The organism is Sharpea azabuensis DSM 18934 (genome assembly GCF_000702165.1).
GTDB lineage: Bacteria > Bacillota_I > Bacilli_A > Erysipelotrichales > Coprobacillaceae > Sharpea > Sharpea azabuensis.
Genome location: NZ_JNKU01000017.1, coordinates 1 through 46,911 on the forward strand (window position 1 = coordinate 1; position 46,911 = coordinate 46,911).

The following is a 46,911-nucleotide window of genomic DNA, read 5'->3' on the forward strand; positions in this document are numbered from 1 at the left end:
AAGAACAATTACATCAAGAAGATACTCAGCAATGCCAATGGCTATAGAAACTTTAATAGGGCAAGAAACAAAATCATGTTTTCACAGAATCTGCATAACGAATATGATTCAGGTTTTAGCGACCTGTATATTGTTGACAGGATACTGAACAGCAGAAAACAAAAAGCGAAATAAAGCAATGATCTAAAAATACGGGGACGGACAAAAACTGTGGAATCATATGCATCAGGTGCATACTGACCCCACAGTTTTTTAAAGCGAATTTAAAATTTGTCAGCTAAGACCCCACGATTTCTTAAAGCGAAATTCGTCAAACCCCACGATTATTTAAAGCGCCTTAATTTTCAAGATCATCATAAGGATTAATATCCACCTTGATATGAAAGGATTTAAAGATCAAGTAGACAATTGGTGATAACAATAAATTGACCCCAAGCGTTGGCAACAATCTCTTAAGTGCAAAAGTTAAAATAGCCATATGCGTAATCTTGGCTGAAAGCAACATGATGTAGACAATGACTTCTTTGGCAGTAATTGCTAGCATACAAAGAAATAGAAATTCCCCAAGCGATAAATTATCGCTATGGTAAATATAACTACGAACAAATGTTATGCCTAAAAAGATTAAGACATAGATTGATAATTCCCTTCCATATACCAAAGTATAGAAAACACCAGAAACTGTCGCAAAGAAGAAACGACTTGGTGCATCCGGTAATGTCATCGATAAAGGTACAAACATCATCAATGCAATACTTGGCACAACAGTAATTGATGATTTATCTAGATTAAGTGGTAAGAAATAAGCAATCGTGCTATCAACAATAAAACATATCAGCATAATTATAAAATTTCTTACCAATGGCTTATTCTGACTACTCATGAATCCGTCCTCTTAACAACAGCAACATAATTCAAATCATCAAAATTAGCTGCCGGCTTAACTGTAACTGTTTTCCCTGTTGCATTATCACCACTAGAAAATGAAGTAACTGTTCCAACAAGCAATCCTTTAGGACTCTTGCCCTTACCTCCTAGGCCACTTGTTGTAACGCTTGCACCTTTGGCAATCTTATCAACAGTAGAAAGAATGGAGACATTAAATGTCTTGCTCTTAATATTATAGCTGTTAAGTAAGCCATAATATGTAGCTGAGCCATCGGTAATCATGACAGGTAGCTGGCTTTTCGCATTTTCATCCGTCAATAAAGTAACTGTGGAAGAGACAGGCGTAACTTTTGTAACAGTGCCTATCATACCCTTACTTGTAATAACGGCCATGCCATTCGTAACATCAGAATTACTGCCAATGTTGATTGTGACTTCATTGCTCCAGTTATTGGCATCACGTTCAATAATATTGGTATATTTCAATTCATAATCCGTTGAAAGATTTTTAATACCAGTCAGTTTCTTCATTTCTTCAAGCTCATTTGTAAGCACATTATTCATAGCAAGCTCACCAGCATAGCCATCTAGCGACTTCTTCAGACGCTTGTTTTCACGATAAACGACTTTTAAATCTACATATTCCTGAAACACTGAACGCACATAGCTAATTGGTGCCTTAATAATATAATATTCAATGTTAGCTACACTATCTTTGACAATATAAGCTCCAGGAATGTCAACATTCGCTAATAGTGAAAAGACTGAAACAACGACTAATATAATTGTGACAGCAATCATCCTGCTGCTTCGTTTTTTCTTATCATTGTTGTACAAAGGTACCACCTCAAAAAGCATTATAATAAAACCACAGGCAAAAAGCAATTGACATTTATCGAAGGTTATTCTGCTACGCTAAACACCCTGCCAGCTTTAAAGCTATAATACTCATGCATGCCAATAATAATATGATCGATAAATTCAATATGCATAATCGTGCTTGATTCTTCAAGATTCTTTGTAATCAAATAATCATCGTCGCTAGGTGATGCCTTACCGCTTGGATGGTTATGAACACAGATAATAGCCACACCATTCACACTTAAAGCTGCTTTATAAATATCCCTTGTTGAGACGAGTGAACAATCAGCCGTCCCAATAAACAGCGTTTGTTTTTTTATAAGTTCATGGCGACAATTAAGAATGAGAATAACGAAATGCTCCTGTGTCTCAAGCATCAAGTCACTCTTTAGAAAATGATAGACATCACCAGGATTCTCTACAGTAAATGCGAGTGTCTTCTCACTTATCACACGCTTGCCAAGTTCAATAGCCGCAAGCAGCTCTATCGCCTTCGCTTTCTTAATACCGTTTATTGCTGTCAGTTGATTGTAATTGAGATATCTCATTTGGCTCATGCCCCCTGCTGTATTGATCACTTCTGTTGAAAGTTCCAATACGGATTTCTGTTTGTTGCCCGTTCTGAGCAACAGTGCAAGAAGCTCAATATTCGTAAGTGATGTAAGGCCATTAATTAAAGCCTTCTCACGTGGATTTTCTTCAATTGGAAGATCCTTAATCATTAGCTCACGCCCCTTTTAAAAGAGAGGCAATAAATTGCCTCTCTCAAACTTAACTCCATTCAATTTGAATTAATCGTGGTAAGCCAATACGGCCACGTTTTGAACGTATGAGCTTATAAACACCAACCCCAAGAATGACATAAACAAGATAAACAAGCGCTGAACCTCCATTAATACTTTGCATTTCCATTTCAGTTAATTCATACATAGAATTTCTCCTTCCTGCCCCTCTATATATGTATTCGTTAGAAAAATGCAAATTTCTCACATAAATTTCAAATTTTCAGCATTTGAAAGATTATATCTCATACTCATTACGACCATGATATTTATATTGTGGTGTTTCCTTAATTGCTTCTTTTAAATTTCTTGTTATAAAGAGCACTTCATCCTCATCTTTCAGATAGCCATCAAAATAATCAAGCAATTTCGCTAGCTTTTCTCCTTGAATGATACTCTCATACAGTTTTCTCATGAACTTTTTCTCTTTATATTCACTTAGAGATTTCGTACGAATGAACTGGTCAATTCTATTATATGAAATAGATGAAATAGGATAACCTTCATTATAGTGATCAAGAATTTGATCTGTTCGTGGATATTTCATTTCATAGTATTGCTGCAGTTCCTTTGTTGATTCTAAAGAATCCTTCTTTAAGAGATCAAAAGCAATGAAATTATGATCCATATAAACAAACTTTTGAAAATCAAGAGGAATAAGTGAAAAATAGTATTCAATGTCCTCACGCGAGGCATTAAAGCCTGCTCTGCTGTTATACATTGTACAAACTTCATCAATGGAAACGAGGCCATAAAGGAAGAAAGCATGATAAAGCACAGCATGAAGCCAAAAGACTTTTCTGCGTGTTTTCTCAAACTCATGATTATCAATCTTTAAAATAAGATTACGAACATCCATTGGAATAAAAACTTCTTCTCTTTCTTCATCAATATCGACATAATCAAGGGCATCAAGCTCAATAAAAGCTTCATTTTCCTTACTCCGATTTGAAAGTATAAAACGATCCTGATGTTTCAATAATTTGCGAATAATCTTCATATGCTGATCACTGATGACATAGAGATGTTCACGAAAATAGTCTTCATCAAGCAAGCAATCAACAATATCCTTGATAATCTTTTTCTTTGTATCATCTTCATCATAAGAAATATCGCGCACATCAGCTAATTTATGAATACCCTCTAATGAGTAAATCTGATCCAGCATTTCAAACAAAGAAAGTTCTTCCAAAACTATCATATAATCCCCAGCCTTTCTACATTTTCTTTTCACTTCCATTATAGTCTAATATGTAAGCCTTTTCACGTTTTTGACAGCAATGTTAGAAAAGTTCTTAAAAAAATCACTCCCCTTGGGGAGTGATTCAACAATTACATATTGGCAAGCTTTTCTCTTAAAGCAGCATACTTTGCTTCATAGTCAGCTTGTTTCTTCTTTTCTTCTTCCACTTTGCTTGCTGGTGCCTTATTGACAAAGTTAGGATTTGAAAGCATCTTTTTGCTTCTTTCCAATTCTTTTTCAAGCTTTCCAAGTTCTTTCTGCGCTTTAGCCTTTTCTGCTTCCATATCAACATACTGGCCTAAGTCAATCGAAAGTGTATTACCACCCTTAATGATGATATTAGCTGCATTCTTACCTACTTCAAGGTTATAGCCAGCTACCTTGGCATTGACAAGCTTAGAGATAAATGGTGCCATATCAGCTAATAGTTCTTCTAAGCCATCTACTTTTGTAGTAATTGTATATTCAACTTCGACAGTATTCTTGATGACATACTGATGTCTGATTTCACGAATACCTTTAACAATATCCATTAAGTATGCAAACTGATCATCAATCTTATCATTGTCAAAGTCAGCATTGACTTCTGGCCAGCTCGCAATGACAATGGATTCACTTGCATGTGGAATAGACTGATAGATTTCTTCAGTAACAAATGGCATGAATGGATGAAGCAGGCGTACAATCGCATTGAGAACATAAACAAGTGTATCCTGTGTTGCCTTTTTCGCAATTGCATCATCGCCATTAAGTGTTTCCTTAGCCAATTCAATATACCAGCTACAGAATTCATTCCAGATAAAGTCATATAACGCACTACCAACATTACCAAACTCAAACTTATCCATATTGGTATTAACATCACGAATGACTTCATTCAAACGATTGAGAATCCAAAGATCAGGCAAGTTAAGATTCTCTAGCTTGACATCATCCCATGTCATATCTTCACTAATATTCATCTTTACGAAACGGGCAGAATTCCAGATCTTATTAATAAAGTGTGATATTGCTTCTAGCTTTGAAGGAACATAACGCATATCCTGACCTGGAGCAGTATTATTTGTGAGGAAGAAACGTAATGTATCAGCCCCATATTGATCAATGACATCCATTGGATCAACACCATTACCTAAAGATTTTGACATCTTTCTTCCCTGTTCATCACGGATTAAGCCATGAATCAAGACATGATTGAATGGTCTCTTGCCAGTAAATTCTAGTGATTGGAAGATCATTCTACTTACCCAGAAGAAGATGATATCATATCCTGTTACTAATGTATCTGTTGGGAAATAACGTTTAAAGAGTTCGTTATCTGTATCAGGCCAGCCCATCGTTGAGAATGGCCAAAGAGCTGAAGAGAACCATGTATCAAGAACATCTTCATCCTGTTTCCAGTTTTCTATGTCTTCAGGTGCTTCTTTGCCAACATAGACTTCTCCAGTTGTTTTATTATACCAAGCTGGAATCTGATGACCCCACCAGAGCTGTCTAGAAATACACCAGTCTTCGATATTATCCATCCATTGTGTGAAGATCTTTTCAAAACGATCAGGAACAAAGTTTACACGATTATCTTCATTTTTCTGATTATCCAAAGCTGCCTGTGCTAATGGCTTCATCTTGACAAACCATTGCTTAGAAAGTCTTGGTTCAACAATTGCATGTGATCTTTCTGAATGTCCAACTGGGTGAACAATTTCCTCAATATGATCGACAACACCAGCTGCTTCAAAGTCCTTGACTAAAGCATCACGACATGCGAAACGATCCATGCCATTATACTTTCCAGCTAACTCATTCATTGTGCCATCATCATTCATACAAATTGGCATAGCTAAACCATATTTCTTACCTAAAGCAAAGTCATTAGGATCATGAGCAGGTGTACATTTCATGACAGAAGTCCCCTTGCCAAGTTCAATATAATCATCAGCCATAATTGGTAATTCATCCCCATTAGCTGGATTAATAGCTTTCATGCCAACATATTTCTGATATCTTTCATCATCAGGATGAACAAAGATAGCCGTATCACCAAACATTGTTTCCGGACGTGTAGTCGCTACAACTAATTCTTCATCACTATCAACAATCTTATATTTGAAATAATACATATAGCCTTTGATATCTTCATGATAAACTTCAATATCACTTAAAGCTGTACGCTGAACAGGATCCCAGTTAATAATTCTTTCGCCCTGATAGATAAGGCCTTTATTGTAAAGTGTGACAAAGACAGTCTTAACAGCTTCACTCAAACCTTCATCTAAAGTAAATCTTTCCTTTGAATAATCTAAGGCAAGGCCTAGCTTAGCCCATTGGGAACGAATGATTGATGCATATTCTTCTTTCCAGCTCCAAGCTTTTTCCAAGAACTTCTCACGACCAATATCATAACGGCTGATACCTTCTTCACGCATTCTTGCTTCAACTTTTGCCTGTGTCGCAATGCCGGCATGGTCCATACCTGGTAGCCATAAAGCATCAAAGCCCTGCATTCTTTTATAACGAATAATGATATCCTGTAATGTTGTATCCCAGGCATGTCCTAAATGTAATTTGCCTGTTACATTTGGTGGAGGAATAACAATGCTGTAAGGTTTCTTGCTTAAATCTCCAGCTTCAAAATATCCTTTTTCTACCCAATTTGTATATTTGTCTTTTTCGACCATATGATGATCGTACTTATCTGCTAACTGTTTCATCTTCTGCTCCTCTTTCAATAAATTCCTCTTTATGTTCTTCAACATACTGGGCCATCTTCGTTGTGAAGTTTGTCCCAACAACCAATGTTACATATTCATGTGTTAAATCAGAAAAGTTATAAGTCACATATTCAGGTGACATATCCTTTTCTAAAGAATCATCATCCGTCTCCATGATCTTGTTTAAAATTCCTGCATTTCTCACAACTTCAGCGACATCAAAAGCACCAATATTCTTATAGTAAGTCACAAGATCTTTTAGAAATGGTTCACTTGCTGGGGAAATAAAGAATGATCTCAAGCCAGCATTCGAGCTAACGGTTTGATTGACTTGATAAATCGCATAAATCGTTTTTTCCGCTTCACTTAAATGCTGAAAATAATTATCATCTTCATCTTCTTTGCGTAAACATTGATAAATAACTGCTTCAACAAGCTTTTCTCCTGAGAGTGCATCTAATTTCTTTTCATCAAGATATGCATATTCTAAACGATCACTTTGATATTGTGCTTCTTGCTTTGCTTTATATTTGCGATTTTCTCGCAGGCGTTTTAACGAGAATGGTACAAGTATCAACATGATGATAAAAAAGGCACTCCAGACGATTACATTGACTAAAGTATTATTGCTCAAAACTTCCTCCTCCAATAAAAAAAGACATTCGCTAAGGACGAATGTCTCGTGGTACCACCTTAATTCACATATTGCTATGCCTTAAGACTTTAACGCAGTCATACGGACTTCACTACTTACTTTCATGAAATCTTCTCCGAGGCTACCTTCAACAGTTCCGCTTCTCCCTTTCCACCAATCGGGATTCTCTTTAAAGCTAGAAGCTATTTACTCCTCCTCATCAACGATAGCCTAATAATATCAAAAGCCTCAGCAATTGTCAATTTATGCTTAATGTTTCTTATCCAAATGTTCAAAAGCTAAATCAAGCACGGATGCTCCATCCATCATCCCATATTCTCTCATTGGGACCATGACAACGGGAATATCACGGCCTATTTCAAAAGCTATCTTATCACGCATGTAGAGAACTTGAGGGCCCAACAAGACAATATCTGCTTTCTTTGCTTCAACTGCAATATCCTTAGCTGGTGCTGCCCAGATATTGGCCGCAATGTGACGATCATCAGCAACCTCCTTCATCTTTTCGACAAGCAAACTCGTCGACATGCCAGATGCACAAAGTAATAAAATATTCACCATAAAACATTCCTCTTTTCTTGACATTATTATAAGCCATGATGACAAATGAGAAAAGTGAATGTCGTTCATTTTTCAAAGTTAAATTGACCTCTAAAAAAGGACGGCTAATGCCATCAAGGCATTGTGTCGTCCTTAAAATTTACGGGTTAACTGCTAAAGCATTAAGCTTTTTTTCTAAGCCCTGTTAAATGTAAAATTGTATCCCAGGTCTCATCAACACCTTTTTTCTTTAATGAAGAGAAACGAATAAATGTGTCATTCTCATCAAAGTCAAGGTCACGTTTGATACGTTCTTCATGAGGCTTTAATTCATTCATTTTGAGTTTATCCATCTTAGTCGCAACAACGATTACAGGAATATCATAATACTTGGCATATTGATACATATTGATATCGTCTTCTTTAGGAGGATGGCGATAATCAACAAGTAAGACCATCCCCTTAAGATTATTACGTTTTGTCAGATAAACATCTATCATCTCAGCGAATTGTTCAATCATCTTCTGGGGAACTTTCGCATAACCGTATCCCGGTACATCGACTAAGCGCAGTTCATCATTAACATTGAAGAAATTCAATGTACGTGTCTTACCAGGCGTTCCTGAAACCTTTGCAAGTCCGCTCACATTGGTAATCGTGTTGATAAAAGAACTCTTTCCGACATTTGAACGACCCGCAAGGACAACTTCTGGCAAGGATTCATCAGGCCACTGACTTGTCCATGCTGCCGATAACAAATATTCTGCTTTTTTAATTGTATACATTTATTTCACCAGCGCATTCTCAAGCACAGTATCAATATTATCTGCCAAGATAATGTGAAGTTCTTTTCTCACTGATTCAGGAATATCATCAATGTCCTTTTCATTGTCTTTAGGAATGATGATTGTCTTGATGCCTGAACGGTTTGCAGAAATAGATTTTTCTTTTAAACCACCAATTGGTAGAACATCGCCTGTTAAAGTAATTTCACCAGTCATGGCTATATCATCTCTTACTGGCTTGCCTGTGAAGGCTGAATATAGCGCAGTTGTCAATGTAACGCCAGCACTAGGGCCATCTTTCTTAACAGCTCCTTCTGGGACATGAATATGAATATCCTGTTTTTCAAAATCTTCAGGCTTTAAGCCATATTCCTTTTCATGTGCCTTCAAATAGTCAAGAGCGATGGATGCCGATTCTTTCATCACATCACCAAGCTGACCAGTAATAATGAACTGTCCTGTTCCAGGAAAATGGTTTACTTCGATTGGTAAGATATCACCACCAAATTGTGTCCATGCAAGTCCTGTTACAACCCCTACAGTAGGCTTCTTAAGCTTCTTTGTATGATCAAACTGAGCTTTTCCTAAGAAATCCTCTAGATCTTTTTCTTCAACTGTGACATTTGTCTGACCATCTCTTAAAATCTTCAAGACAGCCTTACGACAGATTGCTGCAATAAGACGTTCTAGCTGACGGACACCAGCTTCTCTTGTATAGTGTCTAATAATATACATGAGAGCATCATCAGTAATTGTCAACTGATCTTCTTTCAAGCCATTGGCATCACGTTCTTTACGAATAAGATGTTCTTTCGCAATCATCATCTTTTCTTGTTCTGTATAGCTTGATAATTCAATGATTTCAAGACGATCTCTTAATGGTCCTGGAATACCACCTAAATCATTGGCTGTCGCGATAAATAAGACCTTTGATAAATCATATGGTTCTTCAATATAGTTATCAGAGAAGAATTCGTTTTGTTCAGGATCTAGTACTTCAAGCATTGCACTTGTTGGATCACCTTTATAGTCAGAACTCATCTTATCAATTTCATCAAGTAAGAACACAGGATTAATAACTCCTGCCTTCTTCATTGACTGAATAATACGACCAGGCATGGATCCTAGGTAAGTTCTACGATGTCCTCTAATTTCTGATTCATCCGTTACCCCACCTAAAGAAGCTTTGACAAACTTTCTGTTTAAAGCATGGGCAATAGATTTTGCAATAGAAGTCTTACCAACTCCTGGAGGACCAACTAAACAAATAATAGGTGCCTTTAAAGAATTTGTCATCTGCTTAACAGCAAGATATTCCATAATTCTTTCCTTTGGCTTTTCTAGACCATAATGATCGCCATCAAGAATTTCCTGAACCTTCTTTAAGTCCTGGTTATCAGCAGTTTCCTGATACCAAGGTGTCTTTAAAACCCAGTCAATATAAGTACGTATGACATTAGCTTCAGGTGAAGATGCTGTCATCATCTCATAGCGCTGAAGTTCTTCTCTCACTTTAGCCTTGATATTATCTGGATATGGATTCTTTTCTAATTTTTGACGAATAGCTTCAACATCATCTGCTCCATTTGGGACATCACCAAGTTCTTCTTTAATAGCTTTCATCTTCTCACGAAGATAGAATTCTTTCTGATTTTCATCAATTGACTGTTTTACACGCGTATTAATATTCGCTTCAACTTCATTGATTGTCTTTTCTTTTTGCATGCAAGCAAGACATAACAACAAACGCTTATTAACATCAGTTTCTTCAAGAATCTGCTGTCTTTCTTTTAAGTCAATATTCATATAATTGCCAATCGTATCAGCAAGTGCTCCAGCTGAAACACCCTGAGTAATATTGGCAAAAAGCTCTCTTGGGAAGATTGTTCCGCCACGGTTTACAAATTGCATTTGTGAATGTATTTTACGCACAAGTGCAGTCTCTTCAATTTCATCGCCTTTAATATCCTCAAGCAATTCTACTTTGGCAAAGTAAGAACCATCTTGTTCATAGAAATCATGTAATCTTACACGCTTTTCGCCGCTAACAGTTAACTTGATAGTCCCATGGTTATCTTTTTTTACACGTCTGACAACCTTCGCAAGCGTACCTACATGATAAATAGCATCAAAATTTGTATCCTCGTCTAAAGGACGGATCTGTGAGACAAAAACAATGTTATTATCATAATTCTCAATAGCCTGATTAACAGCAGCTAATGAGAATGGACGACCAACATCAATAGACATCTCATGACCAGGGAAAACAAGCATCCCACGCGTACAAACAACCGGTAAATCAATTGTCATTACTTCATCCATGTCATTTACCTCCTTTAAAGAAATAAGACGCTTGCGCGTCTTATCTCATAGCTTTTAATTATTTAGCAACATTTTCTTTTACTAAATCAACTGCTTTTCTGCTTGCAACATCTTCCTTGATACGATCTTCCTGACCAGCAAAGATCTTCTTAACTTCTTCCTCTTCACGGCCATAGTATGTTGCAATATTCTTGATTTCTTCAGCAAGTTCTTCATCAGAAACTTCAATATTTTCAGCCTTAACAATTTCAGCAACAATTAACTGATATTTAACTCTCTTTTCAGCATTGTCTCTTACATCAGCCTTTAACTGATCCATTGTCTGACCTGTCATCTGCTGATATAATTCAAGAGTTAAGCCCTGCTGCTGTAAGTTAGCATTGATTTCAGAAATAATATTCTGTACTTCTGTTTCAACCATTGCATCAGGTACTTCGAAAGGTGTATTTTCGATTAACTTATCAATGATTTCTTCATTAAATGCTTCTTCAGCTTCAGCTTCCTTAGAACTCTTTAATTGTTCTTTGATATGTTTCTTTAAAGCTTCTAAATCTTCAACGCCATCAATATTAACATCCTTAGCTAATTCATCATCTAATTCAGGTAATACCTTTGATTTGATTTCATGAACTGTTACCTTGAATGTTGCATCAGCACCAGCTAAATCCTTAGCCTGGTATTCTTCAGGGAACTTCACATTGATATCCTTAGTTTCGCCAACCTTCATACCAACGACCTGATCTTCAAAGCCAGGAATGAAAGAGCCTGAACCTAATTCTAATGGATAGTTTTCACCTTTACCACCTTCGAAAGCAACACCATCCTTGAAGCCTTCAAAGTCAATAGTTACAGTATCGCCATTTTCTGCAACAGCATCTTCGCCTTCCTTAATAACAAGTTCAGCGAATTCATTCTGATACTGTTCTAATTTTTCATTGATTTCCTTTTCAGTAACTCTTACTCTCTTCTTTTTAACATCTAAGCCTTTATATTCACCTAACTTGAATTCAGGAGCAACAGGTGCTGTGAATGACAATTCTAATTCATCAGCTGTCATTTTAACAATGCTTACTGATGGCTGACCAACAGGATTAATACCATTGTCAATAAAAATCTTGCTGTAGCTATCAGATAAAATAACATCAACAGCTTCTGACTGTAATGCAGCAGCACCAATCTTAGCTTTAATTAAGCCTTTTGGGGCATGACCTTTTCTAAAGCCATCTAACTGGGCGCTAGCAGCTACTTTATCAAGAGCCTTATCCTGAGCAGCCTTCCATTCTTCTTTGTCAAATACAGCTTTGACTTCAACCTGAGATTTTTCAAGTTTCTTAACTTCTGTTTTCATTACATATTTCTCCTTAAATTATATTACATGCTTATTATACACAGTTTTTCAACAATTGCAACTAGGATTATCACTCAATAGATTTGAGTGCTAAAAGCACTTCTTCTAGCATTTCTAAATTCACATTATAGTCGACTTCAAGATCCACTTCTGACACATCAATATTCTGCATTGATGCAACATAGTAATGAATACCTGCAGCATATAATGCATATTCATCTTCATATATTTCTTGTGGATATGAGGCATAGAGAAAGTATTCAAGATAATCAATACATTGATTCATTAATGCGGGATTGTCATCTTCAAGAACACGTACAAGCTGCTTTCCGATGCCTTGATAACACTCTCTTTCTAAGACAAGCGCACTGATGGCTGGATTGAAATCATAAATATGGCCATTTTTATGAACCTCAAATTCATCATCTATTTGCTGCTGAATTAAGGTTTCCATAATCAGCGTCTTGGCAAAAGCCGGCTTTAAATCATCTTCTAGATAGCGATGCAATGCTGGTAAAAGCATTCGGATATTAAGCTGTGTCATTTGGTCCAATGCCATATAAAGCAAGTCATCATTCACATTCTTGCGATCTAAAAGCTTTTCAATTTCTTCAATGGAGAATATCTGACTACGATCAAGCTGGGCATTCATTTCCTGCTTTTCTAAAAGAATCTGATCATAGACCTCATTAAAGAGTGATTCATATTCATAAGGAATATAAGGCATACTTAATTCTTCAACAAGAATATCGATTGCTTTCTCATATTCTTCGCATTCCTTCAAAGCTTCAAGATAAGCAACAAGCACATCATAATAGGTCTCTTTGGCCATTGCCTTCGCATTGGCACCTTCCATCATGCTTTGGCGATATTCACCCATTGCATTTAAACATACAAGACGCAAATAACGTGTCTTTTCATCATTTAAATCATTTAATTTTTCAAGAGCAGCACTAAACTGTCCTTCACTCATGAGTTCTTCAATCAATCGAAGATCCCTCCTTCTTGTGTATCTTAACAAAAAGATTAACAACATACAAACAAAATGAAAAAAACCTTACGAAAGTAAGGTCATTTTCTTAATTATTCATCACCAAATGAAACACCAATTGCCTTAGCCGCCATAACAAGTTCACCCTTTGGATCAACATGCTTCTGCTGACCAATCTTAGCAGCACCAATAACTTCCTCAAGAGAAGTATAGCCCATTTCACCATGATTGATTGTTACAACATTACCAAACTTACCTTCATTAATAAGATCAGCTGCAGCAACACCATAACGGATCGAAAGGATACGGTCATAGGCATTGATATCACCACCACGAATAATATGTCCTGGGTTCACAGAACGCACTTCATGATCAGGAATCACTTTCTCAAGATCAGCTTCAAGCTGCTTAGCAATACCACCCAGTCTTACTGGATCTGGAGAATCTTCGACAATCTTGCCAATGACCTTAGTACCATCGGCATACTTTGCACCTTCAGCACAGGCAATAACTGTATATGGCAAGCCAGCTTCATCACGTCTTTTAACTGCCTTAGCAATGTTTTCAACAGTAAATGGAATTTCTGGAATCAAGCAGACACCAGCATTTCCAGCTAAGCCTGCATATAATGTAATCCAGCCGGCATCACGGCCCATTAATTCACAAAGAATGACACGGTGATGGCTCTTTGCTGTTGTCTGTAAGCGATCGATGAATTCTGTACCAACACTCATGGCACTCATAAAGCCATAAGTGACATCAGTACTTGCAAGATCGTTATCCATTGTCTTTGGTACCCCAATGACATTGACACCTTTTCTTGAGAAATCACGAGCACTCGTTAATGTCCCATCGCCGCCAAGAACAACAAGTACATCAACGCCATCCTTCTTAAGATTTGCGACACCAACATCGGATACATCTTTCTTGACTTTTCCACCATGACCATCATCAACAAGATAATCAAATAAGTTATCCTTATTTGAAGAATAAAGAATTGTTCCACCTTCTTTATAAATATCTTCGACTTTATCCAATGTCAGTTCAATATAATCATTGTTATATAATCCTCGATATCCAAAAACATAACCGATAACCTCCCAGCCATATTTTTGAATTGCTGTTTTAGTGATTGTTCTAATAACTGCATTTAAGCCTGGACAATCGCCTCCACCAGACAACAAGGCAATTCTCTTTACTTTACCACCCATAATTCATAACCTCCATATCTTTCATTATTATAGCAAAATTTTCACAACGTCACAAGGTGAAACGCTTTCATTTTCCTTTAAAATAATAAAATATTTTCTATCACACCAGCAAAGATACAGACAATCATATACAAAAAAAAGGATATATCATTGTATACCCTATTTCTTAATAAAATCATTAACAACTGCCCCAGCAATCATCAGTCCAGCAACACTTGGTACAAAGGAAATCGAGCCAGGAATATCTCGACGATCTGTGCACTTTCTTTCTGTGCCTGGTGGACAGATACAATGGAAAGCGCAAGAATTTGCTTCTGAGGTTGCAGGTTTGATTGGCTTTTCTGTTGAAAAAGCTACTTTGAGTTTTCCAAGACGACGTTTTTTCATTTCGTAACGCATTGTGTGGGCTAATGGATCCATTTCTGTTTTTGAAATATCCGTAATCTTGATTTTCGTTGGATCAATCTTATTGCCCATTCCCATACAGCTTATGACAGGTGTCTTGGTTCTTTTCGCTTCACTTATAATTGTGAGCTTAGCCGTTACTGTATCGACAGCATCAACAACATAGTCATAATCATGAAAATCAAACTGATCCTTTGTCTCTGGCAAATAGAAAACCTTATGGACATGAATGGTCGCTTTGGGATTGATTTCATGAATACGTTTGGCCATGACATCGACCTTATACTGGCCGACAGTTGGAATTGTTGCAATAATCTGACGGTTGATATTTGTCAGGCAGACCTTATCATCATCAAATAAATCAAATGCACCAATCCCTGCCCTAGCTAGACCTTCGGCTACATATCCACCAACGCCGCCAATACCAAAAATAGCTACACGCTTCTGATGCAATTGTTCAAGTGCTTCATCACCAATGATGAGGGCTGTTCTAGAAAACTGATTTAGCATGTTTATCCCCCTCTTTTAATCTTCATTATTTTACATTAAATCATTCACTTTGCAAGAAAAATGAAATTCAGGCGTCTAGGATGCCTGAATGAAAAAGATATCTGCAGTCGTATGTAAATAAAGCATGCTTTCACACTGGTTACTGACACATAAAGGATCATGTCTTTTCAGCAGGTAGTTTTCAAGCTCGTAAACACATTTTCTTAATGTCAATCTCGTATCATCAATCGCAAAAATAGAAAAATAATGATAGTGCTGACAATCAATTTCATATTCTCCTGCCTTAAGCAATGTGATACAGTTTTTTTGATCATAGATTGTGATATGAATATCACGATATTGTTCAAGCAAACATAACACACCAAGAAAATGATCCATTCTTCCTTGCATGACACCTGTAATTTCGATTTCATCATAGCCATGTTCAATAGCCCACTTTAAAGCGATTGCTGTATCCGTATCATCCTTGACTGGATTATAGCGTAAGACGTCTACCTTTTCGAGCAGGCTTGTTTCTTCAAGCGAATCAAAGTCACCAATGGCAACGATGGGCTTTATACCTTCACGAAGCAAAAATGACAACCCCTGATCAATAGCAATATAGTCAATCGTGCGATCTCTTACCCTGCCATTATCAATACCGCCATACATGCCTATTTTCATAACAATGCTTCAACAGCTTTCTTGCGGTCTTGTTGGTTAAAAACCGCTGAACCAGCCACAAATAAATCACAGCCCGCTTTTCTGACATCCTGAATTGTCGTGGCATTAATACCACCATCAACTTCAATAATGAAATGTTTTTCTTCCTTAAGCTTGCTTAAAGCCGCAATCTTCTTGATGGCTACTGGATTGAACTTCTGACCGCCAAAGCCAGGCTGTACGCTCATAACAAGAATCATATCAATATCATCCAAAAATGGCAGAACAGCTTCATATGAAGTTCCTGGATTGATGGCAAGAGAAGCTTTGACACCAGCATCTTTAATTTTTTTAATGAGTTCTCTTGTTTTTTCAATAGATTCCATTGCTTCTATATGAAAGGAAATATAAGAAGCACCTGCCTTAATAAAACGATCAACATAGAATAATGGATCACTAATCATGAGATGGACATCAAGTTCCATCTTGCAAGCCTGATGAACATTAGCAAGAATATCTGCCCCAAAAGAAATATTTGGGACAAAATGTCCATCCATAACATCATAATGAAGAATGCTGCAGCCAGCTTCTTCAATTGACTTCAATTCACTTTTTAAATCTGCAAAATTTGCTGATAACAATGATGGGGCAATATCAACCATATCTTTTCTCCTTTATCTCTTTGACTTCTTTTAAAAAGCTGAGGTAGTGCACATAACGATCTTTTGCAATCTCGCCATCTTCAACAGCTTTTTTTACAGCACAATAAGGTTCTTTGTCATGCAGGCATCCTCTAAACTTACAAGACTCTGATAATCTTCTAAAATCATGATAGCTAACTGCTAACTCTCTTGGCTCCATTTCTAATTCCAACGAAGAAAAGCCAGGTGTATCAGCAACATAACCATCATGCATTTTAATGAGTTCAACATGTCTTGTTGTATGCTTGCCTCTGCCAAGGGCATCCGATATTTCATTTGTTTCAATATGCAAATGGATATCCAAGGCATTGAGCAGTGAACTCTTGCCAACACCAGATTGCCCTGTCACAACTGTCACCTTATCCTTCAGCACAGCTTTTACTTCATCAATACCTATATGTTCTTTGCTTGAAACAAATATTACCTGATAGTCATGATAATCCTCCTTGATCTTTTCTATCAAGCTTTGATCAAGATCGATTTTCGTAATAACAATGACTGGTTTGACATTCTTGTGTTCAACATTCGCTAAAAAGCGATCAAGCAACAAGCTATCAAAATCAGGATGTGTAATGGAAAAGACAAGTAGTGCCTGATCAATATTACTCACCGGTGGACGCGTAAGCTGATTTTTGCGTTTGTCGATTGTCTTAATATAACCTTCGTTATTTTCATCAATCTCAAAATCACAAATATCCCCGACCACTGGTTTCATATTCTCTTTCCTAAACTTTCCTCTTGCCCTACATGTGTAAAGTTGATTCTGACTTTCTACATAATAAAAACCTGCTAATGATTTAATAATTCTGCCCTGCAGCATATCTTCTCCTATTCCTAATTTGTCTTGTTTCCAGTATTCGTATTTTCCGATGGTGTATTCGTCGTATTGTCTGAATTTGTTGAACCATTATTGCCATTTGTACCACTCGAATTATTGTTATTGTTATTTGTTGTATTTGTATTGTTGTTATTATTACTGTTGTTGTTGCCATTATTTGTAGTACCTGCATTATTGTCTGGATTTTCAGTTGGCGTTTTAACTTCCGGTTTATGGTCGTAATAGTTCAAAGTGATTTCAACACCCTTTTTATTAACCTGTGTATAAGGCTCAATAGACTGTGATATCACCGTATTGATTGACATCGTATTGATGACATTAGGATCAGTAGGTTCAGCAAGTACTGAAAGGTTGACCTTAAAGCCTAGTCTTTGTAATGTCGTCTTGGCATTTTCAATATTTTCGCCACGAAGATTAGGGACGGTTATAATAACGCCCTTTGAGACAGTCAAAGTAATTGTTTTATCTTTTTCATTTGGGTCTATCTTTTCACCTTTTGAAATAGATTGATCAATAACGACATCCTTACTAAATGCTTCATCTGTTTGATAGTATGTCTTTACACTAAAGCCTTGTTTTTCAAGTTCTTTACGTGCTTGTGAGAGTTTTACCCCCGTATAGTCCTTCATCACTTGATACTTTCCAGAAGATACTGTTAGCTTGATGGTACTGCCTTTCTTGATTCTTTTATTGGCAAGTGGATCTGTTTCAATAACATAGCCTTTCGCATAATCATCACTCAGTTCCTCATCAATATCACTATCAATCTTGTATCCCTTTTCCTTTAATAGAGCGATGGCTTCCGCCTTCTTCATGCCTACAACATTAGGCATTGTTAAACTTTGATTGCTGTTTATATAGACAACAATACCAATCACTAAAGCAAGAAGAGCGATAACACCTGCCCCAATCATTTTCTTTTTACGGGAGCTTTGTTTCTTAGCCTTTTGTTCATTTAATCTTGTAACTCTTGTTGTTCTTGTTTCTTTTGGTTCAATTTCAGCAGGTTTCTCTTCTTCCTGTTCTTCTAATTCAGGTTTCTTAAAAAACTGCGTTTCACCAGCAATGATAGTTGGTTCATCCGTTGGCAAATCAAAAGTCAGTTTTGGCTCATCCGGTCTTGATAAACATGTCTCCAAATCTTCAAGCATCTCATCAGCTGAAGCATAGCGATCTTTGACATTCTTTGCTGTTGCCTTAATGATGATATTCTCAACCGATTGTGGAATGCTTGGATTGAATTCACGCACCGATGGAATTTCATCACGCATGTGCTTTAAGGCAATATTGACAGGTGATTCACCATTAAATGGCACCTCACCACGCAACAGCTCATAGAACACGATACCAAGAGCATAGATATCGGATTGGACGGTAGCTTTTTCCCCACGGGCTATTTCAGGAGCCAAATAATGCAATGATCCCATCACAGTATCCGTCTCAGTGACTTGCGAAAGTGACGATATAGATGCTATACCAAAATCAGCAATCTTCACCGTGCCACTATCCGTAACTAAAATATTCTGTGGTTTCAAGTCACGATGAATAATGCCATGGTGATGGGCATCCGCCGTTCCTGCAACAACTTGCTTCATAATATCAATTGCTTCTACATGATGTAAGGCACCACGCTTGTAAAGCAGGTTTTTTAATGTCTGTCCACGAACATATTCCATGACAATATAATACAATTCATCTTCTTCACCAACATCATAGATAGCGACGATATTGGGATGGCTCAAGGCTGCAGCCGCACTTGCCTCACGATGAAAACGCGTAATATAGATTGGATCACCAGTTAATGAAGATCTCAAGATTTTCACAGCAACTGTACGCTTTAGAATCTGGTCTTCCGCTAAATAAACATCTGCCATACCACCCTGACCAATCAAACGGATAAGGTGGTAGCGTCCTGCTAATACTCTTTCAACTTCACTCATTGACTTCAGCTCCTTCCACAAGAAGTACACTGATGTTATCATAACCGCCAAGCATTCTTGCCTGTTGCAACATCGTGCTTGTCTTTTCTTTGACATTTGTTGTAAGTTCTAATATTTCTACAATTTCATCATTATTTAAGGAATTGTAGAGCCCATCACTACAAAGCAATAAAGCATCAAAGTCACCACTGTATTTATGAAAAGAAATATTAAGAGGGGTCGTTACGCCAACAGCCTGGGAAAGAATATTCTTTTTAGGATGGTTCTTGGCCTGATTCGCTGTAAGATAGCCTTTCTTAACAAGATCATTTACCAATGTATCATCTTCAGTGATCTGAATAAGCTGGTGATTGCAGAAGATATAAGCACGACTGTCACCAACATGGGAGATATAAATATTTTCATCAACAACATAGGCTATAACAGCTGTCGTCCCCATGCCATCATATGCTTGATTGCCATTGGCTTCATGCTTGATGATATGATTCGCATGTTCAAGAATCTCAACAAAATAAGCCTTGATATCAGCGTCAGTAAAGAAAGGTGGATGCTTTGGAAAGCTCTTGATGAGATCTTCCCCACACAGTGAGCTTGCGACTTCACCAGCACGATGGCCACCCATGCCATCACAAAGAACACAGAAGAACTCATTTTCACCCAGTACTACATAATTGACATAGTCCTGATTTGTTTCACGAACTCTGCCAATATCACTACCAGCATCAATTTTCATTATCTGTCATTCTCCCTTCTCGCTTTGCCCGCAACTGGCCACATGCGCCATCAATATCGCCACCATGTTCTTTTCTTAAAGTACAGTTAATATGCAGACGAATAAGTTCATCTTTAAAAGCCTGAATCTTACGATCCGATGCCTTCTCCAAGCCATTTTCAATGACTGTATTATATGGAATGAGATTGACATAGACATTCAACCCTCTTAAATAATGGGCAAGCATTCTTGCATGTGTAACTTCATCATTAATACCTTTCAAGAGAATATATTCCAATGTGACACGACGATTAGTCTTATCAATATAATTGCTGATGGCAACTCTTAAATCATCCATATTGTATGTATTGTTGATAGGCATTAAGCGACTGCGGATTTCATCATTTGGCGCATGCAATGAAATGGCCAGATTTACCTGTAAACCTTCATTCGCAAATTTATTGATTCCAGGAATAAGACCACATGTCGATACACTGATATGTCTTGCCCCTATCGCTAAACCTTTTGGCTCATTAATTGTATAGATGAAATTCATCACATTATCATAGTTATCAAATGGCTCTCCAGTTCCCATAATAACAACATGGCTAATACGTTCCTTGAGATCATGACTTACAGTCATCACCTGATTGACCATCTCACCACTTGTTAGATTGCGCTGTTTCTTCAAAAGACCTGAAGCACAGAACTTACAGCCCATGTTACAGCCAAGCTGACTTGTTACACAGAGCGACTTCCCATAAGGATGAATCATGAGCACTGTTTCAATAAGTCCACCATCTTCCAAGCGCAAAAGATATTTTGTTGTGCCATCTTTAGAAACCTGTTTTTCAACGATGTCTAAGTAATGCGAAGCAAACGTTGCTTTCAGCTTTGCACGTAAGTCTTTAGAAAGATTTGTCATTTCATCAAAATCATGAACATCCTTTGTATAAAGCCATTCATAGACCTGCTTAGCTCTAAAAGGTCTTTCACCGATTTCTTCAAAAGCATCACTCATCTGTTTTGCTGTAAAGTCAAAAATTGATTTCATTATCTCTTCCTCATCAAACACATATAGAAACCATCACTATGATACTGATAAGGGAGAATGGTACGCTCTTCAAGCACTTCCATATCAGGATGTCTGTGAATAAAATTTTCTATCTGTTTTTCATTTTCTTTCTTATTTAAAGTACACGTACTATATACCATCTTACCACCATTCTTCAATAAATAGTACGCATTTTCCAGTAATTTGGCTTGCAATGGGATAATTTCGTCCATTGCACTTGAGTCATGATACTTGATTTCTGGCTTTCTCGCAAGCACACCTAATCCTGAGCATGGTCCATCAAGCAAGATGGCATCATATTGTTTATCTAGCGTATCCTTAAGCGTTGTACTATCAGCAGTGTGGGTTGTAATATTTGTGACATGTAATCGTTTGATATTATCCTGAATAAGCTTTTCTTTATGCCTATAAAGATCATAGACATCAATATGTCCAGTATTATGCATCAGGGCAGCTAGATGCGTTGTCTTGCTTCCTGGCGCACCGCACATATCAAGCACTTCACTTCCTTCATCAGGATTCAATAGCCTTGCTACCATTTGACTGCTTTCATCCTGAATGGTTACCTTTCCTTTTTTAAAAGCATCTGTTGCAGCAATATTGCCTCCCTCATAAAGCACGCCATCCTCGCTCAGATTACCCTTTTGAAAATGCTCATCTTCTTCTAAGAGCTCTTTCCGGCTGATGACAAGCGTATTGACACGACCACTTCTTAAAGGCACCTGGTTATCAGCTTCCAGAATTTTAATGGTCTCCATTTCACCATATTGCTTCTTAAACATCTTGACTAACCAGAGCGGATGTGAAGTACGAAGTGCGAGCTGTTCATCCTCGCTCAAGCCTTCAAGATTTATTTCACTTTGAAAAGCATTACGTAATACCGCATTAATAAAAGATGCTGTTCGTATCCCTTTCACCTTTTTGGCTAAATTGACCAATTCATCCACAATGGCATAATCCGGAATATCCATGAAATAATGTTCATATAGTCCTATTAGGAGTATTGTCTTTTCACTTACTTTTACCTTTTTCACAAATTTCTTAAGCTGATATTCTAAAAGCAAGGCATTTTGCAATGTGCCATAAACAATGCGGGTAATACGATTCTTCATATGACGATCCATATCCGGTGTTAACGCCTTGTTTAATGTAATATTTAAATAACTACCTTCCTTAAAATAAGCAAGCAATATGTTATAAGCTATTTCCTGTTCCATATTATATTGCGGTATACGGGTTAAAATCGCATACCAATGCCACCTTTCTTGTTTTATGATTGTAAAAGTCATCAAGCTGATTAAGTACTTTAAATACCTCATCAGCCTGTTTATATTTAATCATGATCCGCATCCGATAAATATCTTGAAGCTTATAAATAGTAAGCTTTGCAGGACCAAGAATACGCACTTGATGAAGCTGACGAACAAGATAGTCCTTAATATCACTTGCCGCCTTTTCTACATCTTCTTCTCTAGCCGACTGTATTGTCAGTGCGACGAGATGACAATATGGCGGATAGTATGCCAATTTCCTAAATTTCATTTCTTCATTATAGAAGGAACGATAGTCAGCTTTAGCCCCATCAACAATAGCATAGTGATCTGGATTATAGGTTTGAATGACGACCGTGCCAGTTTTCTTGCCTCTGCCGCTTCTGCCACCCACTTGTGCTAATAGATCAAAGGTTCTTTCACTAGAGCGGTAATCAGGAATGGCTAAAGTCAAATCTGCATTTAATACACCGACAAATGTGACATTCTCAAAATCAAGCCCTTTGGCAATCATTTGTGTGCCTAGAAGAATATTGGCTTCCTGCTTTTCAAATGCTTCAAGCAATCGTACATGATCATTCTTATTTCTTGTTGTATCATAATCATAACGAATGATCTTTGCATTGTAAAAGCGCTGATGAAGCTCTTCTTCAATACGCTGTGTACCAATGCCAATTCGTTTTAAGGCACTTGAATGACAATGTGGACAATGGCTAATCATGGGTACTGTGTAGCCGCAATAATGACATTTTAAGCTATTCTCACTTTTATGATAGGTCAATGTCACATCACAATGAGGGCATTTTACAACCTCTCCACAGTCTTCACATTTCACAAATGATGCATAACCGCGCTTATTCAATAATAGAATAGCTTGTTCGCCTTTTTCTAAAGTTTGTTCAAGCCGCTCTTCCATCAACCGACTTAACAGTCCATAATGATTAGCTTTTGCTTCTTGTGCCATATCTACAATAGTACATGCTGGCAATGGCTTTTTATTAATTCTTTCTGGAAGCTCATAGAGATCATAGACACCTTTCAAAGCTCTTGCATAGCTTTCTACACTTGGTGTAGCACTACCTAACACAATATTGGCATGATGATACTTTGCTCGCATTTTCGCAATGGTCAATGTTGCATATCTAGGTGCTGACTCTTGTTTGTAGGAGGCATCATGTTCTTCATCCATAATAATCAAGCCAATATTCATCAGCGGTGCAAAGATTGCCGAACGCGCCCCAACAACAATATGAACCTCTCTCGCAGCAATTCGGCGATATTCATCATAGCGCTCCCCCTCGGATAAGCGCGAATGAAAAATTGCAACATCATCACCAAAGCGTTCTTTGAAAATAGCAACCATCATCGGTGTTAAGGCAATTTCGGGAACAAGCATAATGACATTCTTATTTTCAGACAGCATTCTTTTAGTAAGCGCTAAATAGATTTCTGTTTTTCCCGAACCAGTCACCCCATGAATGAGACTAATTCTTTCGCTTCTTGCCATTATCCCATCAACAATATCTTGTTGTTGCTTTGTTAGAGTGATGGCATGATGTTCTTGTGTTGATGAGATTTGGGGAATACGCTTGATTTCCTGATCATAGATTTCTACGAGCCCTTGTTCGACTAAGCCTTTTAAAGGTGAAGAAGAATATGGCAAATCCTTAACAAAGTGAATGCCCGGTGTCAAGAGATATTGATAAAGAGCTTTTTGTGTTTTGGTTGTAGCTTCACCTTTTTGAATAATACGTGCAGCTTTTTGACTCTTAATAGCAACACTCTTGCCGCTTTTTGGTTTCAGGGCTTTAGGTAACATAGCTTGCAGACAGACAATCTGACTTGTGATATAAAGCTTGCTCATCTGCTCTGACAAAGCAACAAGTTCTTTGTTAAGAAGAGGCTTATCATCAATAACTTCAAGAATATAGTTATAGCGAAAGCCATCACGCAAGGCGAGTTCTTTTGAAGAAAGATTGGTATACTGGCACCCTAAGCTATAGCCAATAAGTTTTTGATGATTGAACATCACCCGGACACGAACCCCCTCCATCACTTCATTATTGGATAGATAGGAAAATGGCTGCGATAAACGATTGGTTCCATGTTCAATTAATACACTTACAATATACATACCTAGCTCCCCTCTATTTTTCTCATTCTATCATATTTTTATCAAATACAAAAATCAGAAACAAAAAAACTAGGCATATACCTAGTTAATATTGTGACGAATAATATCTGCTATTTCATTAGCTGCCTGCTCAACAGTATTATTCACAACGACATGCTTATAGCTGTCTTTTGTTTTGATTTCACGTTCAGCTTTGGCAAGTCTTTCCTGCATGACGCTTTCTGCTTCTGTCTTGCGACCACGGATTCTTCTTTCAAGTTCTTCCATTGATGGTGGTACCAAGAAAATTGTTAGGGCTTCTGGAACCTTTTCCATAACCTGGAGTGCTCCCTGCACTTCAATTTCTAAGACAACATTTTTCCCTTCTTCAAGCATTTCTTCGACTTTGTCTTTAGGTGTGCCATATGAATTGCTGACAAACTGAGCATATTCCAAGAAGCCATCCTCTTGAATCTTTTGATTAAATGTTGCCTGATCAACGAAATAATAATCAACTCCATTGACTTCCCCAGGGCGTGGCTTGCGGGTTGTCATCGAAATGGAATATGCTAAGTTTAAATCATTCATCTTAAATAATTGTTCTCGAACTGTCCCTTTGCCTACACCACTAGGACCACTCAGAATAATTAATGTACCTCTCTTCATGGGCTTCCTCCTCAATCTTTTAAGACATTATAAAAAGAATAACATCTAATTACAACTTATTTATAACATCCTCGACAAATTCCTAATCATCGCAAATAGAAACCTTAGGCGACAAGAAAGATTTATGATATACTGCCCTAGAGGTGATTGAAATGGCATTTGACGGCATTGTCCTTAATGCAGTAACCAAGAAATTAAAAGAAGAAATAGAAAGTGGAAGAATATCAAAACTCTATGCAATATCACAATATGAACTATTGATGGTTATCCGTGCCCATAATAAAAACAAGAAATTTCTTGTTTCCATCCATCCAACATATGCCCGTATTCAGCTCACAAATCTCGATTATCCAACACCGGATTTTCCTGATGCAATGACAATGCTGATGCGTAAGCACATGGAAGGAAGCTTTATCGAGAAAATCGAACAAATAGGGTTGGATCGTATTGTTAAGATGACATTGAGAGGACGTAACGAGTTCAAAGACCAGGTTACGCTCTATCTCTATATCGAAATCATGGGCAAGCATTCCAACTTTACATTAACTGATGAAAACAACCGGATTATCGAATGTCTTAAGCGCGTATCCCCTAGTGAATCCATGCGTTTCTTACAGCCTGGAATTACTTACCATTTACCACCATTAATAGAAAAGAAAAATCCTTTTACCCAGGACTATATTCCTAGTGATAATCTCATCAAGATTTATGAGGGCTTTTCTAAAGACCTAGCTGTGGAAGTGAAATATCGTATTGAAAAAGGTGAATCTTTTCAATCAATCATGAGCCAGCTTGAAAGCAGTGAACATCTCTATATTATCAAGACTGCAAAAAAAGATTACTACCACATCATTCCCCTTACTAACATCTCTGAAAATGCTGCATGTTATCCCTTGTTCGAAGGCCTTGATCTATTCTATGATTCACTAGATCAGCGCGATCGTATCAAACAGCAGACAAATGACTTAATGCGTTATATCAAGAATGAATATACTAAGAATGTCAATAAATTGCATAAACTTGAAAAAACGCTTTTTGATTCACAAAATAGTGATGATTATCGCATTAAAGGCGACCTCCTCTATGCTTCACTAGATAAAGTGCATAAGGGCATGAAAGAAGTTGTTGTTGATAACTATTATGATGGAACAAAGATGACGATTGAGCTTGATGTGCGTTTTGATGGCAAAGGGAATGCTAATCGCTATTATAATAAATATCAGAAAGCAAAGAATTCACTTAAGGTCTTAGAAGAACAAATCAGGCTGACAAAAGAAGAAATAGATTACTTTGATACCTTAAATACATCAATTGAACAAGCTGATTATTATGATGCTTTAGAAATCAAGGAAGAACTTGAAGGTTTAGGCTATCTAAAAAAGAAACAAGTCAAAAAACTTCACAAAAAGAAGAAGGAACCTCACTATACAACCCTTATCACAAAAGACGGTATTGCCATCTACGTAGGGAAGAACAACTTACAAAATGACTATTTGACCTTTAAAAAGGCAAATCGTTTTGATATGTGGTTCCATGTCAAAGACATGCCTGGTTCCCATGTCATTGTTCATAGTCAGAATCTTGATGAATATACAATAAGACTTGCCGCAAAAATAGCTGCCTACTATTCCAAAGGGCGTCTTTCAAGTTCCGTCCCAGTCAACTACGCTCAAGTAAGAACGCTCAAAAAGCCACACTCCAACAAACCTGGACTTGTCTTACTTTCCAATTACAAAACAATTTATATAGATCCTGATGATACTTTTTTAACGGAGGTTATGAAAAAGAAAAATGGTTAAACTAATTGCTGCTCAATTCAACAATGAATATGTTCATGCCTATAGTGTTCCTGCATATGATGAGGAAGGTCATAACTTTAATCTTGGATTAAATGGCATGAATGACGAACAAACAATGAGAAACAGAGAAGCTCTTGCCAAGCAGCTTCACATTCCCCTTGATCATATGATTCTGCCCCATCAGGAACATACAGATCATTTTGTAAAAGTTACCCTCGAAGATGGCGGTAAAGGGATGTATTCACTAGACACTGCACTCCCAGCGACCGATGCCACATATACGCGTGATAAAGGTTTAGTACTATGGAGCAGCCATGCGGACTGCTGCCCAGTATTAATGTATAGTCCTGACCAAGAGCTGATTGCTGCTATTCATTCTGGATGGAAAGGCACTGTTCATGAAATTGTTGGCAAAGTCACAAAGCATCTGATTGAAAATGAAAATGTCGATCCCACACAGCTCCTCGTTTATACAGGACCAGCTATTGAACAAAGAAACTTTGAAGCAATGGATGATATTATCAATCTTGTAAAAGCAATGAGTTTTGATACTTCTTCATTTTATAAAGTCAAAGATGAAACACATTATTTATTGAATACAAAAGGACTCATTAAACAGCAATTACTTAATCTTGGTGTTAAGGAAGAACATATTGAACAATCTCCCATCTGTACCTATGAAGATGAACGTTTCTTCTCTTATCGCAAGACAAAGACAAAAGATCGTAACATGTCAATCATTTACATGCTTGACTAAAGCAGGATTTCCTGCTTTTTCTTTATATCAAAAAATAGGTAGTTTCCCACCTATTGAAAATACTGATGCAGTTTTTCTTCATCAAGCTGTTCACCAATAACAATGATAACTTCCTGGCCATCATTTATTGCCTCAACATGAATATCATCCTTTGTTGCATTGACCTCATACCACTGTCCGTCTTCATTAACAAATCCTTTGATACGAATGACATGACCAACATCAGGATCTCGAAATACAGAATTTGCTTTTTGTTTAAGCCCCGCTTTATCGAGATGAACATTAAGGAAGAAAAGTGAACGGAAGAAATCATCATCAATAGCTTGCTTATAGAATATACCTAACTGATAGCCACTTTCCATAATACCTGCAAAGTCTTCATCACGATAATCATCCCATCTCTTTGCGATAATATCATTTGTAATATCACGCTGACTATGATGCTCTCTTAACGCTTTATTAAGATGGTCAATAGTATGTTTGATATCATCTTCTTTTGCTTCATCAACACGACTTAGAATAATCTTTCCAGCATAAGCTACTTCACTTGCTAGAACATAGTCAGATTGTTTAGAAAGGGCCTCAAGTCTGCTGTTAACAAGAGCAATGACATTGCCAATTTCATACCATTGATCAAGTGGCGCTTCATGAAGGACATCAAAGAATTCATCCACATCATAAATTCCAGAAGGTTCAACAATCACACGATCATAGCCCTGCATGCCCATAGAAATAAGCTTTGTCTTGAAACGTCGGATACGGCAATCCTTATCACCGCCAATAACCATTTCAACATCCGCCTTACCTTCAAGCGCCTCGGATAAAAGCATACGGTCAACATTTATAGCACCATAATCATTCTCAATAACAGCCACTCGTAAATGCTGACTCGCTAAGTATTCCACATATTTTTTTATAAAAGTCGTCTTCCCAGAACCTAAGAAGCCGGTAATTAAATCAACTTTAATCATGCTTATCACCTCTTGACTTCATTATAGCAACTCATATTTTCCTATTCAAATTGTGTGTTCAGATATTTTCCTACAAAACATAGATAGCCTTTTCATTCCTAAAAAATCAGTGTACAATATGAATTACGGAGGTGTTTACAATGGCTGAACAGGATACAGCAAAACTGTCTTATGACATGATCTTAAAAAATAATACAAAATTACAGAAGGAAGCTGCCATCTTCCATAAAGTAAAACATGACAAAGAGTTTACTTCGGCAGATGTCGCTGAATATGCAGCTTCACAGATTGAAACAAAGAAAGATTTATTAGAAGTTCTTAAAACACTAAGAGCAAACTATGTTAAGATGGATTATCTTCCTGATGTAAGAAAAATCAGAACTTTCGATAATTTAATTGAGGATGCCCAAACAGATATCGATTTCTATACTCTCATGAAAAAAGAATTTACTGCATAGAAAAAGGTGCTACGGCACCTTTTATTTTTGCCCAATTAAAGACATGGCATGAGGAATCATTTTAGATAATTCTTCAGGCAAAACAGTATAATGATCTCGCGCAATCAAATCACCTGTAAAGCCATGGATATAGACAGCAAGAATGGCTGCTTCAATGGCCTGATAATGACCACCTAGAAAAGCTGTCATCATCCCTGCAAGTGTATCCCCCATGCCACCTACTGCCATTGCTTTATTACCTGAGGCATTTTTGTAAGAATGCTTGCCATCAGTCACAAGTGTATGTGGTCCCTTTAAAACAAGAATACAATGATGTTCTTGTGCAAAGTTGATTGCTACTTCTGTTAATTGATCATCGCCAGAAAAATCACATAGGCGTTTAAATTCTCCAAGATGTGGGGTGAGAATGATTGGGCGTTGCTGTCGATCAAGTAATTCCAGATTGTTGGAGAGAATTGTTAAGCCATCCGCATCAATGATAAGTGGGCAAGAAGAATTTTCAATGACATCAATAAAGCAATGATATGCATCCATATCCAGCCCCAAGCCAGGTCCTATACAAATTGCATCAAATTTTTTCAACATTTCACGACTATAGCTACCCGGTCTTATTTCACTAATTGCCTCGGGAAGATAAAGCGGCATGATATCAACAACTTCCTTTGCTGAAGAAAGATGAATAATACCTGCTCCACTTGCTACCGCTCCTTTTGTTGCTAAAAGAGCTGCCCCCTTGTATTGAGCGCTTCCTGCTACAAGTAAATCAACGCCATAATAATTCTTATAGCCATCATATTTGCGTTCTTTCAACATTTTCCTGGCATCAGATCTATCAAAATATTTAACAAGTCCAGCCTGCTCAAAGGGATTATCTATTGCCAGTTCTTCGACAATTACTTCTCCAGTAAAAGTTGAACTATCGGGATTTAAAAAGCCTTCCTTCAATGCACTTAAAGCAATCGTCTTTGAAGCATAAAGGGTGTTGGCATAGGGTTTACCCGTATTGCAATTAAGTCCTGTTGGAATATCAATTGCAATAACATCGCCTTCAAAATGGCTATTGATCATAGATATGACAGTTGCATATAAGCCTCTTGGAGCGCTATTCAAGCCAAAGCCAAAAAAGCCATCACCCATAACATCAAGCACACTTAGGTCTTTCAAAAAATCATCAAGTTTCTCATCACTTAATTCGATAAGCGTCAGATTATTATTTTCACAAATATCAAAATAGAATTGGTTGCCAGCAGAGAACTTCTGGTGATTCCCAATATAATAAAGCTTCACATCTTTTCCTTCATTTGCCAGCTTTATTCCAAGCGAGAGTGCATCCGCCCCATTATTGCCAGGTCCAACTAATAATCCAATTTGATCATAATCCATAAAATGCTTTTTCAGACAATCACTTGCTTTATCAACTAGTTCATAAATACTATAACCATGATCCATCAAATACTGATCATATGCTTTTAACTGATTCTGACTACCAATATACATTTTAACTCATCTCCTTAAATTTAAAACAATCCTTTAAAAAGTAAAAATATAAGAAAGGAACAGACCAGTATTGATACGCAAGGTGGATCAATATGGGTTCCACATTCACTATTAAATACTCTTGCAAACATATCACATATAGCTGCAGCTAAGACGCCAAAAAGAAGCGTTAACAAAATGTCATGGGTATACATCATTGCATAGCCTGCAATTAAAGTAATATGATGAGTTGCTGGAAAACGTGAATCACTGAGGGAAAATACAAGTGAAAAGGCAGAAAGACTAAAACCTAATGAATAGTATTTTGTAATCTTTGTTAGATAGCCTGTTAAAAAAGAAATCGACAAGGCAAATAAAACAAGATAAATCCAATATCGTTTATCACCTTCTTCTAGAAATACAATTCCCCGATGATTATAGAGCTGCTTACTGCCAAGGATAAAACGTGTGCATGTTCCTACCATTACAATACTAAAAGCACCAGCATCAAATGGCAGCTTTAGTTTTGTTGCAAGAATAAGAAGGCAATATCCTATCAGTCCACCCAATGCCCCGAAAATAAAAACAAGCGGGTCGCCAGTAAAGATTAAAGGCTTGCTTATATCAAAGCCTTTGATCTGATATTTTTTTGAAGCATAGGCTGTTGCAACCACAGCACCATTAAAGATTACAGCCGGTATAAGCAATGGCTGTGTGTGAAAATGCAGCAGCAGTCCATGATTGCCTAAAACTGCAACAAGGCCTACAAAACCAGTTATTATAAAGATCTGTATTCCACCAATAAGGCTACCGAGGCCACCACCAGCTAAAGCAAGAAGTAGATATTCTAGTTTCATCATTTTGCCCCCTTCTAATACTATTATAATTCTCTTTTATGAAAACAAAAAAAGATTTTCTTCTTTTTATAATATTTGATAAAATAGACGCGGTGATAAATATGGAAAGAGATTTAATTGCGAGAGCTTTAATGAATGTGCTTGATGTTGCACATTTCTATGATTATGAAAAACTAAAAAATGATGATTTATATGAACAGCTAAAAGCTATTATTCATTCCCTTACAGACAATCAGGAAATTGCTGAGAAAGGTTATGCTGTATTGGATAAAAACAAAGCTATTATTGATAAGATTGTCAGCAATACAAATAGTTATGAAGAATTTCAGTTACTTTGTGAAGATTTACGCACTTTTAAGCGCCAAAACGGCTTGCTCAGCCACTAACAAACACATTGTAAAGTACCCATACTTGCAAGCTTAAAAGATCATGCTTATTATTTGATTGATGGCAACAAGCCATATTGTAAAGATTATTCCTCTATCCTGTAAACGAGCTAGTCATTCCAATAAAATTGCTATGAACCAAAATATAGGATAAAAGGAATGCAATGATAATCATAACACCTATCAAGAAACTAGAAAGAAAATTGTTAGAAAGTATAGAAAAGATTGAAAAGAAGTGCATGAGGGTAAATTAAATCATAAGCAAAGCCACCACAATTCGGTGGCCTTTTCGTATACAAACTTATGCTAGACGCTTTAAGAGAGCTCTAGCTTAACCTTTAGAAAACTTTCAATTTAATGTATGAAAAAAGTGATGAGCAGCACAACTAAGACACTCATCACCTATCCAGCCAAGCGAACTTTATATGTTAAAAGCATAGGAAAAAGTCCATCCCAAAAGCGAAGAAGCTTTCAAAAAACAACAGAAGCGATTTTTCAACCTCTTTACATAAGGGATGATAGTGCCTTGCGCATGTATAACTAGTAATAGAAGAGGTGTAAATAGAATAATGCAAGTTTCTCTCCATATATAAGTCCCATCAGGCAACCTAGACAAATAAAGGGTCCAAATGCCATATGCGCTTTAAGTTTTACCTGATGCATGATGATGAGAATCATTGCGCAAAATCCACCACTTAGTATTGCAATCAACATTGCAACAGTCATATTTACAATACCAAGCATAAAGCCTGTAAAAAAGCACAGTTTAATATCTCCCCCACCAAAACTATCTTCCTTTATAAAATTCATTAGCAGCATTGTTCCACTAAAGGCAGCACCTAAGACACGTGAGAGAAATGGCCTATGCCAAATAAACACGGATAAAAGAGCAAGTATTCCAATTGTGATATTTAGCTGGTTGGGAATGGTCATTGTTTCAATATCAATAATGCTGATTGCTAAGAAAGCCATTGACAGGACGAAAACAAATAAGCAGGTCAAACTCAAGCCGTAATGACAAAAACAAAAGATACTAAGTATGCCACCGCTCATTTCAACCAAGGGATGAACGAGCGATATCTTCGTATGGCAATAGCGACATTTCCCTCTTAAAAGAATATAGCTTACCACCGGAACTAGATCTCGTATTTGAAGTACATGATGACAATTTGTGCAATAACTACGTCCCTTAACGATTGAGATCCCTCGAGGTAAACGATAAATAACAACATTCACGAACGAAGCAACAATGCTTCCAAAAATAAAGCAGTAAATATAATAGAAAATTAAAGCTGGATGCATCCAAATTCCTTTCTATCACATTCAATCAATATGTCTCCCTTGTTGTTATTATCATATCATAACCTTTGTTTATTTTTAAATATATCATTCAAGAAAAAAAGACGCCTTAAGCGTCTAACAGCAAATGATTCCATAACGGCCACCAAAACAAGCCCCACAAAGACATTGCACCAATAAATAAGCATAACAGCACTGACTTGGTGAAAAAGCTCGACCATATTGGGATGATGTCTGTTGATACTGTGAAGAACCTGATTGGAGTGATTGTAAAAGAATGATATATTCCAAGTTATTGGGATTCATGCTGTAGGCTGTTTTCGCAAATTCAATTGCCTGCAGACGATTCCCTAGGGCATTCTGACAAATGGCTGAATAGTAAAACCAGACATCATTACGTACACGAATTGTATCAAGAATTTTCCAGGCTTCATCAAATTGGTTAGCCTGCATATACATTGCCGCTTGATTATAGGCATAAGCCTCCTGTCCTGTCTGATTCTGATACTGACCATTGAAACTAGCTTGCGTCCCATTTTTTCTCGCATCCATGATGGTTTTATAGGCATTTTGTACTTCTTTGAATTTTTCAGTATATTCTGCCTGATGTGGCGAACCTATATTAGCGTCTGGATGATATTTCTTGGAAAGTCTGCGATAGGCTTTCTTGACTTCCTCATCACTTGCATCACTAGAAATACCTAATATATCATAAGGATTCATTCTTCTTTTCTCCCCTTTTTTCTCTGACTTGATTATACTTTGCCCATACACCCGAATAAAGAATATTTCTTAAAATATCACTATGGGTGATAATAGGCAGTTTTTCATATGACAATGCAGCATCTCCCATGAATATCTCAAGCATCATTTTAACGTCATCATCAAAGTGTTCATCTTGAGATCTTTTCTTTAAAGGATTAAATGTGCCCTTCTTTATATCCTCAAATAAGTCATCATAGGCATCCATTAAATAAATGAATTTACCAAGATGATATCCAAGTGAATAAAGCTCATCAGCAAAAACAGCATCATATGAAACAATTTCTCCCATCACCCTACCAAATGTATTACATAAAAGATCTAAATCATTACATGATTCATTTTCTAACTGATTTATTTTCTCTAATGCCAGTTCAATATGTTGAATCTTTTCAGGATATTCCTCTTTGATTTCTTCAAAAGGCTTTGTAAGTGATTTGAGCATGCTTTTATGTCGTCCTTCATCATGAACATCATCAACAGCTTTAAAATAAGCTAAGACAACATTCATTTTTGCGACATAGGAATCATACTTATTTATACGTGTTGTCACTTTAAGCAAAGGATTCACCATGCATTTCTCTTCAATGACTTCTTCAAGTGGTTCATTGAGAGCTGACAAAAGTACTTCGATAAATGTTAAGTCATTTGATAGAATACGAGTCGCCTTGACGCCATAAAGCTGTTTAATAGATTTACATAATCCACAATAATAGGAACGATATAAAGCAAAATCATCCTCGCTTAAAGCATCTTTATTATATTGAATATATCCAAACATGCTTAAGTTCTCTTTTCAAAAACAGTTGAACAACGTGGACAACGAATATCTATACGTCCCTTACCTTTAGGTACACGGACAATCTGTTTACATGTTGGACATATGTAATATTTGTGATCTTTATCTTTTGATGACTTCTTGATGACACTTACCCTTTTCATAATAGGGGCAATACTTTGTTCATAACGCTGATTTTCCTGATAGCGTTTATTGATATTTTTAGAAAGCATACGAAAGAGCACATACAATAAGAGTATATAAACAAAAACATAGATAATCACACTCTTGACAAAGACATTAGCAATTGTCAAAACAATTGAAAGAATCAATAAATGTTTATTGAGACGATCACTGCCATAGCGTCCCATCATTAATCTATATAAGAAATTACGCATAATTTTCCTCCTATAATAGCCATCAGCTTAACGACTCTATATGAATATTTCATGAACCACGCCATAAAAAAGAAGGACGAGTCCTTCTTTTCTATGCCGAATAAGATCCTTTTGAAATTAAGCTCTTAGCGATTTTTAATGCCGTATTAACCGGAATAGCGAAGCCTAGGCCTTCAGAATTTGTATCCGAGCTCTTGGCATTCACAATCCCAATTAAAGTTCCATTGCTATCAAATAAGCCTCCACCAGAATTACCTGGAGAAACGGCTGCATCTGTCTGGATGACATTGAGCTTGGCTGTTGTAGATGTATTCTGAGTACGACCAAAGTATTGTGAATACTGGTTGTTTTCACCGTCAGATGATGAATCATCAATTGAGACAGTGATTGTACGATTCAATGCTGAAACAATGCCAGAAGTAATTGAACCAGAGAATGTACCTTCAGGATTACCAACTGCATAAGCTGTCTGTCCCTGAGTAATCTTATCACTATCACCAAATGTTGCTGCGCTTAATCCTGTCGCATTAATCTTAATTACAGCAATATCACCTTGTGTATATTTACCAACTAATTTCGCTGTATATGTCTTCTCATCACTTGTAGTGACCTTGATTGTACTTGCTCCATTGACAACATGGGCATTTGTAATGATGTAGCCATCACTACTCATAATGACACCAGAACCAGCTCCAGAGACAACCTGACTACCAAACCAGAAATTGCTTGTGGTCATGGCTTCAGTTGTAATGGCTACAACAGAGTCCGTCATTTTCTTAGCAATATTTGAGGCATCCTTCTTGCTTGATGATGTTGTTGTAGCTGGTGTTGAGGACGTTGTCGTAATGACTGAAGCACCATTTAGCTTCAAGACAACATATGCCCCTCCAGCCCCAGCACCAAAACATAATACGAGGACAAGAAGAATAATAATAAATGCAGAACCAATGCCTCTCTTTTTTACCTGGTTCATATTATTTGAATTATTTTCGTTCATATCTATCATTCCTTTCGAATATGCTTCTAGTATATGTCACTATTACATGAAATCTATGTACATATTTTGTGAAACTATGGGAATTAGTCAGTTGATTTATTCAGGAATGTTTCATATAGCGCAATTTCTTCAGGATCATTCTTGCTTGATTCAAAGATAACTTCACCTTCACCTTCATTATTGATCTTGCCAGCTTCTGCAAGCTTGCTTGCAAGCTGACGAGCAGTTCCTGCTGCACCATCATAGAATTTGATATCATCACCAAGCACTTCACGAATGGCATTCTTGACAAAAGGATAATGCGTACAGCCTAATACAACACTCTTAACTTCACCTTTATATGGAGCTAAGAGCTTATGCAGGACAACACGTACTTCCTCGCCATCAACATCACCAGTTTCAATGGCCTGAGCAAGTCCATTGCAGGCAACTTCTTTGACATTGACATGATTGCCATATGTCTTAGCAAGCTCATGATATTTATCAAGTCTTAATGTGTTTTCTGTTGCCATCACTAAGATTTCCCCATCATTAGCTTCTGCTGCTGGTTTTAAAGCCGGTTCCACACCAATAACAATAATATCAGTAAACACATCTCTTACCATTTCGATAGCTGCACTAGTAGCTGTATTACAAGCCACAACAATAGCCTTAACACCATGGTTGACCATATTATTCATTGTTTCCATCGTATAGTCCTGCACTTCCTTAAGTGATCTTTCACCATATGGAGCACGGGCACTATCACCATAGAAATAGAATTTTTCATGTGGCAAAAGCTTCACCATTTCCTTTAAGACGGAAATTCCGCCAAGTCCTGAATCAAATACACCAATATATCCATTTAAATCTTTTTTCATTTTCAATTCCTCCACACACATCTTAATCTTACTGATAAAGAAAATCAATCTCTCACAAGAACCTTAAAGTGATTCTTATGATATTCAATAATGCCTTCTCTTTTTAATACCGATAAACTGTGAGATAAAGCTGAACGATCCACTAATAAATAATCTGCAAGCTGCTGTCGATCAAAAGGAATATCGAATTCATCACTATGATGAATTGCTGCTTGTGTGGACAAATAAGCAAGAATGCGTTCACTGATACTTTTTGGTGTGATCATGAGTATCTTACGTGAGAGCTGTAAGTTCTTCATTGCAATGAGCATCAATATATTCTCATTAAGTTTGGCATGGTTGACTTTACGCATCGCATCCACATCAATAAATAGAATATGCGCAGGTGTTTGTGCTTCAATACTAATCAACATGGGTTCACGCATATTGGCATAAGCTTCACCAAAGATATCTGGAGCACTTAAATGGGCAACAATATTTGCATGGCTAACCAAGTCTACTCCGACCCCATTTAATTCACCTTCTAAAACAATCCCTATCTCATGAATAATATCTCCTTGCGAAAAGACCTGTTCGCCTTTTTGAAAATATACTTCACGACTACTTATTTTTCCAAGCAAACTTTCTAATTCATTTGCTTCAATGCCCTTAAAAACAGGCAATTTTGTTAATGCTTCAATATTCATACAAATTGCTCCTTGTTTCTATTTTATAAGAGTTTGAGATTTATTTCAAATCATATCAATTGTTAGCGTTTTCATATTTCTTGAAATGGGACAATACTCGCTTTATAATAAATATGTCGATTATATAACACATTGGAGGTAAACATATGAAGAATTATTTTAATTTAAAGGATCAAGTTGCTTTGGTCACGGGGGCATCAGCTGGTTTAGGTGTCCAGATGGCCAAGGCCCTTGCTAGTCATGGAGCCAAGATTGTTGCTCTGGCAAGACGTAAAGAAAAAGTTGAAGCCGTCGCAAAAAGTATCAGTGAGGAATTTGGCGTAGAAGCTATTGGCTTACAATGCGATATTACTGATACAAAGCGCGTTGATGAAGTTATCGAGGACGTCTTATCACGTTTTGGACATATTGATATCCTTGTTAATAATGCTGGAACTGGCGCAGTTGGTAATGCTGAGGATATTACTGATCAGCAGTTTGAAAATGAAATGAATATTGACTTGTTTGGAACTTTTAAAATGGCTAGAGCAGTTGCTAAGAAAGCCATGATCCCTGCTCAATATGGTCGTATTATCAACATTGCATCAATGTATGGACTTGTGGGAAATAAGATTGCTGGTTCATCCCCTTACCATGCTGCTAAGGGTGGCGTAGTCAATCTTACAAGAGCATTAGCTGCTGAATGGGGCAAGCATCACATTACTGTCAATGCCATCTGCCCTGGCTATTTCTATACAGATCTTACTCGTGAAACACTCAATTCTGACTTCTTCCAGCAAAATGCCAAAACAATGATTCCATTAGAACGTTATGGTGAAGAAGGCGAATTGGATACTGCTGTCCTCTTCTTATCTTCACCAATGAGTTCCTATGTCACAGGTGTGAACCTACCTGTTGATGGCGGTTATACAGCTATGTAAGGATTCCATCACGGAATCCTTTTTCTTATACTAAATAAATCAGAATCCTTTTGATAAGTGTTGTTGTGTGATACAATAGATTTATTAAAAGGAGCGTGATTTTTATGGATCATTTAACTGAAAATGTAAAGAAATTGTTATTATTAGGAATTGGTGCAGCTGCCACAACAGCTGAAAAATCAAAAGATATTATTGATGATCTTGTTAAGAAAGGTGAAATTACTGTTGATCAGGGTAAAGTTCTTAATGAAGAGCTTAAGCGTAAAGCAAGCAATAAAGTAAGCGATGCGATGTTAAATCGTGTTGAAAAGCTTTCAAAAGAAGAAAGAGATGCCCTAAAAGCAAAGCTTGCTGAATTGGACAGCGAAGAAGAAAAAGAAGAAGATACGCAGGAAGACTAGTTTATGGCAAGAGAAGACAAGCATGCTTCTCGACGATTAAGTGAAATCATTTCTGTCTTAAATAAGCATCATATCTTAACCGGCCTAACCCCCATAAAACTTAGAGAGATTCTTGAAGATCTTGGCCCAACATATGTCAAATTTGGGCAGATTATGAGCATGCGTTCCGATATGATTCCCCACGAATATTGTAAGGAACTTGAAAAGCTTCGCACCGATGTGACTCCTCTTGCTTATGATGAAGTCAAAAACATTATTGAAGAAGAACTCAAGCAACCGATAAATGAAGTGTTCTCCTCAATTGTAAAGGAGCCTTTAGGATCCGCATCAATTGCGCAAGTCCATGAAGCATTTCTACTTAGTGGAGAAAAAGTAGTAATCAAAGTCCAGCGACCTTACATTTATGAAACCATGGAAGCTGATATCAAGCTGCTTAGACAAGCTTGCAAGATTTTAAAATTAGCTACTGGCACAGGTGACCTCCTTGATTTTAGAGCAGTCATTGAGGAATTATGGCGGACGAGCCAGATAGAAATGGACTTTTTCAAAGAAGCTGATAATATCGACCATTTTGCCCAATGTAACCAGGATATTAATTATATTCTTGTTCCCCATGTTTACCACGAGTATACAACAAGACATCTTATTGTCATGAATGATGTTGGAAATCTACAAGTCGATCAAGTCAATGAATTAAAGAATTTAGGCTATGACATTGATGATATCGCAAGAAAGACAGCAGAAAACTTTGTCAAACAGATTCTTGATGATGGTTTTTTCCATGCTGACCCACATCCCGGTAATATTCATGTTACCGACAACAAGATTGCCTGGATTGACTTTGGCATGATGGGCACAGTCACCCCTTCAACGCAACAAATTCTCACAAAAGGTATCAAAGCAATCTTAGATGATGATATCTACGATTTAGAAGAAGCTTTCTTGATGCTGACAAAGCCAGAACAGAAAATCAACGAAAGTCAGCTCATCTATCAGCTGAATATGATTGTTGAGAAATATAAGCAACGTAATTTTGGTGATTTTAATTTTGGGCCACTTATTGAGGGATGTATTGAGATTGTCAAAACAAACAAGATTGCCGTACCAGCTGATTTAACATTGCTTTTACGTGCGATGCTGACCATCAATGGAACCCTTGGCGAAATCTCTCCATCTTGTAACCTGATAGAAATTCTCGCCAACCATATGCGTATTAAATGGCAGAAAGAACTAGATCTAAAAACTCAGATATTACATATTGCTCAATCTTTCTATACTTCTAGTAAAAAAGGATTGGCCACTCCATCTATTGTCTTTGATCTTCTTAAGCTTGCAAAAAATGGACATATTACATTAAATGTAAAAGAGAATAAAAGTGATCGTGATATGCGCCTAGAGAAGCATAATTGGAATCATATTGTTATTGCTATTGTTTCTGGTTTTCTCTATCTCTCAGCAAGTATTCTTACTTTATCGCCATTAGAACATAATGTTTTTGGGATGCCCCTATTATCCTTTATTGGATATGTGGCAGGGACAATCCTTGTTGTCATGCTGCTATGGCGATTAGAACATGATCAGGATTAAAAAGATTTTTTTAAATTTGAGGTCTTTAAGCAGACCTCTTTTCAATTTTACAGTTAATAAGCATCATTTTCATTTCGTACTTTTTATAGCATATCATAAAGCAAAAATAGCGGCATCATGTGTCGCTATTTTTATAAGTCTATTCTGTTTTCCAGATGGCAATAGAAAGTGGTGCTAACTCACTGCCTGCTCCAAAATCATGTTTTTCATTAGTCAGCAAGTCTTCACCTGTTCCACTATTGGCATTGAAATGCGCTACAAATGGTGCATCATCAATATTTAAAGCAACAATAATTCTTTCACCCTCAGCTTCTCTTTCAAATACATATTGCTTATTTGTGAGAAGGAGTTCTTTGAATTGGCCACTGTTGAGAGCTGGATGTTCATTTCTCAAATGAATTAACTGCTCGATATATTCTGTCAATTCATTAGGCTCTGGCTTTGTGAATGCTGGACGTAAGCTATCGTCGCTCATTCCTGGTATCTTCTTGCCTTCAGTTCCCCATTCCGAACCATAATAGATACATGGAATACCAGGTAATGTTAGCTGTAAAGCAAATAATAATGGCAGTTTCTTTTTATCCGAAAGTTTGCTTGCGATACGATCAACATCATGATTGTCTAAGAAAGTCAGCAAGCTTTTTCCTCGATACATATCAAACATATTACGTTTAAGTGTATGCGCAATTTCAAACATATTTAAAGAATTGAAGCTGCTCCACATGCCTTTATAGCCAGGATAATCAGTAATGGCATCAAGATGTCCTTCATCAAACATATAGCCAGCATTATCACCAAGCACTTCACCAACCATAAAGAAATCAGGCTTAAAACTTCGGGCAAAATCAGAAAGCATAGCCATAAACCAGCGTGGTAATGAATAAGCTACATCAAGACGAATACCATCAATATCAAAATATTCAATCCAGAACTTCACCGATTCCTTGAGATAGTCCTGTACTTCAGGATTTTCGAGATTGAGCTTTACTAATTCATAATGCCCTTCCCATCCTTCATACCAGAAACCATCGTTATAATCAGAGTTGCCATTAAAATCAATATGGAACCAATCTCTATAACGACTATTTTCACGATTGCTTCTAACATCCTCAAAAGCGAAGAAACCTCTACCAACATGATTGAATACACCATCAAGGACGACTTTTATGCCCTTCTTATGAAGATCATCAACGACCTTCTTGAAATCTTCATTATGACCCAAACGTTCATCAAGACGGCGATAATCACGTGTATCATAACCATGATGATCACTAGAAAAAATAGGATTAAAATAGACAGCTTTAATGCCTAGTTTCTTTAAATAATCACTAAATGCTAATACTCTTAAAATACGATGTTCTTCAACAATACCATCATTGAAGCTTGGTGCATCACAAAAGTTCAATGTATAGATCTGATAAAACACACTTTTATTAAACCACATCTTACATACCTCCTCGTTTTTGTCATTATACACTTTTTGAAAGCCCTTGAAAAATATATTCTATGAATATTTAATATTTTTAAGCAAACTAATTGCATTCATAAAGCATTTAGATAATAATGTAATTAGTGTGTAAGGGGTAACCCCTCAAAGAAAGGATGAAGAAATTATGAAGTACAGATGTACAGTATGCGGTCATATCTATGACGAAGAAAAAGAAGGCGTAAAATTTGCTGATTTACCAGAAACTTGGACTTGTCCAACATGTCATCAGCCTAAATCTAAATTCGTTCCTTTGGACGAAGAAAACAAGACTTGGGCTTGCGAACATGTTTTAGGTGTAGCAAAAGATGCTCCTGAAGATTTAAAGAATGACTTAAGAGCTTGCTTTGAAGGTGAATGCTCAGAAGTTGGTATGTATTTAGCTATGAGCCGTGTTGCTATTCGTGAAGGCTATCCTGAAATTGGTGCTTTCTATGAAAAAGCTGCATGGGAAGAAGCAGAACATGCTGCAAAGTTTGCTGAATTATTAGGTGAAGTATTAACTGATTCAACTGAAGAAAACTTAAAGATGCGTGCTGAAGCTGAATATGGTGCTACTCAGGCTAGACAGGATATTGCTAGCAAAGCTAAGCAGTTAAACTTAGATGCTATTCATGATACTGTTCATGAAATCGGTCGTGATGAAGCACGTCATGGTAAGGCATTCGAAGGTTTATTAAAGAGATACTTTGGTAAATAAAAGACAGGTACCGGAATTCCGGTACCTTTATTCGTTATTGCTAAGATTTTCTCCATTACTGCCAAATACCTGAGCAATCCAGTAGAAGGATTTCTTAGGAATTCTTCTTAGATCTAACAGTTCGCTATCGGTACGATTGACATAAACAAAGCCATATCGTTTAGCCACTTCACAACTACTTGAAGGAATATCAATAGGTCCCCAGGTAATATAGCCAAGACACTCTACTCCATCTTCAATGATGGCTTTTTTCATTTCTTCGATGTGTTCTTGATGATACTTGATTCGATAATCATCATGTATCTCTTCATTTTCATCAAGCGATTCCCTTGCTCCCATGCCATTTTCAAGAATAAAGATTGGCATATCATAGCGTTCATAGAGATCATTCATGACATAACGCAAACCTTTGGCATCCTTCTCCCAGCCCCATTCTGTGGCTTCGAGATGAGGATTTTTAATAACATGCTTTTCAACAATATCAGCAAATGGTGTTGTCATGTCAAATTCACCTTCAGTTAGCGTATTGCTACGATAATAAGAGAAACATAAATAATCGCATGTATTCTTTAAAAGTTCTTCATCACCTTCTTCAAAGTGTGGGTACCAGCCACGTTCTTTGAGATAATGCGTATAGTAGCTTGGATAGCTCCCTTTGGCATGGACATGTGTCACCCACATATTCATAAGATTGTTTGCTTTTTGTACAAAAAGATTGTTTTGTGGAGTTGTTGTTGCTGGATAGTAATTCGTGATTGTCGTCATGCCACCAAACTTTGCATCAGGTACAAGTTCTCTTAGAGCTTTAACTGCTTTACAATGAGCAATCATGACATTATGCGCAACCTGATAAAGAAATGCAGGTTCGCTTATCCCTTCAGGCACAACTTCAGCATTAGAATAAATAAGACGCATAGAATGTAAATTCTGTTCATTAAAACTCATCCAATGCTTAACACGATCGCCAAATCGTTCCATGCATACTCTTGCATATCGTTCAAACAAATCAACAACATAACGTGATGCAAAGCCATTATATTCCTTAACAAGTTTATAAGGCATATCAAAATGAACTAAGGTAATCATTGGTGTAATGCCATTGGCAATCAGTTCATCAATCAGACGATTATAAAAAGCAACCCCTTCTTCATTCACATCATCATCACCATTAGGAATAATACGACTCCAGGCAATTGAAAAACGGTAAAAATTAAAATGCATTTGTTTCATTAATGCAATATCTTCTTTATAACGATGATATTCATCAATAGCAACTTTCCAATCAGCATGACCAGCCGGAGTTGGTCTGACATCATAGATGGATAGACCCTTCCCTCCTTCATTCCAGGCCCCTTCAGTCTGAAATGATGAAACAGATCCACCCCAGTAAAAATTCTTTGGTAATTGTGACATAATCATTCTCCTCCAATACACGTTTATTTTAGACACCTTTCTTTTTTGATGTAAAGAAGATTACAAACGCTTTCAATTTTATTTCAACTTTTTTCATTAAAACCCTTATTTTTTGAAAATATTTTTCATGTTATAATAAGAATGGTGATATAACATGAACATTAGAACACAATTAGAACTAGAGGATCACTTTACCGATAGTGAAAAGGAAATAGCGCGCTATATCCTCACAAATGGCAAAGATGTTGTCAAAGATTCTATTTCTACACTGGCCGAAAAGACATATACTTCACCCGCTACGATTGTGCGTCTGACAAAGAAAATAGGTCTAGAAGGCTATAATGATTTTCGTATCCGTTATTCAGCTGAACTTGAAAAGCTTTCACTGTCAGATAATGAAATCGATGTTAATTTCCCTTTCACAAAAGAAAGCAGCTATGAAGAAATCATGAATAATTTAATTTTGCTTTCGCATCAGACTTTAGAACATACAAAATCCTTGCTTGATGAAAAAGTCTTACGAAAAGTCATTAAAATGATGAAAAAAGCTAGGATCATCGATCTTTATGGTACGGAGAACTCCTTGCTTGCTGCAGCTTTATTTCAAAATAAAATGACAAGAATAGGCAAGAATGTAGATATGCGTTCACTTGATGGTTCACAGACATTCTTAGCTTCAGCATCAGCTCCTGATCATCTTGCCATTGTCATTTCCTATAGCGGTGAAACAGAAAATGTTATTCGATGGGTGAAAATTCTCAAAAGCAAGCATACGCCTTTAATCGCTATTACAAGCTTAGGTGATAACCAGCTTTCACGTTATGCCGATATTATCATTTCCACTGATACAAGAGAAAAGCTCTTTCATAAGATTGCTCCTTTTTCTAGCATTCTTTCTATTGAATATATTCTTTCAGTTATTTATTGCTGTTATTTTCAGGAAGACTATGACGGTCATCTAGATCATAAAATTAGTTTCGATAAGATGAGTGATAAACGACCAGCCCATTTATTAAAAGATGAAAATGATTAAAAAAACGAGGAGTTCTTCCTCGTTTTCTAATCCCAGCAATCCAGTCCTTCCAAATTAATACTCTTCGCTTTGAAAACCGGATGCTCAACATATTGTCGTTGTTGTTCATAATCTTTAAGCGCCTTAATGACTGTTGAACTTAATAAGAAACAAGCTGGTAAATTAATTAAAGTCATAAGACCCATGGAAATATCTGCCAAAGCCCAGGCAGCATCCATTGGAATAATAGCACCTGCAAATATAACAAGCACGCAGATGAGATGAATGAACTGCATTGTTTTTTTACCAGGCACTTTTTTCTTATTTAAGTAAGCCACAGCATTATCAATATAATAAAGATTACCAATTAATGTTGTGAAGGCAAAGAGAATCATGGCAGCCGTAATAAATATAGGGCCAAATTTCCCAAAGACTGTCGCAAGCGCATTCTGGACATATGGTGCTCCCGAAAGCTTGACTGAAGGTAAAATACCTGATGACAAGCACATGATTGCGGTTGCTGAGCAAAGCAATAATGTATCAATATAGACAGAAAGCATCTGAACTAGACCTTGCTTGACAGGATGTGTAACATCGGCTGAAGCACTTGCATTAGGTGCCGAGCCAACACCTGCTTCATTAGAATAAAGGCCACGCTTAATACCATAGATCATACAGCTGCCAGCCATCCCTGAAAAAATAGCCTTAAAATTAAAGGCATCATGAATAACAAGCTTAACAACCGATGGAATAATTGATGCATGGGCAAACAATACAATCAGTGATGCAACCACATAGAGAATTCCCATCACCGGTACAACGATTTCCGTAATATGAACAATACGTTTACCGCCACCAAAAATAACAACGGCTACAAGAAGAGCTAAAATAGCACCAATAATATATGGTGTAATTTTAGCATCGTAGAAAGAATATTCGATAAAGGTTGATTGTAAGTTATAGCTGCAAAGCATATTGAAACCAACCCCATAAGTTAGAATCAAGAAAATGACAAATGCTCCCGCAAAAAACTTTGAATGAAGAGCCTGTTCAATATAATAAGCAGGGCCACCAAAGTATTCCCCTGTCTCTTTATTTTTCTTTTTATAAATCTGGGCTAAAGTACTCTCCATAAAGGCTGATGAAGCACCAAAGAAAGCTAATAGCCACATCCAGAATACCGCCCCAGGGCCACCTAAACAGATAGCTGTTGACACACCAACAATATTACCCGTTCCAACACGTGAAGCTGTTGAAACCATCAAAGCCTGGAATGATGAAACAGCACGATCATCACTTGGCTTTTCAAAGATAATACGTAATGATTCTTTAAAATGACGAACCTGTACAAAACGAGTACGTAACGTAAAATATAATGCTGCAAAACCTAGTACCACCAATAATACGGGATAATACATAATGCTATCAATATCTTTTAGAATTTCTAACATAAAACACTTCCTTTCATTTATTTTTACAGTATATCGAAATAATGAGAGGAATACCAATGATTTTTTGGGTTTGCAGGATATGAAAAAAACTAAATAAAGACGCTTAGGGCATTGTGAACTACCACCCACCTAAAGGTAGGTGGCTTCTAAGAACCTGACGGTTCTATTTAAGAAGTTTGATATTTAAGTTTCCACCTGACAAGTCAGGCAATCCTTATTCTTACAGGCGTGTCCACTTCGCCTCTAC

At 36.9% G+C, this 46,911-nt stretch carries 45 protein-coding genes and 1 other annotated feature; of the genes, 9 read left to right on the forward strand and 36 right to left on the reverse strand.

Features of this window, described 5'->3' with window-relative positions; genetic code table 11:
* Positions 1-337 precede the first annotated feature (337 nt).
* The 23 genes from T529_RS0104950 to gmk form a co-directional block, all read right to left on the reverse strand.
* Positions 338-883 carry a rod shape-determining protein MreD gene (locus T529_RS0104950; protein WP_033162511.1) on the reverse strand — a complete coding sequence of 182 codons (546 nt, stop codon included), beginning with the start codon at positions 881-883 and terminating at the stop codon, positions 338-340.
* The gene (gene mreC, locus T529_RS0104955) at positions 880-1,725 is read right to left on the reverse strand and encodes a rod shape-determining protein MreC (protein WP_033162512.1); all 846 of its coding nucleotides are present in this window, start codon (positions 1,723-1,725) and stop codon (positions 880-882) included. The genes T529_RS0104950 and mreC overlap by 4 nt, the downstream gene beginning before the upstream one ends.
* 65 nt (positions 1,726-1,790) lie before the next feature.
* On the reverse strand, positions 1,791-2,471 hold the full coding sequence (gene radC / locus T529_RS0104960) for a RadC family protein (protein WP_033162513.1): 681 nt from the start codon (positions 2,469-2,471) through the stop codon (positions 1,791-1,793).
* A gap of 49 nt (positions 2,472-2,520) precedes the next feature.
* Positions 2,521-2,679 carry a hypothetical protein gene (locus tag T529_RS13300; protein ID WP_167666435.1) on the reverse strand — a complete coding sequence of 53 codons (159 nt, stop codon included), beginning with the start codon at positions 2,677-2,679 and terminating at the stop codon, positions 2,521-2,523.
* A gap of 90 nt (positions 2,680-2,769) precedes the next feature.
* Positions 2,770-3,732, reverse strand: coding sequence for a hypothetical protein (locus T529_RS0104965; protein ID WP_162172989.1), 963 nt, complete (start codon positions 3,730-3,732; stop codon positions 2,770-2,772).
* Between the two features lie 131 nt (positions 3,733-3,863).
* Entirely contained in the window at positions 3,864-6,485 is a 2,622-nt protein-coding gene (locus tag T529_RS0104970) for a valine--tRNA ligase (RefSeq protein ID WP_033162515.1), read from the reverse strand.
* Positions 6,466-7,119, reverse strand: a complete 654-nt coding sequence (locus T529_RS0104975; protein ID WP_033162516.1) for a DMP19 family protein — start codon at positions 7,117-7,119, stop codon at positions 6,466-6,468. The genes T529_RS0104970 and T529_RS0104975 overlap by 20 nt, the downstream gene beginning before the upstream one ends.
* Before the next feature lie 30 nt (positions 7,120-7,149).
* Positions 7,150-7,352 (reverse strand) — a binding site (T-box leader).
* A gap of 37 nt (positions 7,353-7,389) precedes the next feature.
* Entirely contained in the window at positions 7,390-7,701 is a 312-nt protein-coding gene (locus tag T529_RS0104980) for a PTS sugar transporter subunit IIB (RefSeq protein ID WP_033162517.1), read from the reverse strand.
* Positions 7,702-7,862: 161 nt separating this feature from the next.
* Positions 7,863-8,465, reverse strand: coding sequence for a ribosome biogenesis GTP-binding protein YihA/YsxC (gene yihA / locus T529_RS0104985; protein WP_033162518.1), 603 nt, complete (start codon positions 8,463-8,465; stop codon positions 7,863-7,865).
* A complete protein-coding gene (gene lon / locus T529_RS0104990) occupies positions 8,466-10,787 on the reverse strand; it encodes an endopeptidase La (RefSeq protein WP_033162519.1) in 2,322 nt (773 codons plus the stop codon). It lies immediately after the preceding gene.
* 58 nt (positions 10,788-10,845) lie between these two features.
* Positions 10,846-12,135: a trigger factor gene (tig, locus tag T529_RS0104995; RefSeq protein ID WP_033162520.1), complete on the reverse strand. Its 1,290-nt coding sequence runs from the start codon at positions 12,133-12,135 to the stop codon at positions 10,846-10,848.
* Positions 12,136-12,205: 70 nt separating this feature from the next.
* Positions 12,206-13,123 carry a hypothetical protein gene (locus tag T529_RS0105000; RefSeq protein WP_033162521.1) on the reverse strand — a complete coding sequence of 306 codons (918 nt, stop codon included), beginning with the start codon at positions 13,121-13,123 and terminating at the stop codon, positions 12,206-12,208.
* A 95-nt stretch (positions 13,124-13,218) separates the two neighbouring features.
* Complete coding sequence (locus tag T529_RS0105005; protein ID WP_033162522.1) at positions 13,219-14,337, reverse strand: 6-phosphofructokinase; 1,119 nt, start codon at positions 14,335-14,337, stop codon at positions 13,219-13,221.
* A 159-nt stretch (positions 14,338-14,496) separates the two neighbouring features.
* A complete protein-coding gene (locus T529_RS0105010; RefSeq protein WP_033162523.1) occupies positions 14,497-15,252 on the reverse strand; it encodes a tRNA threonylcarbamoyladenosine dehydratase in 756 nt (251 codons plus the stop codon).
* 75 nt (positions 15,253-15,327) lie between these two features.
* Positions 15,328-15,915, reverse strand: coding sequence for a thiamine diphosphokinase (locus T529_RS0105015; protein ID WP_033162524.1), 588 nt, complete (start codon positions 15,913-15,915; stop codon positions 15,328-15,330).
* A complete protein-coding gene (rpe, locus tag T529_RS0105020; protein ID WP_033162525.1) occupies positions 15,912-16,556 on the reverse strand; it encodes a ribulose-phosphate 3-epimerase in 645 nt (214 codons plus the stop codon). The genes T529_RS0105015 and rpe overlap by 4 nt, the downstream gene beginning before the upstream one ends.
* Positions 16,549-17,415, reverse strand: coding sequence for a ribosome small subunit-dependent GTPase A (gene rsgA / locus T529_RS0105025; protein ID WP_033162526.1), 867 nt, complete (start codon positions 17,413-17,415; stop codon positions 16,549-16,551). The genes rpe and rsgA overlap by 8 nt, the downstream gene beginning before the upstream one ends.
* A 14-nt stretch (positions 17,416-17,429) precedes the next feature.
* Entirely contained in the window at positions 17,430-19,373 is a 1,944-nt protein-coding gene (gene pknB / locus T529_RS0105030) for a Stk1 family PASTA domain-containing Ser/Thr kinase (protein WP_081823067.1), read from the reverse strand.
* The gene (locus T529_RS0105035) at positions 19,366-20,106 is read right to left on the reverse strand and encodes a Stp1/IreP family PP2C-type Ser/Thr phosphatase (RefSeq protein ID WP_033162527.1); all 741 of its coding nucleotides are present in this window, start codon (positions 20,104-20,106) and stop codon (positions 19,366-19,368) included. Before T529_RS0105035 ends, pknB begins: the two co-directional genes overlap by 8 nt.
* A complete protein-coding gene (gene rlmN, locus T529_RS0105040; protein ID WP_033162528.1) occupies positions 20,096-21,139 on the reverse strand; it encodes a dual-specificity RNA methyltransferase RlmN in 1,044 nt (347 codons plus the stop codon). The genes T529_RS0105035 and rlmN overlap by 11 nt, the downstream gene beginning before the upstream one ends.
* Positions 21,139-22,377: a 16S rRNA (cytosine(967)-C(5))-methyltransferase RsmB gene (rsmB, locus tag T529_RS0105045; protein WP_033162529.1), complete on the reverse strand. Its 1,239-nt coding sequence runs from the start codon at positions 22,375-22,377 to the stop codon at positions 21,139-21,141. The genes rlmN and rsmB overlap by 1 nt, the downstream gene beginning before the upstream one ends.
* Position 22,378: 1 nt before the next feature.
* Entirely contained in the window at positions 22,379-24,565 is a 2,187-nt protein-coding gene (gene priA, locus T529_RS0105050; RefSeq protein ID WP_033162530.1) for a replication restart helicase PriA, read from the reverse strand.
* 81 nt (positions 24,566-24,646) lie between these two features.
* Positions 24,647-25,210 (reverse strand): guanylate kinase, encoded by a 564-nt coding sequence (gene gmk, locus T529_RS0105055; RefSeq protein WP_033162531.1) that lies wholly within the window; start codon positions 25,208-25,210, stop codon positions 24,647-24,649.
* Between the two features lie 152 nt (positions 25,211-25,362).
* Here gmk and T529_RS0105060 point away from each other — a divergent pair, with 152 nt between their 5' ends.
* Both T529_RS0105060 and pgeF read left to right on the forward strand, forming a co-directional pair.
* On the forward strand, positions 25,363-27,009 hold the full coding sequence (locus T529_RS0105060) for an Rqc2 family fibronectin-binding protein (protein WP_033162532.1): 1,647 nt from the start codon (positions 25,363-25,365) through the stop codon (positions 27,007-27,009).
* On the forward strand, positions 27,002-27,766 hold the full coding sequence (pgeF, locus tag T529_RS0105065) for a peptidoglycan editing factor PgeF (RefSeq protein WP_033162533.1): 765 nt from the start codon (positions 27,002-27,004) through the stop codon (positions 27,764-27,766). The genes T529_RS0105060 and pgeF overlap by 8 nt, the downstream gene beginning before the upstream one ends.
* 50 nt (positions 27,767-27,816) lie before the next feature.
* Here pgeF and T529_RS0105070 read toward each other — a convergent pair whose 3' ends face one another.
* Positions 27,817-28,737 (reverse strand): GTP-binding protein, encoded by a 921-nt coding sequence (locus tag T529_RS0105070; RefSeq protein ID WP_033162534.1) that lies wholly within the window; start codon positions 28,735-28,737, stop codon positions 27,817-27,819.
* Positions 28,738-28,877: 140 nt separating this feature from the next.
* Here T529_RS0105070 and T529_RS0105075 point away from each other — a divergent pair, with 140 nt between their 5' ends.
* Complete coding sequence (locus T529_RS0105075; protein WP_033162535.1) at positions 28,878-29,195, forward strand: hypothetical protein; 318 nt, start codon at positions 28,878-28,880, stop codon at positions 29,193-29,195.
* A 21-nt stretch (positions 29,196-29,216) separates the two neighbouring features.
* Here the strand turns inward: T529_RS0105075 and T529_RS0105080 are convergent, their stop codons facing one another.
* The gene (locus tag T529_RS0105080; RefSeq protein WP_033162536.1) at positions 29,217-30,692 is read right to left on the reverse strand and encodes an NAD(P)H-hydrate dehydratase; all 1,476 of its coding nucleotides are present in this window, start codon (positions 30,690-30,692) and stop codon (positions 29,217-29,219) included.
* A 20-nt stretch (positions 30,693-30,712) separates the two neighbouring features.
* A complete protein-coding gene (locus T529_RS0105085; RefSeq protein ID WP_143064928.1) occupies positions 30,713-31,531 on the reverse strand; it encodes a DUF7973 family transport facilitator in 819 nt (272 codons plus the stop codon).
* A 98-nt stretch (positions 31,532-31,629) separates the two neighbouring features.
* Between T529_RS0105085 and T529_RS0105090 the strand changes: the two genes are divergently transcribed.
* Positions 31,630-31,914 (forward strand): hypothetical protein, encoded by a 285-nt coding sequence (locus tag T529_RS0105090; protein ID WP_033162538.1) that lies wholly within the window; start codon positions 31,630-31,632, stop codon positions 31,912-31,914.
* A gap of 540 nt (positions 31,915-32,454) precedes the next feature.
* On the opposite strand, the gene T529_RS12760 is transcribed toward T529_RS0105090, so the two are convergent.
* The 7 genes from T529_RS12760 to T529_RS0105125 form a co-directional block, all read right to left on the reverse strand.
* The gene (locus tag T529_RS12760) at positions 32,455-33,216 is read right to left on the reverse strand and encodes a prepilin peptidase (protein ID WP_033162539.1); all 762 of its coding nucleotides are present in this window, start codon (positions 33,214-33,216) and stop codon (positions 32,455-32,457) included.
* A 114-nt stretch (positions 33,217-33,330) separates the two neighbouring features.
* Positions 33,331-33,936: a J domain-containing protein gene (locus tag T529_RS0105100; RefSeq protein ID WP_033162540.1), complete on the reverse strand. Its 606-nt coding sequence runs from the start codon at positions 33,934-33,936 to the stop codon at positions 33,331-33,333.
* Positions 33,923-34,756 carry a DUF5685 family protein gene (locus tag T529_RS0105105; protein WP_033162541.1) on the reverse strand — a complete coding sequence of 278 codons (834 nt, stop codon included), beginning with the start codon at positions 34,754-34,756 and terminating at the stop codon, positions 33,923-33,925. The genes T529_RS0105100 and T529_RS0105105 overlap by 14 nt, the downstream gene beginning before the upstream one ends.
* Positions 34,757-34,758: 2 nt before the next feature.
* Complete coding sequence (locus T529_RS0105110) at positions 34,759-35,151, reverse strand: hypothetical protein (protein ID WP_033162542.1); 393 nt, start codon at positions 35,149-35,151, stop codon at positions 34,759-34,761.
* A gap of 91 nt (positions 35,152-35,242) precedes the next feature.
* Positions 35,243-36,148 carry a S1C family serine protease gene (locus T529_RS0105115; RefSeq protein WP_033162543.1) on the reverse strand — a complete coding sequence of 302 codons (906 nt, stop codon included), beginning with the start codon at positions 36,146-36,148 and terminating at the stop codon, positions 35,243-35,245.
* Between the two features lie 83 nt (positions 36,149-36,231).
* Positions 36,232-37,008 carry a glutamate racemase gene (gene murI / locus T529_RS0105120; RefSeq protein ID WP_033162544.1) on the reverse strand — a complete coding sequence of 259 codons (777 nt, stop codon included), beginning with the start codon at positions 37,006-37,008 and terminating at the stop codon, positions 36,232-36,234.
* Positions 37,009-37,052: 44 nt separating this feature from the next.
* The gene (locus T529_RS0105125; protein WP_033162545.1) at positions 37,053-37,694 is read right to left on the reverse strand and encodes a Crp/Fnr family transcriptional regulator; all 642 of its coding nucleotides are present in this window, start codon (positions 37,692-37,694) and stop codon (positions 37,053-37,055) included.
* A gap of 146 nt (positions 37,695-37,840) precedes the next feature.
* Here T529_RS0105125 and T529_RS0105130 point away from each other — a divergent pair, with 146 nt between their 5' ends.
* The 3 genes from T529_RS0105130 (at position 37,841) to T529_RS0105140 (ending at position 40,602) form a co-directional block, all read left to right on the forward strand.
* Complete coding sequence (locus T529_RS0105130) at positions 37,841-38,614, forward strand: SDR family NAD(P)-dependent oxidoreductase (RefSeq protein ID WP_033162546.1); 774 nt, start codon at positions 37,841-37,843, stop codon at positions 38,612-38,614.
* Between the two features lie 104 nt (positions 38,615-38,718).
* Complete coding sequence (locus T529_RS0105135; protein ID WP_033162547.1) at positions 38,719-39,015, forward strand: phasin family protein; 297 nt, start codon at positions 38,719-38,721, stop codon at positions 39,013-39,015.
* 3 nt (positions 39,016-39,018) lie between these two features.
* Positions 39,019-40,602: an ABC1 kinase family protein gene (locus T529_RS0105140; RefSeq protein ID WP_033162548.1), complete on the forward strand. Its 1,584-nt coding sequence runs from the start codon at positions 39,019-39,021 to the stop codon at positions 40,600-40,602.
* Positions 40,603-40,741: 139 nt separating this feature from the next.
* Here T529_RS0105140 and T529_RS0105145 read toward each other — a convergent pair whose 3' ends face one another.
* A complete protein-coding gene (locus tag T529_RS0105145; protein WP_033162549.1) occupies positions 40,742-42,046 on the reverse strand; it encodes an alpha-amylase family glycosyl hydrolase in 1,305 nt (434 codons plus the stop codon).
* A 166-nt stretch (positions 42,047-42,212) separates the two neighbouring features.
* On the opposite strand from T529_RS0105145, the gene T529_RS0105150 reads away from it, so the two are divergent.
* Positions 42,213-42,788, forward strand: a complete 576-nt coding sequence (locus T529_RS0105150) for a ferritin family protein (protein ID WP_033162550.1) — start codon at positions 42,213-42,215, stop codon at positions 42,786-42,788.
* 27 nt (positions 42,789-42,815) lie between these two features.
* Here T529_RS0105150 and T529_RS0105155 read toward each other — a convergent pair whose 3' ends face one another.
* A complete protein-coding gene (locus tag T529_RS0105155) occupies positions 42,816-44,201 on the reverse strand; it encodes a glycoside hydrolase family 1 protein (protein ID WP_033162551.1) in 1,386 nt (461 codons plus the stop codon).
* Between the two features lie 154 nt (positions 44,202-44,355).
* Here T529_RS0105155 and T529_RS0105160 point away from each other — a divergent pair, with 154 nt between their 5' ends.
* The gene (locus T529_RS0105160; RefSeq protein WP_033162552.1) at positions 44,356-45,234 is read left to right on the forward strand and encodes a MurR/RpiR family transcriptional regulator; all 879 of its coding nucleotides are present in this window, start codon (positions 44,356-44,358) and stop codon (positions 45,232-45,234) included.
* A gap of 26 nt (positions 45,235-45,260) precedes the next feature.
* Here T529_RS0105160 and T529_RS0105165 read toward each other — a convergent pair whose 3' ends face one another.
* The gene (locus T529_RS0105165) at positions 45,261-46,664 is read right to left on the reverse strand and encodes an alanine/glycine:cation symporter family protein (RefSeq protein ID WP_033162553.1); all 1,404 of its coding nucleotides are present in this window, start codon (positions 46,662-46,664) and stop codon (positions 45,261-45,263) included.
* Between the last annotated feature and the right edge of the window lie 247 nt (positions 46,665-46,911).

Coding starts and splice junctions, on each gene's coding strand:
- T529_RS0104950 (WP_033162511.1), bottom strand. CDS start 883: ATGAGTAGTCAGAATAAGCCATTGGTAAGAAATTTTATAATTATGCTG.
- radC (WP_033162513.1), bottom strand. CDS start 2,471: ATGATTAAGGATCTTCCAATTGAAGAAAATCCACGTGAGAAGGCTTTA.
- T529_RS13300 (WP_167666435.1), bottom strand. CDS start 2,679: ATGTATGAATTAACTGAAATGGAAATGCAAAGTATTAATGGAGGTTCA.
- T529_RS0104965 (WP_162172989.1), bottom strand. CDS start 3,732: ATGATAGTTTTGGAAGAACTTTCTTTGTTTGAAATGCTGGATCAGATT.
- T529_RS0104970 (WP_033162515.1), bottom strand. CDS start 6,485: ATGAAACAGTTAGCAGATAAGTACGATCATCATATGGTCGAAAAAGAC.
- T529_RS0104980 (WP_033162517.1), bottom strand. CDS start 7,701: ATGGTGAATATTTTATTACTTTGTGCATCTGGCATGTCGACGAGTTTG.
- yihA (WP_033162518.1), bottom strand. CDS start 8,465: ATGTATACAATTAAAAAAGCAGAATATTTGTTATCGGCAGCATGGACA.
- lon (WP_033162519.1), bottom strand. CDS start 10,787: ATGGATGAAGTAATGACAATTGATTTACCGGTTGTTTGTACGCGTGGG.
- tig (WP_033162520.1), bottom strand. CDS start 12,135: ATGAAAACAGAAGTTAAGAAACTTGAAAAATCTCAGGTTGAAGTCAAA.
- T529_RS0105005 (WP_033162522.1), bottom strand. CDS start 14,337: ATGGGTGGTAAAGTAAAGAGAATTGCCTTGTTGTCTGGTGGAGGCGAT.
- T529_RS0105010 (WP_033162523.1), bottom strand. CDS start 15,252: ATGCTAAATCAGTTTTCTAGAACAGCCCTCATCATTGGTGATGAAGCA.
- T529_RS0105015 (WP_033162524.1), bottom strand. CDS start 15,915: ATGAAAATAGGCATGTATGGCGGTATTGATAATGGCAGGGTAAGAGAT.
- rpe (WP_033162525.1), bottom strand. CDS start 16,556: ATGGTTGATATTGCCCCATCATTGTTATCAGCAAATTTTGCAGATTTA.
- rsgA (WP_033162526.1), bottom strand. CDS start 17,415: ATGCTGCAGGGCAGAATTATTAAATCATTAGCAGGTTTTTATTATGTA.
- pknB (WP_081823067.1), bottom strand. CDS start 19,373: ATGAGTGAAGTTGAAAGAGTATTAGCAGGACGCTACCACCTTATCCGT.
- T529_RS0105035 (WP_033162527.1), bottom strand. CDS start 20,106: ATGAAAATTGATGCTGGTAGTGATATTGGCAGAGTTCGTGAAACAAAT.
- rlmN (WP_033162528.1), bottom strand. CDS start 21,139: ATGAAATCAATTTTTGACTTTACAGCAAAACAGATGAGTGATGCTTTT.
- rsmB (WP_033162529.1), bottom strand. CDS start 22,377: ATGGAACAGGAAATAGCTTATAACATATTGCTTGCTTATTTTAAGGAA.
- priA (WP_033162530.1), bottom strand. CDS start 24,565: ATGTATATTGTAAGTGTATTAATTGAACATGGAACCAATCGTTTATCG.
- gmk (WP_033162531.1), bottom strand. CDS start 25,210: ATGAAGAGAGGTACATTAATTATTCTGAGTGGTCCTAGTGGTGTAGGC.
- T529_RS0105060 (WP_033162532.1), top strand. CDS start 25,363: ATGGCATTTGACGGCATTGTCCTTAATGCAGTAACCAAGAAATTAAAA.
- pgeF (WP_033162533.1), top strand. CDS start 27,002: ATGGTTAAACTAATTGCTGCTCAATTCAACAATGAATATGTTCATGCC.
- T529_RS0105070 (WP_033162534.1), bottom strand. CDS start 28,737: ATGATTAAAGTTGATTTAATTACCGGCTTCTTAGGTTCTGGGAAGACG.
- T529_RS0105075 (WP_033162535.1), top strand. CDS start 28,878: ATGGCTGAACAGGATACAGCAAAACTGTCTTATGACATGATCTTAAAA.
- T529_RS0105080 (WP_033162536.1), bottom strand. CDS start 30,692: ATGTATATTGGTAGTCAGAATCAGTTAAAAGCATATGATCAGTATTTG.
- T529_RS0105085 (WP_143064928.1), bottom strand. CDS start 31,531: ATGATGAAACTAGAATATCTACTTCTTGCTTTAGCTGGTGGTGGCCTC.
- T529_RS0105090 (WP_033162538.1), top strand. CDS start 31,630: ATGGAAAGAGATTTAATTGCGAGAGCTTTAATGAATGTGCTTGATGTT.
- T529_RS12760 (WP_033162539.1), bottom strand. CDS start 33,216: ATGCATCCAGCTTTAATTTTCTATTATATTTACTGCTTTATTTTTGGA.
- T529_RS0105100 (WP_033162540.1), bottom strand. CDS start 33,936: ATGAATCCTTATGATATATTAGGTATTTCTAGTGATGCAAGTGATGAG.
- T529_RS0105105 (WP_033162541.1), bottom strand. CDS start 34,756: ATGTTTGGATATATTCAATATAATAAAGATGCTTTAAGCGAGGATGAT.
- T529_RS0105110 (WP_033162542.1), bottom strand. CDS start 35,151: ATGCGTAATTTCTTATATAGATTAATGATGGGACGCTATGGCAGTGAT.
- T529_RS0105115 (WP_033162543.1), bottom strand. CDS start 36,148: ATGAACGAAAATAATTCAAATAATATGAACCAGGTAAAAAAGAGAGGC.
- murI (WP_033162544.1), bottom strand. CDS start 37,008: ATGAAAAAAGATTTAAATGGATATATTGGTGTATTTGATTCAGGACTT.
- T529_RS0105125 (WP_033162545.1), bottom strand. CDS start 37,694: ATGAATATTGAAGCATTAACAAAATTGCCTGTTTTTAAGGGCATTGAA.
- T529_RS0105130 (WP_033162546.1), top strand. CDS start 37,841: ATGAAGAATTATTTTAATTTAAAGGATCAAGTTGCTTTGGTCACGGGG.
- T529_RS0105135 (WP_033162547.1), top strand. CDS start 38,719: ATGGATCATTTAACTGAAAATGTAAAGAAATTGTTATTATTAGGAATT.
- T529_RS0105140 (WP_033162548.1), top strand. CDS start 39,019: ATGGCAAGAGAAGACAAGCATGCTTCTCGACGATTAAGTGAAATCATT.
- T529_RS0105145 (WP_033162549.1), bottom strand. CDS start 42,046: ATGTGGTTTAATAAAAGTGTGTTTTATCAGATCTATACATTGAACTTT.
- T529_RS0105155 (WP_033162551.1), bottom strand. CDS start 44,201: ATGTCACAATTACCAAAGAATTTTTACTGGGGTGGATCTGTTTCATCA.
- T529_RS0105160 (WP_033162552.1), top strand. CDS start 44,356: ATGAACATTAGAACACAATTAGAACTAGAGGATCACTTTACCGATAGT.
- T529_RS0105165 (WP_033162553.1), bottom strand. CDS start 46,664: ATGTTAGAAATTCTAAAAGATATTGATAGCATTATGTATTATCCCGTA.